Source organism: Pseudomonas alkylphenolica, from assembly GCF_016009175.1.
Lineage (GTDB): Bacteria > Pseudomonadota > Gammaproteobacteria > Pseudomonadales > Pseudomonadaceae > Aquipseudomonas > Aquipseudomonas alkylphenolica_B.
In genome coordinates this window covers 1-53,500 of sequence record NZ_JADUCM010000034.1, presented here as the reverse complement: position 1 = coordinate 53,500, position 53,500 = coordinate 1, and the positions used below count along the sequence as shown (strand labels likewise).

50 protein-coding genes and 1 pseudogene are annotated in these 53,500 nt (G+C 60.8%); 14 read left to right on the top strand and 37 right to left on the bottom strand.

Translation table 11 applies throughout. The features are described from left to right. Positions 1–101: 101 nt before the first annotated feature. The 3 genes from I5S59_RS22475 to I5S59_RS22465 form a co-directional block, all read right to left on the bottom strand. Positions 102–1,223: an OpgC family protein gene (locus tag I5S59_RS22475; protein WP_197878530.1), complete on the bottom strand. Its 1,122-nt coding sequence runs from the start codon at positions 1,221–1,223 to the stop codon at positions 102–104. A gap of 176 nt (positions 1,224–1,399) precedes the next feature. After that, complete coding sequence (locus I5S59_RS22470) at positions 1,400–3,019, bottom strand: FMN-binding glutamate synthase family protein (protein WP_197878529.1); 1,620 nt, start codon at positions 3,017–3,019, stop codon at positions 1,400–1,402. A 142-nt stretch (positions 3,020–3,161) separates the two neighbouring features. Continuing rightward, positions 3,162–7,457 carry a DEAD/DEAH box helicase gene (locus tag I5S59_RS22465; RefSeq protein ID WP_197878528.1) on the bottom strand — a complete coding sequence of 1,432 codons (4,296 nt, stop codon included), beginning with the start codon at positions 7,455–7,457 and terminating at the stop codon, positions 3,162–3,164. A 126-nt stretch (positions 7,458–7,583) separates the two neighbouring features. Here I5S59_RS22465 and I5S59_RS22460 point away from each other — a divergent pair, with 126 nt between their 5' ends. Continuing rightward, positions 7,584–7,988, top strand: coding sequence for an NUDIX hydrolase (locus I5S59_RS22460; protein WP_128324075.1), 405 nt, complete (start codon positions 7,584–7,586; stop codon positions 7,986–7,988). Between the two features lie 33 nt (positions 7,989–8,021). Next, entirely contained in the window at positions 8,022–8,660 is a 639-nt protein-coding gene (locus I5S59_RS22455; RefSeq protein WP_197878527.1) for a LysE family translocator, read from the top strand. A 3-nt stretch (positions 8,661–8,663) separates the two neighbouring features. On the opposite strand, the gene metR is transcribed toward I5S59_RS22455, so the two are convergent. Beyond that, entirely contained in the window at positions 8,664–9,581 is a 918-nt protein-coding gene (gene metR / locus I5S59_RS22450) for a transcriptional regulator MetR (RefSeq protein ID WP_128324077.1), read from the bottom strand. Between the two features lie 237 nt (positions 9,582–9,818). Between metR and I5S59_RS22445 the strand changes: the two genes are divergently transcribed. Next, positions 9,819–10,811, top strand: coding sequence for an alpha/beta fold hydrolase (locus tag I5S59_RS22445; RefSeq protein WP_197878526.1), 993 nt, complete (start codon positions 9,819–9,821; stop codon positions 10,809–10,811). Here the strand turns inward: I5S59_RS22445 and I5S59_RS22440 are convergent. From I5S59_RS22440 to I5S59_RS22390, 11 genes are all read right to left on the bottom strand, one after another. Then, positions 10,808–11,134: a GlpM family protein gene (locus I5S59_RS22440; protein ID WP_197878533.1), complete on the bottom strand. Its 327-nt coding sequence runs from the start codon at positions 11,132–11,134 to the stop codon at positions 10,808–10,810. The genes I5S59_RS22445 and I5S59_RS22440 overlap by 4 nt on opposite strands. A 33-nt stretch (positions 11,135–11,167) precedes the next feature. Further along, positions 11,168–12,493, bottom strand: a complete 1,326-nt coding sequence (locus tag I5S59_RS22435; RefSeq protein ID WP_197878525.1) for a sigma-54-dependent transcriptional regulator — start codon at positions 12,491–12,493, stop codon at positions 11,168–11,170. Continuing rightward, positions 12,490–14,397, bottom strand: a complete 1,908-nt coding sequence (locus tag I5S59_RS22430) for a sensor histidine kinase (RefSeq protein ID WP_197878524.1) — start codon at positions 14,395–14,397, stop codon at positions 12,490–12,492. Before I5S59_RS22430 ends, I5S59_RS22435 begins: the two co-directional genes overlap by 4 nt. Before the next feature lie 69 nt (positions 14,398–14,466). Further along, the gene (locus I5S59_RS22425; RefSeq protein WP_128324082.1) at positions 14,467–15,201 is read right to left on the bottom strand and encodes an amino acid ABC transporter ATP-binding protein; all 735 of its coding nucleotides are present in this window, start codon (positions 15,199–15,201) and stop codon (positions 14,467–14,469) included. Further along, positions 15,198–15,866 carry an amino acid ABC transporter permease gene (locus I5S59_RS22420; RefSeq protein ID WP_197878532.1) on the bottom strand — a complete coding sequence of 223 codons (669 nt, stop codon included), beginning with the start codon at positions 15,864–15,866 and terminating at the stop codon, positions 15,198–15,200. Before I5S59_RS22420 ends, I5S59_RS22425 begins: the two co-directional genes overlap by 4 nt. Continuing rightward, positions 15,863–16,609 carry an amino acid ABC transporter permease gene (locus I5S59_RS22415; RefSeq protein ID WP_038607737.1) on the bottom strand — a complete coding sequence of 249 codons (747 nt, stop codon included), beginning with the start codon at positions 16,607–16,609 and terminating at the stop codon, positions 15,863–15,865. The genes I5S59_RS22420 and I5S59_RS22415 overlap by 4 nt, the downstream gene beginning before the upstream one ends. Positions 16,610–16,708: 99 nt before the next feature. Continuing rightward, positions 16,709–17,641 carry a glutamate/aspartate ABC transporter substrate-binding protein gene (locus tag I5S59_RS22410; RefSeq protein WP_197878523.1) on the bottom strand — a complete coding sequence of 311 codons (933 nt, stop codon included), beginning with the start codon at positions 17,639–17,641 and terminating at the stop codon, positions 16,709–16,711. Between the two features lie 304 nt (positions 17,642–17,945). After that, positions 17,946–19,484, bottom strand: coding sequence for a glycerol-3-phosphate dehydrogenase (glpD, locus tag I5S59_RS22405; RefSeq protein WP_197878522.1), 1,539 nt, complete (start codon positions 19,482–19,484; stop codon positions 17,946–17,948). Between the two features lie 183 nt (positions 19,485–19,667). Beyond that, positions 19,668–20,423 carry a DeoR/GlpR family transcriptional regulator gene (locus tag I5S59_RS22400; protein WP_010221027.1) on the bottom strand — a complete coding sequence of 252 codons (756 nt, stop codon included), beginning with the start codon at positions 20,421–20,423 and terminating at the stop codon, positions 19,668–19,670. Positions 20,424–20,713: 290 nt separating this feature from the next. Then, positions 20,714–22,213 (bottom strand): glycerol kinase GlpK, encoded by a 1,500-nt coding sequence (gene glpK, locus I5S59_RS22395; protein WP_197878521.1) that lies wholly within the window; start codon positions 22,211–22,213, stop codon positions 20,714–20,716. 65 nt (positions 22,214–22,278) lie between these two features. Continuing rightward, positions 22,279–23,130, bottom strand: a complete 852-nt coding sequence (locus I5S59_RS22390) for an MIP/aquaporin family protein (protein WP_197878520.1) — start codon at positions 23,128–23,130, stop codon at positions 22,279–22,281. Between the two features lie 328 nt (positions 23,131–23,458). Here I5S59_RS22390 and ybaK point away from each other — a divergent pair, with 328 nt between their 5' ends. Both ybaK and I5S59_RS22380 read left to right on the top strand, forming a co-directional pair. Further along, on the top strand, positions 23,459–23,929 hold the full coding sequence (gene ybaK, locus I5S59_RS22385; protein WP_197878519.1) for a Cys-tRNA(Pro) deacylase: 471 nt from the start codon (positions 23,459–23,461) through the stop codon (positions 23,927–23,929). A 93-nt stretch (positions 23,930–24,022) separates the two neighbouring features. Then, positions 24,023–24,802 carry a PhzF family phenazine biosynthesis protein gene (locus tag I5S59_RS22380; RefSeq protein WP_197878518.1) on the top strand — a complete coding sequence of 260 codons (780 nt, stop codon included), beginning with the start codon at positions 24,023–24,025 and terminating at the stop codon, positions 24,800–24,802. Positions 24,803–24,857: 55 nt separating this feature from the next. Here the strand turns inward: I5S59_RS22380 and I5S59_RS22375 are convergent, their stop codons facing one another. Together I5S59_RS22375 and argF are read right to left on the bottom strand one after the other, a co-directional pair. After that, a complete protein-coding gene (locus I5S59_RS22375) occupies positions 24,858–25,967 on the bottom strand; it encodes an ABC transporter ATP-binding protein (RefSeq protein ID WP_197878517.1) in 1,110 nt (369 codons plus the stop codon). Beyond that, on the bottom strand, positions 25,964–26,884 hold the full coding sequence (gene argF, locus I5S59_RS22370) for an ornithine carbamoyltransferase (protein ID WP_128324091.1): 921 nt from the start codon (positions 26,882–26,884) through the stop codon (positions 25,964–25,966). Before argF ends, I5S59_RS22375 begins: the two co-directional genes overlap by 4 nt. 365 nt (positions 26,885–27,249) lie before the next feature. Here argF and I5S59_RS22365 point away from each other — a divergent pair, with 365 nt between their 5' ends. Together I5S59_RS22365 and grxD are read left to right on the top strand one after the other, a co-directional pair. Then, positions 27,250–29,358 (top strand): molybdopterin-dependent oxidoreductase, encoded by a 2,109-nt coding sequence (locus tag I5S59_RS22365; RefSeq protein WP_197878516.1) that lies wholly within the window; start codon positions 27,250–27,252, stop codon positions 29,356–29,358. Between the two features lie 92 nt (positions 29,359–29,450). Continuing rightward, entirely contained in the window at positions 29,451–29,786 is a 336-nt protein-coding gene (gene grxD, locus I5S59_RS22360) for a Grx4 family monothiol glutaredoxin (RefSeq protein WP_028943477.1), read from the top strand. Between the two features lie 61 nt (positions 29,787–29,847). Here the strand turns inward: grxD and bfr are convergent, their stop codons facing one another. Both bfr and I5S59_RS22350 read right to left on the bottom strand, forming a co-directional pair. Continuing rightward, entirely contained in the window at positions 29,848–30,318 is a 471-nt protein-coding gene (bfr, locus tag I5S59_RS22355) for a bacterioferritin (protein ID WP_045185735.1), read from the bottom strand. Between the two features lie 199 nt (positions 30,319–30,517). Beyond that, a complete protein-coding gene (locus I5S59_RS22350; RefSeq protein ID WP_128324093.1) occupies positions 30,518–30,736 on the bottom strand; it encodes a bacterioferritin-associated ferredoxin in 219 nt (72 codons plus the stop codon). Between the two features lie 233 nt (positions 30,737–30,969). Between I5S59_RS22350 and I5S59_RS22345 the strand changes: the two genes are divergently transcribed. Then, positions 30,970–31,572, top strand: coding sequence for a peroxiredoxin (locus I5S59_RS22345; RefSeq protein ID WP_197878515.1), 603 nt, complete (start codon positions 30,970–30,972; stop codon positions 31,570–31,572). A gap of 59 nt (positions 31,573–31,631) precedes the next feature. Here the strand turns inward: I5S59_RS22345 and rnt are convergent, their stop codons facing one another. Both rnt and pyrC read right to left on the bottom strand, forming a co-directional pair. Continuing rightward, the gene (gene rnt / locus I5S59_RS22340; RefSeq protein WP_128324095.1) at positions 31,632–32,300 is read right to left on the bottom strand and encodes a ribonuclease T; all 669 of its coding nucleotides are present in this window, start codon (positions 32,298–32,300) and stop codon (positions 31,632–31,634) included. Further along, positions 32,297–33,343, bottom strand: a complete 1,047-nt coding sequence (pyrC, locus tag I5S59_RS22335; RefSeq protein ID WP_197878514.1) for a dihydroorotase — start codon at positions 33,341–33,343, stop codon at positions 32,297–32,299. The genes rnt and pyrC overlap by 4 nt, the downstream gene beginning before the upstream one ends. A gap of 130 nt (positions 33,344–33,473) precedes the next feature. Here pyrC and I5S59_RS22330 point away from each other — a divergent pair, with 130 nt between their 5' ends. Both I5S59_RS22330 and I5S59_RS22325 read left to right on the top strand, forming a co-directional pair. Further along, complete coding sequence (locus I5S59_RS22330) at positions 33,474–34,427, top strand: flagellar protein MotY (protein ID WP_197878513.1); 954 nt, start codon at positions 33,474–33,476, stop codon at positions 34,425–34,427. A 129-nt stretch (positions 34,428–34,556) separates the two neighbouring features. Next, the gene (locus I5S59_RS22325; protein ID WP_128324098.1) at positions 34,557–35,774 is read left to right on the top strand and encodes an argininosuccinate synthase; all 1,218 of its coding nucleotides are present in this window, start codon (positions 34,557–34,559) and stop codon (positions 35,772–35,774) included. Between the two features lie 42 nt (positions 35,775–35,816). Here I5S59_RS22325 and I5S59_RS26490 read toward each other — a convergent pair whose 3' ends face one another. Further along, entirely contained in the window at positions 35,817–36,326 is a 510-nt protein-coding gene (locus I5S59_RS26490; RefSeq protein WP_232239916.1) for a hypothetical protein, read from the bottom strand. Positions 36,327–36,747: 421 nt separating this feature from the next. Between I5S59_RS26490 and I5S59_RS22315 the strand changes: the two genes are divergently transcribed. Beyond that, positions 36,748–37,374, top strand: a complete 627-nt coding sequence (locus I5S59_RS22315) for a response regulator transcription factor (protein WP_197878512.1) — start codon at positions 36,748–36,750, stop codon at positions 37,372–37,374. A 77-nt stretch (positions 37,375–37,451) separates the two neighbouring features. On the opposite strand, the gene I5S59_RS22310 is transcribed toward I5S59_RS22315, so the two are convergent. The 8 genes and pseudogenes from I5S59_RS22310 to metG form a co-directional block, all read right to left on the bottom strand. Continuing rightward, positions 37,452–37,625, bottom strand: coding sequence for a PA3496 family putative envelope integrity protein (locus I5S59_RS22310; RefSeq protein ID WP_197878511.1), 174 nt, complete (start codon positions 37,623–37,625; stop codon positions 37,452–37,454). Positions 37,626–37,730: 105 nt separating this feature from the next. Beyond that, on the bottom strand, positions 37,731–38,369 hold the full coding sequence (nth, locus tag I5S59_RS22305; protein ID WP_197878510.1) for an endonuclease III: 639 nt from the start codon (positions 38,367–38,369) through the stop codon (positions 37,731–37,733). Beyond that, complete coding sequence (locus tag I5S59_RS22300; protein WP_197878509.1) at positions 38,366–38,896, bottom strand: Rnf-Nqr domain containing protein; 531 nt, start codon at positions 38,894–38,896, stop codon at positions 38,366–38,368. Before I5S59_RS22300 ends, nth begins: the two co-directional genes overlap by 4 nt. Further along, positions 38,889–39,506: an RnfABCDGE type electron transport complex subunit G gene (locus I5S59_RS22295; RefSeq protein ID WP_197878508.1), complete on the bottom strand. Its 618-nt coding sequence runs from the start codon at positions 39,504–39,506 to the stop codon at positions 38,889–38,891. The genes I5S59_RS22300 and I5S59_RS22295 overlap by 8 nt, the downstream gene beginning before the upstream one ends. After that, on the bottom strand, positions 39,503–40,447 hold the full coding sequence (locus I5S59_RS22290; RefSeq protein WP_420066467.1) for an RnfABCDGE type electron transport complex subunit D: 945 nt from the start codon (positions 40,445–40,447) through the stop codon (positions 39,503–39,505). The genes I5S59_RS22295 and I5S59_RS22290 overlap by 4 nt, the downstream gene beginning before the upstream one ends. Before the next feature lie 43 nt (positions 40,448–40,490). Continuing rightward, positions 40,491–41,324, bottom strand: a pseudogene (gene rsxB / locus I5S59_RS22285) (electron transport complex subunit RsxB); the annotation flags it as partial. Next, entirely contained in the window at positions 41,321–41,902 is a 582-nt protein-coding gene (locus I5S59_RS22280; RefSeq protein ID WP_197878505.1) for an Rnf-Nqr domain containing protein, read from the bottom strand. The gene I5S59_RS22280 and the pseudogene rsxB, both read right to left, overlap by 4 nt. Before the next feature lie 90 nt (positions 41,903–41,992). Continuing rightward, entirely contained in the window at positions 41,993–44,032 is a 2,040-nt protein-coding gene (metG, locus tag I5S59_RS22275) for a methionine--tRNA ligase (protein WP_197878504.1), read from the bottom strand. A gap of 156 nt (positions 44,033–44,188) precedes the next feature. Here metG and apbC point away from each other — a divergent pair, with 156 nt between their 5' ends. After that, positions 44,189–45,283: an iron-sulfur cluster carrier protein ApbC gene (apbC, locus tag I5S59_RS22270; RefSeq protein WP_197878503.1), complete on the top strand. Its 1,095-nt coding sequence runs from the start codon at positions 44,189–44,191 to the stop codon at positions 45,281–45,283. A 146-nt stretch (positions 45,284–45,429) separates the two neighbouring features. Here the strand turns inward: apbC and I5S59_RS22265 are convergent, their stop codons facing one another. Continuing rightward, positions 45,430–45,639, bottom strand: coding sequence for a cold-shock protein (locus tag I5S59_RS22265; protein ID WP_028943495.1), 210 nt, complete (start codon positions 45,637–45,639; stop codon positions 45,430–45,432). Positions 45,640–45,989: 350 nt separating this feature from the next. Here I5S59_RS22265 and dcd point away from each other — a divergent pair, with 350 nt between their 5' ends. Together dcd and I5S59_RS22255 are read left to right on the top strand one after the other, a co-directional pair. After that, positions 45,990–46,556, top strand: coding sequence for a dCTP deaminase (gene dcd / locus I5S59_RS22260; RefSeq protein WP_028943496.1), 567 nt, complete (start codon positions 45,990–45,992; stop codon positions 46,554–46,556). A 99-nt stretch (positions 46,557–46,655) separates the two neighbouring features. Beyond that, positions 46,656–46,889, top strand: coding sequence for a hypothetical protein (locus I5S59_RS22255; RefSeq protein ID WP_197878502.1), 234 nt, complete (start codon positions 46,656–46,658; stop codon positions 46,887–46,889). Positions 46,890–46,892: 3 nt separating this feature from the next. Here I5S59_RS22255 and I5S59_RS22250 read toward each other — a convergent pair whose 3' ends face one another. The 6 genes from I5S59_RS22250 to I5S59_RS22225 form a co-directional block, all read right to left on the bottom strand. Then, on the bottom strand, positions 46,893–47,657 hold the full coding sequence (locus I5S59_RS22250; RefSeq protein ID WP_197878501.1) for an ABC transporter ATP-binding protein: 765 nt from the start codon (positions 47,655–47,657) through the stop codon (positions 46,893–46,895). Positions 47,658–47,681: 24 nt separating this feature from the next. Further along, positions 47,682–48,797 (bottom strand): succinylglutamate desuccinylase/aspartoacylase family protein, encoded by a 1,116-nt coding sequence (locus tag I5S59_RS22245; protein ID WP_197878500.1) that lies wholly within the window; start codon positions 48,795–48,797, stop codon positions 47,682–47,684. Positions 48,798–48,804: 7 nt separating this feature from the next. Continuing rightward, positions 48,805–49,515 (bottom strand): ABC transporter permease, encoded by a 711-nt coding sequence (locus I5S59_RS22240; RefSeq protein ID WP_197878499.1) that lies wholly within the window; start codon positions 49,513–49,515, stop codon positions 48,805–48,807. Beyond that, positions 49,512–50,240: an ABC transporter permease gene (locus tag I5S59_RS22235; RefSeq protein ID WP_197878498.1), complete on the bottom strand. Its 729-nt coding sequence runs from the start codon at positions 50,238–50,240 to the stop codon at positions 49,512–49,514. Before I5S59_RS22235 ends, I5S59_RS22240 begins: the two co-directional genes overlap by 4 nt. 54 nt (positions 50,241–50,294) lie before the next feature. Continuing rightward, positions 50,295–51,077: a transporter substrate-binding domain-containing protein gene (locus I5S59_RS22230; RefSeq protein WP_197878497.1), complete on the bottom strand. Its 783-nt coding sequence runs from the start codon at positions 51,075–51,077 to the stop codon at positions 50,295–50,297. A 117-nt stretch (positions 51,078–51,194) separates the two neighbouring features. Further along, positions 51,195–53,246 carry a c-type cytochrome gene (locus tag I5S59_RS22225; protein WP_232239915.1) on the bottom strand — a complete coding sequence of 684 codons (2,052 nt, stop codon included), beginning with the start codon at positions 53,244–53,246 and terminating at the stop codon, positions 51,195–51,197. Positions 53,247–53,500: the final 254 nt, after the last annotated feature.

The following is a 53,500-nucleotide window of genomic DNA, read 5'->3' as shown; positions in this document are numbered from 1 at the left end:
CACGCCTGCCGAGGTTCCGCGGGCGGGCGCGGCACCGTGATCTCACCCCCCCTCCAAATTGTGGGGGCGCCTACCGGGGGGCGCCCACTCTATAGAAAGGCTCAAGCCGGTACTTGCACCGGCCGCCCCAGGCGCTTGTTCAGGTCAAGCCAGAGCGCCAGCAATACCATCAGGCCCACCCCAACCAGCGCAGTCACGACCTGCACGGGCCAGGTATCGCCACCCAGCGCATTGGCCATGTCGGCCAGCGGCGCCAGCAGTACACCAAAGCAGAATACCTCAAGCGAATAACGCCCCATCCGGCAGCTTTGCTGCACCAGCCAGCCTTCAACCCAGGGCCCGCTCGGCAACAGCTTGGCAGTGACATAAGCCAGGGCCAGGAAGTGCAACAGGCGTGCAGGCGACAGGTTGGTCTTGCTGATCGGGTACAGCCATTCGGCAAGCAGCTTGGGCATCCAGGCGTCATGCACCGCAGGCCAGCGCCAGGACAAGGCGATCACGGCGCACACCAGCAGGTAAATCGCGGCCACCATGAACAGTGGCTGACGCCAGGCCGCTCGGGTTTGCAGCGGCTTTTCGCGTTGGGCATGAATCGCCACGGCGCCGCCGAGAATAAACAACAGCTGCCAGGCCAACGGATTAAAGAACCACACGCCACCTTCCTGGGCCGCGAGGTTCCACTGGAACATCGGCGCCAGCAGGTACAGGGCGACCGACAGGCCTACCACATACTCGACCTTGCGCAGCATCGCCGGCAGCACCAGCGGCAGGCCAAGCAGCAGCAGGATGTACAGCGGCAGCGGGTCCATCAGGTTGGGCTTGAAGCGCAGCAGCAGTTCGTCCACCAGCGCTTGTTGCGGGTTGCCGAGGAAATAGTAAAGGCCCATTTCCTGGATCATGTCGCGGGTTTCGACATGGTTGTTGGCGACGAAGACGATCCCCATCAGCAGCACCAACAGGAAGATGTGCACCACATAGAGCACCCAGGCGCGACGCAGAATGCGCACGCTGGCGACCAGCCAGCCATCGCGCAGGGCGATCTTGCCGTAGGCCAGCACCGCTGCGTAGCCGGCCAGGAAGACGAAAATTTCGGCGGCATCGCTGAAGCCGAAGTTACGCACCGTAAAGTTGGCCAGCGGGTTGCCGGGAATGTGATCCCAGAAAATGAAGATCAGCGCCAGTCCGCGATAGAAGTCGATGCGATGGTCGCGACCGTTGTTCATGATGAAAGCCTTGGCGAGGGTGTTTCAGTAAAGGATAGGTGCCCTGCAGCAGTGGTTCCGTGCTGCAGGGACAGGCCGATCGGCGGCGGGAGGTTTGCAAGTTTTGACGACGATTGCAAAGACAGGGTATTACCGGATGTCTCTGCCTTGCGCCAGGTGCACTGCCGAGCGCTGGTTCATGCTGCCGTGATGGTGCGCGGCTCGAAGCTCTCGGCCTGGGCCATCTGCCACATCCGCGAATAGAACTCGCCACTGATTTCGCCGCTGAGCAATTCACCCGGCTTGAGGAACACATGCATCTGCGAGAACAGTTTGATTTCGGTGGCCGAGACGCGGCGCACGAGGTGCTTGGCTTCCAGCTGTGACGGGTGATCCAGGCCGGCGGCGGCGAGCATTTCGGCCAGGGCCTTGAGGGTGCTGTGGTGGAAGTTGAATACCCGCTGGGCTTTGTCCGGCACTACCAGGGCACGCTGGCGCAAGGCGTCCTGGGTGGCGACGCCGGTGGGACATTTGTTGGTGTGGCAACTTTGCGACTGTATACAGCCAATCGCGAACATGAAGCCGCGGGCCGAGTTGGCCCAGTCGGCACCGATGGCCAGCACGCTGGCGATATCGAAGGCACTGACAATCTTGCCGCTGGCGCCGAGTTTGATCTTGTCGCGCAGATTCAGGCCGACCAGGGTGTTGTGCACGAACAACAGGCCTTCACGCAGGGGCACACCGATATGGTCGGTGAACTCTACCGGTGCGGCGCCAGTGCCACCTTCCTTGCCGTCGACGACGATGAAGTCCGGGAGGATGCCGGTGTCCAGCATGGCCTTGGCAATGCCCATGAACTCCCAGGGATGGCCCAGGCAGAACTTGAATCCCACCGGCTTACCACCCGACAGTTCACGCAGTTGGGCAATGAACTGCATCATCTCGATCGGCGTCGAGAAGGCGCTGTGGCGCGACGGCGAAATGCAGTCTTCGCCCATCATCACCCCACGGGTATCGGCAATTTCGCGGGTGACCTTATGCTTGGGCAGGATACCGCCATGGCCGGGCTTGGCGCCTTGGCTCATCTTGATTTCGATCATGCGCACTTGCGGGCTGCGCGCTTGCTCGGCAAAGCGCTCGGGGTCGAAGCGACCGTCAGAGGTGCGGCAACCAAAATAGCCGCTGCCCAGCTCCCAGGTCAGGTCACCACCGTGTTCGCGGTGATAGGGGCTGATGCTGCCTTCACCGGTGTCATGAGCGAAGTTGCCCAGCTTGGCCCCCTGGTTGAGCGCCCGGATGGCGTTGGCGCTGAGCGAGCCGAAGCTCATGGCCGAGATGTTGAACACCGAAGCCGAATAAGGCTGGGTGCACTGCGGTCCGCCGACGATCACGCGAAAGCTCGACGGGTCGCTCAAGGGCGCAGGGCGCATGGAGTGGCCGATGAACTCGAAGCCGGCCTGGTAAACGTCAATCAAGGTGCCGAAGGGTTTGTCGGAGGCTTCGTTTTTCGCCCGCGCGTACACCAGAGAGCGCTGGGCGCGGGAGAAGGGCAGGGCATCGCTGTCGGCTTCGAGGAGGTATTGGCGGATTTCCGGGCGAATGCCTTCGACCAGGTAGCGGATATTCCCCAGAATCGGGTAGTTGCGCCGCACCGCATGGCGGCTCTGCAGCAGGTCGACGATACCGATCAGGCTGAGCACGGCGGTGCCCAGGGTGAACGGCCACAGCCATTCATGGTGCAGAAACGGCAGGCTCGCCAGGGTGAACAGGACACAGGCGGCGAAAAAGGCGTAGCGGCTGAGAAGTGACAGGCTCATACGGGTTCCTTGCGATGGCACGGTCAGGCTCAGGGCCTGGACAATCCACGACCATAGCCCGGTTCGGCGCGATAGCGCCAGCCTGCACAGATGAAGGTTTGCCGGCGGTTTGCTTGAGTAAAAATCATTCGCGCACGGCCGGTTACGCCGAAAGACTGCTCTCGCGGATCAAGCGGTCGCGCAACGGGCCTTGCTGGTTCGGTTCGATTTCAACCAGATAATGCAGGGTGCCGGCGACCAGGCTGGCGACCGGCAGGCCATCGCGAAAGAGCACGCGATTACCGCTCAGCGCAGGTACCTTGCTGCCAGGTAACAGCGTGCCGAGCAGGTTCAACGGATCGCTGGCGCTGATAGCGACCAGGCTGTTGTCCACGGGACGCCTGCGAACTTCGCGTAACAGCGCCACGGCTTCGGGCAAGGCGAACTGTTCACCTGCAAGGCCGCTGATAAAGCGCCCGCCACGGATCTCGCCACGGGCTTCCAGGCGATGGTAGCAGCGCAGCAGTTCACGCCAGCTGGGCAACCAGTCGGCTTCGCGCTCCAGCAAGCGCCAGCAGATCACGCCATAACGACGTAACAAGGTGCGGGCAACGTGCTCCAGACTCGCTTCGCGGTCGTCCGCAGCCGTGACCTTGCGCAGCAGGGACCAGCGCCCGGCGTCCTCCATGCTGCTGAACAGCGGCCCACGGCTACGCCGGTGGCTACGGCCCTGGCGCTTGCTGGCGGGGGTGATCAGCGCGCGCAAGCCGGCGAAGCTGTCGGCGCTGACCAGGCCGGCGGCGAGCAGTTCCTGCAGCACGTTTTCCAGTTCGCTGGGCAGCAGGTGCGCGTCATGCACCAGTTCGTCGAAAAACAGCGCTCCGTGCTCGCTCAACACCGTATGAACCCGTTGTGCACGAGGGCTCAATTCGTTGTTTTCAACGCCGGGGACGAGTGCCCGCCACAGGTTCAGTTGCGGGCGCGGCAACAGCACCAGTGGCGTGCTGCGTAACGTGTTGCTGGCAGCAGCGGGTGCCAGGCGTGCCCAGGCATGTTTGCCGGCGCGGCAGCTTTCATCCAGCCAGCGCGGGCTGTAGTCCTTGATCCGGCTGGGCAGCAGGTCGCTTTCCCAGGCCCCGGCGGCGGCAGAAAAACCCTCCAGTTGCGCGAGTACCTCGTTCAGCGCTGCCGGTCCTTGCAAGCGGGTGACGGTCGAGAGGTGCTGCCAGTCGAACAGGAAACGCATGAAATCCTGCAGGCTGACCGGTTCGATCTCCCGCCGCAGGCGTTTGACTGTGTAGCGATGAATGCGCGCGAGCAAGTGGCGTTCACACCATTGCAGCGCCGCTTGCTCGGGGCAGAAGTAGCCGCGCATGACATAACCTTGCGCCTCCAGTACAACCAGCGCCTGTTCCAGCGCGTTGCTGGGCAGCTGCAGCGGTGCGGCGATCTGTTCCAGTGTGAGCGGCCCGAAACCGCTCAGGCGCGCGCGCAACACTTCCACCAGCGCCGCTTCGTGCTCGATAGCCTGGTCAAACCCGGCAAGTGGTGCGAGGGCGGGGGTCATGGGGGCGTCGGGATAGAGGCTGCGCAGCAACATCAGACGCTCACGGGCCAGCCACAGGCCGTGACCTGCGTCCACCTGCAGGTAGCAGGCCCGGCCAGCGCTGGCGAGCGATTCAAGCCATGCGTGCCATTCAGGGTTGGCCGTTACTTCCTCCAGGCTGATACACGCCAGGCTCATCAGCGCCTCGTGCATTTCATCGATGCGGTCAGGTGTTGGCCAGGCTTCGGCCTGCACGGCGCTGATGGCCTCGGGGTCCAGGGCGCCAAGGTCGTCACTGCTTTGCACCTCACCGAAGCGTCGACGTTGCACCGCCTGGGTCCGTCGCTCTTCCAGCGGTGCATCGTCGAGAAAGGTGTAGGGCCGCGCATTGAGGATGGCCGCTGCAAGGGGCGAGGGTGCAGGCAGGTCACGACAGACCAGGGTGATCTGGCCGTGTTCGATACGCTTGAGCAAGGCCAGCCAGCCTTCGCAGTCCATAGCCTCATGCAGGCAGTCATCGAGCGTTTGTTCAATCAGCGGATGGTCAGGAATTTGTCGTTCGCCAACGATGTTCTCCAGGCAGGCGATCTGGTCGGGGAACACGGCGGCGATCAAGTCTTCGCTTTTCATGCGCTGGATCTGCGGGGCCACCTTGCGGCCACCGACAAAGCGCGGCAAGGCCAGGGCAACGCCAGCGTTCCAGCGCCAGCGCACGCCAAACAGCGGTGCATCGAGCAGTGCCTGAACCAGGATGGATTCGGCGGTGTTGCTCGACAGGTATCGCCATACCTCCTCCAGGGCAAAACTGTGGCTGGTCGACAGCGATAGCACAATGGCGTCTTCGCTGGCCGCCGCCTGCAATTCAAAATTGAACGTGCGGCAGAATCGCTTGCGCAGAGCCAGGCCCCAGGCGCGGTTGATCCGGCTGCCGAAAGGCGAGTGGATGATCAGTTGGGTGCCACCGGATTCGTCGAAGAAGCGTTCCATGATCAGGGTGTCTTGCGACGGTAGCGCGCCCAGCACCTGGCGCGTCAGGCCCAGGTAGTCGAGCAGTTGCTCGGCGCTGTCCGGCGCCAGGCCAATTACGTTTTTCAGGTAGTCGAGCGCCACCTGCTGCGGGTTGGAAGGCGCGCCCAGGCGCCGGTCGATCTCGCCTTGCAGGCGTGCAACCGCGAATGACAGCTCATCGCTGCGCCCCGGTGCCTCACCCAGCCAGAACGGGATGCTCGGCGGCAGGCCCTTGGCATCTTCGACGCGCACCTTGCCGCTTTCCACCCGCAAGATGCGGTACGAGATATTGCCCAGCTGAAAGATGTCGCCGGCAATGCTTTCCACCGCAAAGTCTTCGTTGACGCTACCGATGTTCAACCCTTGAGGCTCGAGCAGTACGGCGTAGTCAGCATTGTCGGGGATGGTGCCGCCACTGGTCAGGGCGGTCAGGCGGCTGCCGCGTCGCCCGCGCAGGCTGGTAGTCACGGCATCGCGGTGCAGGTAGGCACTGCGCACGCCCTGACGGCCATTGAAGCCTTCGGCGAGCATCGTCAGCAAGGCCTGATAGTGACCCTGGTCGAGCCCGGCGTAGGGCATGGCCCGGCGCAGGCAGTCAAACAACGCTTGCTCCTGCCAGGGTTGGCAGCTGACTTCGGCAACGATCTGCTGGGCCAGTACATCCAGCGGCGCCTCTGGAATGTGCAGCGTGTCGAGTTCACCACGGCGTACGCAGTCGAGCAGGGCCGCGCATTCGATCAGGTCGTCGCGGGAGAGGGGAAACAGCCGCCCTTTGGGCGTGCCCTCGACCTGGTGGCCGGAGCGCCCGACCCGTTGCAGAAAAGCCGAGATGGAGCCCGGCGAGCCGATCTGGCACACCAGTTCGACCTCGCCGATATCGATCCCCAGTTCCAGTGACGCGGTGGCCACCAGCACCTGTAACTCGCCGCGCTTGAGGCGCTGCTCGGCTGCCAGGCGATGCTCCTTGGCCAGGCTGCCGTGATGCGCGGCGACCGCATCCGGGCCAAGGCGCTCACTCAGGTGGCGGGTCAAGCGCTCGGCCAGGCGGCGGGTGTTGACGAACACCAGGGTGGTGCGGTGTTCGCGCGCCAGGGTCGCCAGGCGGTCGTACAGCAATCCCCAGACATCGGTGGCCATCACCGCATCCAGCGGCACCGGTGGGACTTCCAGGGCCAGGTCGCGGGCACGGGCGTGGCCGATATCGACGATTGCGCAGGTGCGACCCTGGCCGGTCAGAAACTCGGCCACGCGTTCAATCGGCCGCTGGGTGGCTGACAGCCCGATACGCCGCAGGGGGTGTTCACACAATGCTTGCAGGCGCTCCAGGCTCAAGGCCAGGTGGCTGCCGCGCTTGTTGCCAGCCAGGGCATGAATCTCGTCGACGATCACCGTGTGCACGCTGGCCAGGCCCTGGCGCCCGGATTCGGAGCCCAGCAGCACATACAATGACTCGGGGGTGGTGACCAGAATATGCGGCGCCAGGCGGCGCATTGCGTTGCGTTCCTTTTGCGGGGTGTCGCCGCTGCGCACTGCGGTGCGAATCGCCAGCGGCTCTGCGCCTTGTTCGATCAGTGCCTGGTTGATACCGGCCAGCGGCGTTTGCAGGTTGATCTGGATGTCGTTGGACAGCGCCTTGAGCGGCGAGACGTAAACCACCTGGGTCTGGTCGGGCAACGCGCCACTGGCGAGGCCCTGCTTGAACAGCTCGTTGAGAATCGCCAGGAACGCGGTGAGGGTCTTGCCTGAACCGGTCGGGGCCGCCACGAGCAATGACTGGCCACGACGAATCAGCGGCCAGGCCTGGGCCTGGGCGGCGGTCACGGTCGGGAAACAGTGCAGGAACCAGGCACGTACGGCCGGGTGGAATGCTGCCAGTTCCGGGTGGTTCATCGCGGGCAGGTTCATGGACTGTTTATGCGGCCAGGCGCGGCGCGTTGCAAGGGACGTTCGTCAGGGCGCGGTACGGCGACGCGATTGTGCTGGCACCGGCAACATGTGATCCTAACGCGTTTTTCTGTTGACGAGTTTCCCATGAGCAAAACCATCCGCATCGCTGCTGCCCTGCTGCTCGACCCGCAAGGCCGTACCCTGTTGGTACGCAAGCGTGGCACCCAGGCCTTCATGCAGCCTGGCGGCAAGATCGAGGCCGATGAACAGCCGGTGTCGGCGCTGGCCCGCGAACTGTTTGAAGAGCTGGGGTTGCAGATCGACCCCCAGGATGCGGACTACCTCGGCCAGTTCAGCGCGCCAGCGGCCAACGAGCCGGGATTTGAGGTTCAGGCCGAGCTGTTTCAGGTACACACCGCGATGCCCGTCGAGCCCGGTGCAGAAATCGAAGAGGTGGTCTGGGTCTCGGCACGCAAGCCGCTGTCGCTCGAGCTGGCGCCGCTGACACGGGACCTGATCCTGCCGCTGTACCGCACGCTGGCGCGGTAAGCTGGCTAACCTTCCATTGGCAAAGGACTGCTTATGATTCCCCTGCATGAATGGCTGTTGTTTACCGGCGCGGCGTTGTTGATGGTGCTGACGCCCGGCCCCAACATGATCTACCTGATTTCGCGCTCGATCTGCCAGGGTCGGATGGCCGGGGTCACCTCGCTGGTGGGCGTGGTTGCCGGTTTTCTGGTGCACATGACGGCCGCCGCCGTGGGCCTGACGGCCGTGTTCATGGCAGTTCCACTGGGGTATGACCTGCTTCGCTGGGCGGGCGCCGCCTACTTGCTGTGGATGGCCTGGCAAGCACTCAAGCCGGGGGCACGCTCGCCCTTCGAGGCCCGCGAACTGGCCCCCGATGCACCGGCAAAACTGGTGATGATGGGCTTTCTGACCAGCGTGCTGAACCCCAAAGTGGCGATCTTCTACCTGTCGATCCTGCCGCAGTTCATTACCCCTGAGCACGGCTCGGTACTGGCCCAGAGCCTGATCCTCGGCCTGACCCAGATCAGCGTGAGTTTCTCGGTGAACCTGTTGATCGCTGTGTTCGCTGCCAGCCTTTCGGCCTGGTTCGTGCGTTATCCGCTGTGGCTGAGGCTGCAGCGGTATGTCATGGGCTTTGTCCTTGCCGGCCTGGCACTGCGCCTGGTGCAGGAGCAGCGCAAGCTGGCGTGACCGTCAACGCACGGCGCTGACCCCGTCGAGGGTGGAGAACGAGGTATCTTTGGCGGTCAGCAAAAAGTCGCGCATGTAGGGTGCATCGAGCATGTCGGTGCGCACGGCTGCATACAAAGTGGCAAACAGACCTTTCTCGCCCAGGCGTTTGCCCTTCACGTAACCGCGCGAGCTGTATTCGTGCAAAGCCCAGTGCGGCATGCCACAAACGCCTCGCCCGCTGGCGACCAGCTGCATCATCATGACCGTCAGTTCCGCCGTGCGCACCTGCGCAGGTTCAACATCGGCGGGTTCGAGGAAACGGGTGAAAATGTCCAGGCGATCACGTTCTACCGGGTAGGTGATCAGGGTTTCACTGATCAGGTCATCCGGCACGATGTAAGGCTTGCTGGCCAAGGGGTGCTGGTTGGCTACGGCGAGCATGGCTTCATAGGTGAACAGCGGCACATAGGTCAGGCCGGCCAGCTCGAGCGGGTCGGAGGTCACCACCAGGTCGAGGTCGCCGCGTGCCAGGGCGGGCAGCGGCGCAAAGGCAAAGCCAGAAGCCAGGTCCAGTTCGACCTCTGGCCAGGCGTCGCGAAACTGGTCGATGGTCGGCATCAGCCATTGAAAGCAGCTGTGGCATTCGATAGCCATGTGCAGACGCCCGGCGGTGCCGCCTGCCAGGCGGGCGATGTCGCGTTCGGCACCGCGCAACAAGGGCAGGGTGGCGTCTGCCAACTGCAGCAGGCGCAGGCCGGCGCTGGTGAAGCGGATTGGCTTGGTCTTGCGCATGAACAGCTGCATCCCCAGGCGCTCTTCCAGCTCTTTGAACTGGTGAGACAAGGCCGACTGGGTAAGGTGCAGCCGTTCAGCGGCCTCGACCAGGCTGTCAGCCTCGCGCAAGGCATGCAGGGTTTTCAGGTGGCGGATCTCAAGCACGACTGGCTCCATGAGCAAAACTGGATGAAAAACTTCTTATGTTGAGTTTCTCTCATGTTGTTATTGGCTGTCGACTGGCATTTTGCAGTTGAGCGACGCCCGGTAACGTCCACAGCCCGTCGTCGGGATGACCGTCGGGCGCCATTCATTAAATTGTCACGCAACTGTGGCAGCGCGCTTGAACGGCTTTCATCAGACTCGCGTTCTACTGGGGATTTGCATTCTGGTGTTTCTGTCATGCGGGCTTTTTTGTTTTTTCTGGCACTGATCGGTGCTACTTCTTCCTTTGCGGCGTCGCGCTGTGACGTCAATGTGCCCACCGAGCGGGTCGAGCTGGCGCAACTGAGCGTGGCGTACCAGAGCATCGGCCGCGATTCGGACCCGGCCCTGCTGTTGGTCATGGGCCTGGGCGGGCAATTGATCCATTGGCCCGATGAGGTGGTGGTTGCCCTGTGTCAGCAAGGTTTTCGGGTGATCCGTTACGACAACCGTGATGTCGGGCTGAGCACCTGGAGCCAGGCCCCGGCCACTGCCAACCTCACCTATCAGCTGTTGCGTTACAAACTCGGGCTCTCGGTAACGGCCCCCTACACCCTTACGGACATGGCCGAAGACAGCCTGGGGCTGATGGACGCCCTGCGCATCGAACGCTTTCATGTGCTGGGGGTGAGCATGGGCGGAATGATCGCCCAGCACTTGGCGGCCCTGGCCCCCGAGCGGGTGGAGAGCCTCACTTTGATCATGTCCAGCTCCGGCGCCCAGGGCCTGCCAACGCCAAGCCCGGCGCTGGTGCAGTTGCTGGCCCGCCGCGAAGCGCCGAACCGTGAGGTGTCCATCGAGCAGCAGGCCGACCTGCTGGCGGCGCTGGGCAGCCCACAGGTCAAGGACGATCGTCAGGAACTGTTGCGCCAGGCGGCGCAATCCTATGACCGTGCCTTCAATCCTGAAGGGGTCGAACGCCAGATCATGGCCATACTTGCCGAACCCAGCCGGGTGGCCTTGCTGGATCGCCTGCGGGTGCCCACCCTGGTGGTGCATGGCACGGCCGATCCGTTGCTGCCGGTGATGCATGGTGTGCACCTGGCTGCGCATATTCAGGGCAGCCAGTTACGCTTGATCCCGGGCTTGGCCCATCGCTTTCAGGAACAGTTCAAGGCGCCGCTGCTGGCGGCTGTTTTGCCTTACCTGAAAGCCCATCGACAGGACCTCAGCCATTGGGCGCAGCTTTAGTGCAGGCGCAGCCAGAGGCTCACAAGTATGCCGGCGGCTACCAGCCAGGCCAGCGTCGCCAGGGCGAGCGACGCTTCCAGGCGCAGGCGATCGACCAGCAGGTACAAGGCCATCAGGTAGACAAGGTAGGGGATGATTGACCACATGCCGAACAGGATGGTGGTCTTCAGGTCTTCCAATGAGCGCTCTTTGCCGACGATGTAGTGGGCAATCAGGGCGAACGTCGGAAACAGCGGGACCAGCCCGGCGATGTAGTAGTTGCGGGTTTTCGCCAGGGCGGCAAGGATCACCACCACGGCGGCGCCCAGACAGGCTTTGAGGATGAGGTCCACAGGTGCTCTCGATTGATGGGCCGGTCAACCCAAGCCGTATTTTTTCACTTTGTCGAACAGGGTCGTCTTGGCCATGCCCAGCTCCTGACTGGCCTGGCTGAGGTTGCCCCCGGTACGTTGCAGGGCGTCGCTGAGCAGGTTGCGTTCGAAGGCTTCGACCGCTTCGGAAAACCCCAATCCCTGAGCGGCGCTGGTGCCGGACTTTTTGAACGCCGGCAGCCCCAGTGCATAGCGTTCTGCGACGTTGCGCAGCTCGCGCACGTTGCCCGGCCAGTCGTGGGCCATCAAGCGTGACAGGGTCTGGCTGTCCAGTTGCGGTGTTTCGCGGTCGAAGCGAAGTGCGGCCAGCTGCAGGAAGTGTTCGAACAGCTGGAGGATGTCTTCGCGACGCTCACGCAGTGGCGGTAGTTCCAGGGTAACGACGTTGAGGCGGTAATACAGGTCGCTGCGAAACTGTCCGCTCTGGCCAAGGGCGTCGAGGTCGGATTTGGTGGCGGCGATCACCCGGCAGTCGACAGCGATGCTCTGGTTCGAACCCAGTCGCTCGAGGGTGCGTTCCTGCAACACCCGCAACAGTTTGATCTGCAGGTTGATCGGCATGCTCTCGACTTCGTCGAGGAACAGCGTGCCGCCGTTGGCGTGCTCAATCTTGCCAATGCGACGTTTGCCGGCGCCGGTAAACGCATTGGCTTCATGGCCGAATATTTCGCTTTCAAACAGGTTTTCCGGCAGGCCACCACAGTTCAGGGCAACAAAGGGCTGGCTCTGGCGACGGCTGAAGTCATGCAGGCAACGAGCGACCAGCTCTTTACCGGTGCCGGTCTCACCTTCAATGAGGACGTTGGCCGAAGTGTCGGCGACGTTGGCAATCAGTTCACGCAGGTTCTGCATCGCGGGGGAGCGGCCGATGATCCGGCCTTCCAGGGTGCTTTGCTCGGCCAGTTGCCGACGCAAGGCGAAGACTTCCCGGGATAACCCGCGTTGTTCCAGGGCGCGGCGTACCACCTCGACCAGACGCTCCGGGGCGAAGGGTTTTTCCATGAAGTCGTAGGCGCCGTTGCGCATCGCGCCCACGGCCATGTCGATGTCGCCATGGCCGGTAATCAGTACAACCGGCAGGCTACCGTCGCGGGCTTTGAGGCGGCTCAACAGCTCCAGGCCATCGATGCCGGGCCGGCGGATGTCCCTGACCACGATACCGGCAAAGTCATCGCCGATGCGTTGCAGGGCTTCTTCGGCGCTGCCGACGCCCTCACAGGCGATGTCTTCCAGCGCCAGGGCTTGTTGGCAGCCCAGCAGCACATGCGGGTCGTCTTCAACGATCAGGACGGTAAGGGGCGCGTGGTTCATAGGGGCACGACAACTTCTGTTGGGGCGTTGGCCAGGGGCAGGGTAATGACGAATGCAGTTCCGCCCTCGGCGGGGTGCTCGACGCTCAGGCTGCCCTTGGCGGCGGCGGCCAGGCTGGCAGACAGGGTCAGGCCCAGGCCCAGGCCATGCTCACCGGGTTTGGTGGTGAAAAAGGGTTCGAACAGGTGCTTGCGCGCTTCATCGTCAATCCCGTGACCATTATCGCGTACCCGCAGGCGGTATTTGTCACCTTGCAGTTCGCCTTCCAGCCACAGCTCGGGCAGTGGTTGCGCGGCCATGGCATCGAGGGCGTTGCCGATCAGGTTGACCAGAATCTGCTCCAGACGGGTCTGGTCGATCGCCAGCTGCTGGTCGTCGAACTGCTGGTTGAGTTTCAGGTGGCACCCGGCAATCCGTGTACCCAGCACTTGAAGGCTGGCGTCCACGGCCTTGGCCAGCGATGCCTGGCCACTGTCTTCACCGCGCCTGGCAAAGGAACGCAGGCTGGCGGTGATCCGGCCCATGCGGTCGATCAGGTCGTTCATGGTGCGCAAGTTGGTGCTGGCGGTTTCCAGTGCGCCGCGCTCAAGAAAACGCACGGTGTTGCCCGACAGGGTGCGCAGCGCCGCCAGCGGCTGGTTCAGTTCATGGGCAATGCTGGTGGACATCTGGCCGATCGCGGCGAGCTTGCCGGCCTGGACCAGTTCGTCCTGGGCATGGCGCAAGGTTTGCTCGGCGCTGCGGCGCTCGCGAATCTGCGCCTTGAGGCGGTCGTTGCTGGCGCGCAGGTCGGCAGTGCGCTCGGTGATTTTGCGCTCCAGCTGGCTATTGGCTTCTTCCAGTGCTTCACGCGCGGCCAGTCGGGTGGCAATGACCTTGCGTCGTTCGTTCCAGGCGATCAGGACGATGGTCAGCAGGGCAAAGGCAACGGCGACCAGCACACCCTGGATGATCGACTCGCGGCGCAGGTCTTGCAGCGGGGTGAGCAGGGTGAAATGCCACGGGGTGTCGGCCAGGCGGCGGGTCTGCGCCAGGTAGGCGACTTCACTGCGACCGTCGCCCAACTCGGCATTGGCCGGGAAGCTGAGTTTTTCGATGCCGTCAGCCAGCGTCTCCCGCGACAAGGGTTGCAGCTCGTTGAGCGGCCACCAGTAGTACTGCAGGCTGCGCGCCAGGCGCTCTTTTATTTCCGGGGTCAGCGCGCGCACGGACTTGAGTCGCCGCGCCGGGTCGCTGGAGAGGATGATGATGCCATTCTCGTCGCTGACAAAGGCTTCCAGGCGTGCGCGTTGCCAACGCTCTTCCATGTTCTCCAGGCGCACCTTGATCACCGCTACACCGATGATCTTGCCGTGTTCTTCAAGGCCGTGGGCCAGGTAGTAGCCCGGCTCGCCGGTGGTGCTGCCGATGCCATAGAAGCGCCCAGGCTGGCCGCGTACGGCTTGCTGGAAGTAGGCGCGGAACGACAGGTCTTCACCGAGGAAACTGTCGACGTCGCGCCAGTTGCTGGTGGCCTGGACCCGGCCGGTGGTGTCGAGGACAAAGATCGCGCGGCTACGGCTGCGGCGATTCAAGCCCTCGAGGTATTCGTTGACCGTCTGGCGATGCTCGCCGTCGGGGTCGGTCAGCAGGCTGGAAACGCTGTTTTCCAGTTCCAGCAGGCTGGGCAGGTAGGTGTACTTGCTGATTTCGCTTTCGACGCCACGCGCGTGCAGCTCAAGCTGGCGCTCGCCGGACTCGCTCAAGGTGCGGATGCCGTTGTGTTCGCTGATCAGGAAGCCAGCCACACCCAGGCCGACCATCAGCAAAATGATCAGGGGCGGTATCAGCAGTTGGCGGATCAAACGGGGTTTCACGGCAAGAGCAGGCTTGGCTGGGCGAAAGAGCGTGGGGTCGCATTTCATCACAGTGACCTTGGTACGACCAGCATCCTCTGTCCGGGATGCCTTGGACAGAGGGTGCTGGTCGTCACCTCAGTGTTGCAGGATTTTGCTGAGGAAGTGCTGGGTGCGCTCATGACGCGCGCTCGGGTCGCCGAAGAAGGCTTCCTTCTGGCAATCCTCGATGATTTTGCCTTGGTCCATGAAGATGACCCGGTTGGCGACCTTGCGGGCAAAGCCCATTTCGTGGGTCACACACATCATGGTCATGCCTTCATGTGCCAGCTCGACCATGACGTCGAGTACTTCGTTGACCATTTCCGGGTCCAGCGCCGAGGTGGGTTCGTCGAACAGCATGACGATCGGGTCCATCGACAGGGCGCGGGCAATGGCCACACGCTGCTGCTGACCACCGGAGAGCTGCCCCGGGTGCTTCTTGGCGTGGGCGCTGAGGCCTACGCGTTCAAGCAGGGCCAAGCCCTTCTTGGTGGCTTCCGCTTCACTGCGGCCGAGGACCTTGCGCTGGGCAATGGTCAGGTTCTCGGTAATGGTCAGGTGCGGGAACAGTTCGAAGTGCTGAAACACCATGCCGACCCGCGAACGCAGTTTGGGCAGGTTGGTCTTCGGGTCGGCGATGGAAGTGCCGTCGACAACGATGTCGCCTTTCTGGAAAGGCTCCAGGGCGTTGACGCACTTGATCAGGGTCGACTTGCCCGAACCGGACGGACCGCAAACGACCACCACTTCACCTTTCTTGACCTCGGTGTTGCAGTCGGTCAGAACCTGGAAGTCGCCGTACCACTTGTTGACGTTCTTGATGGAAATCATACGGTTATCCTTTTCTGCAGACGCTTGACCAGCCAGGAAGCGGAGAAGCTGATGACGAAGTACACGGCACCGGCGAATACCAGGAACTCATTGGAGCGCCCGATGATGTCGCCACTGGCACGTGCCGAGTTGAGGAAGTCGACCAGGCCGACGGTGTAGACCAGCGAGGTGTCCTGGAACAGGATGATGCTCTGCTGCAGCAGCAGCGGGGTCATCTTGCGAAACGCCTGGGGCAGGATGATCAGGCGCATGGTCTGGCCATAGGTCATGCCCAGCGCCTGGGCGGCACCCATCTGGCCCTTGGAGATCGACTGCACGCCGGCCCGGACGATTTCGCAGAAATACGCCGCCTCGAACATCATGAACGCCACGACGCAGGAGGTGAAGGCACCGATTGGCGTGTCTTCGCCGGTGATCCAGCGCAGCACGAACGGTACCGCCAGGTAGAACCAGGTGATCACCAGCAGCAGCGGGATGGAGCGGAAGTAGTTGACGTAAGCACCGGCAAGATTGGCCAGCAGCTTGTTCGACGACAGCCGCATCAGGGCCAGGATGGTGCCCAGCACGATACCGCCGACAACCCCCATGACCATCAGTTGCAGGGTCATCACCATGCCGTTCCACAGGCCTGGCAGGGCGGGAATGATTCCACTGAAGTCCATTATTTGCCCCCCACGGAAATCAGGCCGGGTACCGCGACTTTCTTCTCGACCATGCGCATCAGCAGCATCAGGCCCATGTTCAGGGTGAAGTAGATCAGGGTTGCCAGGGTGAAGGCTTCGAACAGGTTGGCCGAAAACTCGGCGGTCTGTTTGGTTTGCGCCAGCAACTCCATCAGGCCGATCAGCGAGGCCACCGAGGAGTTCTTGAAGACGTTGAGGAACTCAGAAGTCAGCGGCGGAATGATGATCCGGTAGGCTTGCGGCAGCAGTACGTTCCAGTAGATCTGCGGCAGGCTGAAACCCATGGCGCGGGCAGCGGCTTCCTGGCCGCGCGGCAGCGCCTGGATACCGGTGCGTACCTGTTCGCAGACACGCGCGGCAGTGAACAGCCCCAGGCAGATGACTACGCTGATCAGCGCCGAGGTGGTCGGGTTGAGGTCTTGCTTGAACCATTCCTGCAGGCCTTCAGGCAACAGGTCGGGCACCAGGAAGTACCAGATGAACAGCTGCACCAACAGCGGCACATTACGAAACAGTTCCACGTAGCACGTGGCGATACCCGATACCACGCGGTTCGGGACGGTACGCATGACGCCGAGCACGGAGCCCAGCAGCAGCGCGATGATCCAGGCGGCGACGGCAATGGCGATGGTCCAGCCCAGGCCGGTGATATACCAGTCCAGATAGGTTTCGCTGCCAACACCAGTGGACTTGAAGAACACGCCCCAGTCCCAGTTGTAATTCATCGGGATTTCCCCTCAGATCAGTTTTTTCACGGGCACCTTCGAGCATCCAAGGGTGCAAGGCACCCTCGGATGAAAGGTTAGACACAAACTAGCTGGGGATCAGGACTTCTTGTCGTCTGCAGCTTTGTCGGTAGGCGTGGCGATCAACGCCTTGAGCTCGTCGCTCATCGGGAAGTTCAGGTTCAGGCCTTTAGGCGGGACTGGCTGGTTGAACCACTTGTCGTAGATCTTGTTGATCTCGCCCGACTTGTAGAGACCGACGATGGCATCGTCGACGGCTTTCTTGAACGCCGGGTCGTCCTTGCGGACCATGCAACCGTAGATTTCATACGACTGCGGCGTACCGACAATGGCCCAGCCTTTCGGGTTCTTGGCCTTGGCCATTTCGCCGGCGAGCAGGGCGTCGTCCATCATGAAAGCTACGGCGCGGCCAGACTCGAGCATCTGGAAGGATTCACCGTGGTCCTTGGCAGAGATGACGTTCATCTTCATCTGCTTGTCGGCGTTCATGGCCTTGAGGATGCGTTCGGAGGTGGTGCCTGCGGTGGTGACCACGTTCTTGCCAGCCAGGTCAGGGAAGTCCTTGTACTTGGCGTTTTCCGGCTTGCCGTCTTCTGCTTTGGTCAGCAGGCGGGTACCGACTTCGAAGATACCGACCGAGAAGGCCACTTGCTGCTGGCGCTCGACGTTGTTGGTGGTCGAGCCACACTCGACGTCAACGGTGCCGTTCTGTACCAGCGGAATACGGGTCTGGGAGGTGACGAGGTTGTATTTGACCTTCAGGTCTGGCTTGTTCAGGTCCTTTTTCAGGGCCTCGACGATTGCCAGTTGGATGTCATGGGAGTAACCGACGGGTTTACCCGAAGCGTCGGCGATGTAGGAGAACGGGATAGAAGCGTCGCGGTGCCCCAGGGTAATGGTGCCCGAGTCGTTGATTTTCTTCAGGGTGCCGGTCAGTTCTGCAGCGCTGACGGGCATGCTGATCAAAGCAGCCGTGACGGCTGCGCCCAACAGGTGGGGGACGATACGCATCAAAATTTCCTCGACGTTGTTTTTCTTATGGAGCCGTTGGCCGGCTCTTTCGTTCAGCGAACACTGCAATGAAGCGTTGCGCATTCGGGTACTGAGTGTAGAGCATGAGTCGTGCCAAGCCCTGACTTTGATCACAAGGCCTTGAGAAATCGAGGTATTAATCTTTTTTGAAGGTTCGGTGGCGGGATGATTCGTCCGGCCGGCCGAATACCGCTCGTCTGCCTGTTCGGGATTCCGAATGCAAAGGGACGAGCGGCCATTGATTCTGGGAGCCGGCTCAGCCGGCGATAGGGTCGACCCGGTGTCAGGCTGCCTGAACGCGTGCCCGGTTCACTTCCAGTCGCTGCAGGTAGTCCTGCAGTGCCTGTTGTTCGGCGGCAGTGGTGAGCAAGCCGAGCTTGCTGCGACGCCAGAGGATGTCGTCGCTGCTGACGGCCCACTCTTCGCCACACAGGTAGTCCACCTCGCGGGTGAACAGGCCGCCACCAATCGCATCGCCCAGGTCTGCAGGGCCTTGCACACCTTCGAGCAGGCGCCAGACGCGGCTGCCATAGGTCAGTGCCCAGCGCTTGGCGATCTCGGCCGGAAGCCAGCTGCAACGGGCCAGAATTGCCTCGGCCAGCGCGTGTGGGGTGGTCATGTTCTCGCCGCCCGGCAGGGGCGCGGCAGCGGTCCAGCTGCCACGCATCTGGGTGAAAAACGGCGCCAGTTCGGTCATCGCCGACTCGGCCAGCTTACGGTAGGTCGTCAGCTTGCCACCGAACACCGACAGCAACGGCGCTTCGCCGGCGCTCGCCGACAGGGCCAGGGTGTAGTCGCGGGTCACCGCCGATGGGTTGTCGGATTCGTCGTTGCACAGTGGGCGCACTCCGGCGTAGGTGTGCAGGATGTCGGTGCGGCTCAGTTGGTGATTGAAGTGTTCGTTGACCACCTTGAGCAGGTAGTCGGTCTCGCCTTCGGTGATCGCGACCTTGGCCGGGTCACCGGTGTATTCGCGGTCAGTGGTGCCGATGAGGGTGAAGCGCTCCAGGTACGGGATGGCAAACACAATGCGCTGATCTTCGTTTTGCAGAATGTAGGCATGTTCGCCGTCATACAGCTTGGGGACGATCAGGTGGCTGCCCTGGATCAGGCGGATGCCATACGGCGCCTCAAGGTTGAGGTCGTCCTGGATGAACTTGGCGACCCACGGGCCAGCAGCATTGACCAGGGCGCGAGCCTGGATGGTTTGCAGGCTGCCGTCGGCATTTTGCAGTTGCACCTTCCACACACCGTCAACCCGCTCGGCACTGATGCAACGGGTGCGGGTACGGATCGTTGCACCGTTTTCCCGGGCAGCCATGGCGTTGAGTACCACCAGGCGGGCATCGTCGACTGCGCAGTCGGCATATTCGAAACCGCGGGTGATCGCGGGTTTGAGCGGGTTGCCGGGGCCGAAGCGCAGGCTGCGCGAGGCGCCGAGCTTTTTGCGCTTGCCCAGGTTGTCGTAAAGGAACAGCCCTGCGCGAATCATCCAGGCCGGGCGCAGGTGCGGACGGTGCGGCAGTACGAAACGCATCGGCTTGACGATATGCGGAGCTTTGGCCAGCAGCACTTCACGCTCGGCCAGGGCTTCACGTACCAGGCGGAATTCATAGTGTTCGAGGTAGCGCAGGCCGCCATGGATCAGCTTGCTGCTGGCCGACGAGGTATGGCTGGCAAGGTCGTCTTTTTCACAGAGGAACACTGACAGGCCGCGTCCGGCTGCATCAGCGGCGATCCCTACACCGTTGATGCCTCCGCCAATCACGGCGAGGTCATAGATGTCAGCGGGGGCGGGCGACGATTGGCTGGACTGCTGCACGGGCGGCTTCCTCAAGAGCTTTTTAATATCGAAACTGAACATCAATGTTCATTTGCGAAAATATTAGCGCAAGAAGATGCTGGCCACCAGTCGCATCTGATAGAAAGTACTGATAGAACGAGAATAAAATGAAAAATAACGAACATTTACGCTGCCACCCTTGCGGTGGCAGCTGTTGCTGACTCAGACCACTTCGAGACGGATCTTGTATTGGTTGAGCAACTGGGTAAGGGCGGGTACCGGGGCCTGATCGGTCACCAGGCAATCGATCAGGCTGATCGAGCCCAGGCGAACCATAGCATTTCGCCCGAACTTGCTGGAGTCGGCCGCCAGAATGACCTGCCGGGCATTGGCGATGATGGCCTGGGAAACGCGCACTTCCTGATAATCAAAATCCAGCAGGCTGCCGTCTTCGTCGATGCCGCTGATACCGACCAGGGCAAAATCGACTTTGAACTGGTTGATGAAGTCGACACTGGCCTGGCCAACCACGCCGCCATCACGGCGTACATTGCCGCCGGCCAGCAGCACTTCGAAGTCGTCCTTGGCGCTGAGGATCGACGCCACATGCAGGTTGTTGGTGATGATCTTCAGGTGGTTGTGGTTGAGCAGGGCGCGGGCAATGGACTCTGTCGTGGTGCCAATGTTGATGAACAGCGAGGCATGGTCGGGAATCTGCGCGGCGATGGCTTCGGCAATGCGCTGCTTCTCATCGCGCATCTGATCGGCGCGCATGGCGTAGGCGGTATTCTCGATACTCGAATCGTAGGCTGCACCACCGTGGTAGCGGCGTAGCAGATTGACCTCCGCCAGTTGGTTGATATCGCGGCGGATGGTTTGCGGGGTGACGACGAACAGCTGCGCCATTTCTTCGATACTGACATAGCCGCGTTCGCGGACCAGTTCGAGGATTTGTTGTTGGCGGGGGGGCAGATTCATGGGCGGTCCTTGGGGATGCCGGGCAAATTGCGCCATGATGCCGTAGGAATGGGCTGACGGCCAGCAGGTGTAGCGGATTCACCGGAGCGCCGGACCGCCGCGATGGACTGCGTAGCTATCCCATCTTGTGGGGCCGCGCTGCGGCCCATCGCGGGCAAGCCTCGCTCCTACAGGTTGTAGGAGCGAGGCTTGCCCGCGAAAAATGATGAAGCGGTGCATCAGGACACCGCGGTGTCTGGTTCGCCGGCAAGCCTGGCTCCCACAAAGACAGTTGCTCCTACAGGCGTTCTTTACTCCTCGTGCGGTTCCCAGTCCCGGGTGCGGTCTACCGCTTTCAGCCAACCGGCATAGAGCTTCTCTTTACGTGTTTCATCCAGCTGCGGGGTGAACTCGCGTTCAATGATCGCCTTGCCGCGCAACTCGTCCAGGCCACTCCAGAAACCGCACGCCAGGCCTGCCAGGTAAGCGGCACCAAGCGCCGTGGTTTCGCGCATTTGTGGACGCTCGACGCAGGTGCCGAGAATGTCGGCCTGGAACTGCATGAGGAAATTGTTGGCCACCGCGCCACCGTCCACACGCAGTTCGCTCAGGCGCTCGCCGCAATCTTGCTGCATGGCGTCCAGCACATCGCGAGTCTGGTAGGCGATCGACTCAAGGGCCGCACGGATGATGTGATCGACCTTGACGCCACGGGTCAGGCCGAACAGCGCGCCGCGGGCATAGGGGTCCCAGTAGGGGGCGCCGAGGCCGGTGAAGGCCGGCACCAGGTAGACACCATTGCTGTCCTTGACTTTGCTGGCAAAGTATTCGGTGTCGTGCGCGTCATTGACGATTTTCAGTTCATCGCGCAGCCACTGCACGGTCGAACCGCCATTGAACACTGCACCTTCCAGGGCGTAGGCCACTTCGCCGCGTGGGCCGCAGGCGATGGTAGTGAGCAGGCCGTGGGACGATTTGACCGCCTTGTTGCCGGTGTTCATCAGCAGGAAACAGCCCGTGCCGTAGGTGTTCTTGGCCTGTCCCGGCTCCACGCACATCTGGCCGAACAGCGCCGCCTGCTGGTCGCCGGCGATACCGGCGATGGCGATACCGCTTTTGGTATGGCCATAGACTTCCGAAGAGCTGCGCACTTCAGGCAGCATCTGCCGGGGAATGTTCAGCACCTCCAGCATCTTCTCGTCCCACTGCAAGGTGTGGATGTTGAAGAGCATGGTGCGCGAGGCGTTGGTGTAGTCGGTGACGTGGACCTTGCCGCCGGAGAATTTCCAGATCAGCCAGCTGTCGACGGTACCGAACAGCAGTTCGCCACGTTCGGCGCGCGCTCGGGCGCCTTCGACGTTGTCGAGAATCCACTTGAGTTTGGTCCCGGAAAAGTACGGGTCGGTGACCAGACCTGTGGTTTCGCGGATGTAGTCCTGAAGACCTTCACGCTTGAGCTGTTCGCAGATTTCGGTACTGCGCCGGCACTGCCAGACAATCGCGTTGTACACCGGGCGACCGGTTTCCTTGTCCCAGACCACCGTGGTTTCACGCTGGTTGGTGATACCGATGGCGGCGACCTGGTCGTGGCTCAGGCCGGCCTGGGCCAGGGCCTCGACCATGGTCGCGCTCTGGGTGGCGAAGATTTCCATGGGGTCGTGTTCGACCCAGCCGGCTTGCGGATAATGCTGTGCGAATTCGCGCTGGGAGGTCCCCACCACGTTGGCGTCACGGTCGAAAATGATGGCCCGCGAACTGGTCGTGCCCTGGTCCAGGGCAATGATGTAGTTCTTGTTCTGGGTGTCTGTCATGTCGTTGGCCTTGCACTTAATAAGGTGGAATCAGGGCAGGGCGAGCCTGGCTCGCCGCTCCGGCATCAGGATGCCTGGGTCTTGCCCTGAGGGTTGGCGTCGGTCTGCGCGTTCTCGCTCTGGGCAACAGGCAGGTTGCGGGCGATCACGCCGCGGTACAGGGCGGCACCAAGGCTCGCTCCTATGATCGGCGCAAAAACTGGAATCAGGAAATAGGGAATGTCACGTCCGCCAGTAAAGGCGACTTCGCCCCAACCGGCGAGGAAGGTCATGAGTTTCGGGCCCAGGTCACGGGCGGGGTTCATGGCAAAGCCGGTCAGTGGCCCCATGGCACTGCCGATCACCGCAATCAGCAGACCGATCAGCAACGGCGCCATGGCGCCGCGAGGCAAACCGTTGTTGTCGTCAGTCAGGGCCATGATCACGGCCATCAGAATTGCAGTGATGATCACTTCGACGAGAAAGGCCTGGCCGGTGGACAGCGCCGGGTGCGGGTAGGTGGAAAACACCGAGGCCAGCTCCAGGCTGGCCTGGGTGCCGCGAATCATTTCATGGGCCTGTTCGTAATCGAAGAACAGGTTGCTGTACAACGTGTAAACAAGCGCTGCACCACAGAACGCGCCGGCGATCTGGGCAACGATGTAGAACGGCAGTTTGTGTTTTTCAAACCCGGCAAACAGTGTCAGAGCGATACTCACGGCAGGATTCAGGTGCGCGCCGGAAACGCCGGCCGTCAGGTAGATCGCCATGCTCACGCCGACGCCCCAGATGATGCTGATTTCCCACAGGCCAAAGCTGGCACCGGCGACCTTGAGCGCGGCGACGCAACCGGTGCCGAAAAAGATCAGTAGCGCAGTGCCAAGAAACTCGGCCATGCATTGGCTCGAGAGCGTTGGTTGTTGTAGAGCAGTCGTCATTCGTAACCTCGGTTCTTGTTGTTGTGAGGCGCGTGGGCGCTCGACAAACACCCGACAGAAATCCCCATTTCAGTCGGGTGGGGGTGCAAAAAGTGCACCTTATCAGGGCACTGCCATATTCAGAATCGAAAAAATATAGACAAGAAACGATTATGTCAAAGGTCGAAAGTGAACGGTGGTTCACAAACTGACTATTGGCCGGGGGAAGTGTATCGGGTTTACGCAAACGATTGCGTTCAGGTGTGTACTGCTCACCAGTGGTTGCAGGGTGGTAATTGACCTACAGTAGCGAGCGAAAGAGTACCGATACCCTTGTATGGAGTCCTGCATGACCCCCGCTCTGGATTTGTTGAAAAAGGTTCGCGCCGAACATCGTATCCACAGTTACGAACACGATCCCAAGGCAGCCTCTTATGGCCTGGAAGCAGCTGAAAAGCTCGACCTTGAGCCTGTTCGCGTGTTCAAGACATTGCTTGCCAGCAGCGAAAAGGGTGAGTTGCTGGTGGCGGTGGTTCCGGTGATCGGCAGCCTTGATCTGAAGGGGCTTGCCCACGCTGCAAAGGTAAAGAAGTGTGAGATGGCGGACCCGGCTGCAGCGCAACGTTCAACGGGCTACCTGCTGGGCGGCATCAGCCCGCTAGGGCAGAAAAAGCGCCTGCGCACCTTTATAGATGTCTCGGCGCAGTCTTTTGAAACCATATTTGTCAGTGCCGGTCGTCGCGGGCTCGAAGTCGAGTTGTCGGCCGCGGTGTTGGCCGAGCACACCCAGGCAACATTCGCGCAGATTGCGCGCGACTGACATCTGTATGCTGAAAATCCGCCGGCTCTGTCTCTGTTGGTCGGCACCTTCCAACGTGCATGCTCTGGGCTCTGAACAAGAGAGAGTTGCCGCATGCACTTGGAATTTCATCAGGTCGACGCCTTCAGTGAGCGTCCCTTCGCCGGGAATCCGGCCATGGTCTACCGCTTGCAAGAGTGGCTCAGCGACGGGTTGATGCAGCAGATCGCCGCAGAGCACAACCTGGCTGAAACTGCGTTTGTGGTGCAAGACGGATTGCAGTGGCAGATCCGCTGGTTCACTCCCACCACCGAAGTGCCGCTGTGCGGCCACGCCACCCTGGCCAGCGCCCACGTGCTGCTGGAAATCTACAATGTTCCCAGCGAGCGTCTGGAATTCCACAGCCAGTCGGGCCCTTTGAGCGTAACGCGAGAGCAAGGGCGGCTGTTGCTGGATTTCCCGCGCATCGACCCGCAACCGTTGCAAGAACACCTGCCGGTGGCCGAGGCGCTGGGTTGCCCGGTTGTCGAGGTGCTGCAGACCAAGGAGTTGCTGGTGGTGCTGGAGTCGGAGCAGGCTGTGCGCGATTGTGTGCCGGACATGGCCGCCGTTGCACAGCTGCCGGGTCTTGGGGTGATCGTCACCGCGCGTGGTGACGCGCATGATTTCGTTTCACGCTATTTTGCCCCGGGCATTGGTATACCCGAAGACCCGGTGACCGGCTCCACTCATTGCTGTCTGATTCCTTACTGGGCCCGGCAACTGGGCAAAACCGAGCTGCGTGCATTCCAGCGGTCTAGCCGTGGTGGTGAGCTTTACTGTCGGCTGGAAGGCGATCGGGTGAAGATCGGGGGGTATGCCCGGCGAGTAGCGAGCGGCACGTTGATGCTGTAACCGTATCGCGGGAGCGCTACCGGCGTCCCGCGACAGGTGCAGAAGCCGTCCTTGATCAGACGGCTGAGCTGTACCGGCGAACGCCGTTTTCCGGTACCGGCAGCTGCGCTGCAACGCTGCCAGGCACGGAGAACAGGACCAGGTGATCAGCCGCGACCTCGACCCCGACTTCAGCGCCGACCTGATGGTCGATATGGCTGGGGAAAATCGCTTCGAGCTGGCTGCCGGTCGTCAGTTGCAGGCGATACAGGGTCGATGCACCGAGGAAGCTCTTGCCGACGATCAATGCCTTGAGCGCACTGTGCGGGGCATGGATGATGTCGTCAGGACGCAACAATACGTCGACCGCGCTGCCCGGGGTAAAGGTGTAGGCCCGGTTACCGCGCAGCTCACCCAGTTCGGTTTGTACCGACTCCGGGCTGGTCAGCTGGCCACGGATGAAGTACCCCTGGCCGATGAAGCTGGCGACGAAGGGCGTCAACGGTTCATGGTACAGGTTGTACGGCGTATCCCACTGCTCCAGGCGGCCTTCTTTGAATACCCCGACATGATCACTCACGGCAAAGGCTTCTTCCTGATCGTGGGTGACCAGGATGGCGCTGGTGCCACGGCTCTTGAGAATGTCGCGAACCTCATGGCTGAGGCGTCGGCGCAGTTCCACGTCGAGGTTGGAAAACGGCTCGTCGAGCAACAGCAGCTGCGGCTCGGGTGCCAGGGCACGGGCGAGCGCCACACGTTGCTGCTGCCCGCCGGAGAGCTCGTGGGGGTAGCGTTTGCCGAGTCCGTCGAGTTTGACCAGCTCAAGCATCTGCGCCACCACCTGTTGCTGCTGGGGGTGCTTGCCAATGCCGAAGGCAATGTTCTGCGCCACGGTGAGGTGCGGGAACAGCGCATAGTCCTGGAACACCATGCCGATCTTGCGTTTCTCCGGTGCGAGGGTGAAGCCGGCCTTGGAGATAACCTCTCCTGCCAGCTGGATCTCACCTTCATGCACCGGTTCGAAGCCGGCAATCGCGCGCAGGGTGGTGGTTTTGCCGCAACCCGAAGAACCCAGCAGGCAACCGATGTCGCCTGCGTTGAGGTGCAGGTTGAGGTTCTGGACGATGCGTTGCTCGCCATAGCCGCAGGCGAGGTTGCGCAGGTTAAGCAGTAAAGGTTGACTCATGCGTGGTGGTAGGCCGGTTCAACAAGGTATTCGAGAAGCGCCTTCTGGGCATGCAGACGGTTTTCAGCTTGGTCCCAGGCGACCGAGCGAGGGTCGTCGAGCAGGTCCAGGCTGATTTCCTCGCCACGGTGGGCGGGCAGGCAGTGCATGAACAGGGCATCGGGTGCTGCCAGGTCGAGCAGTTCGCGGGTTACCTGATAAGGCGCGAACAAGGCCAGACGCCGTGCAGTTTCCTCTTCTTGACCCATGGAAGTCCAGACATCGGTACTCACCAGGTGTGCGCCTTGCACCGCCTCCTTGGGCTCGCGGAAGATTTTCACGCGATCGCCAGCGTTGGCCAGGAACTGCGGGTTGGGCTCGAACTCGGCCGGGCAGGCAATGCGCAACTGGAAGTCGAACTGGATCGCCGCTTCTATATAGCTGTTGCACATGTTGTTACCGTCACCGATCCAGGCCACGGTCTTGCCCTGGATCGAACCGCGATGTTCAAGGAAAGTTTGCATATCGGCCAAAAGCTGGCACGGGTGCAGGTCGTCCGACAGGCCATTGATCACCGGTACGCGGGAATTGGCCGCGAACTCGGTCAGGGTGCTGTGGGCAAAGGTACGGATCATCACCGCGTCGAGCATGCGCGACATGACGATGGCGCAGTCGCCGATCGGCTCGCCACGGCCCAGTTGGGTATCGCGCGGGGACAGGAAGATCGCCTGGCCGCCGAGCTGGATCATGCCGGCCTCGAACGACAGCCGGGTACGGGTCGAGGATTTCTCGAAGATCATGCCCAGTACACGGTTCTTCAGGGGTTCGAACAGTACGCCGCGGTTACGCAGGTCCTTCAGCTCGATGCCTCGACGGATCACACTGAGCAGTTCGTCGGGTGTGAAATCCATCAGGGAGAGAAAGTGCCTAGCGCTCATGTTTGACTACCTTTTTGCAACAGACCGCAGATCAACAATGCCGGTTTTCAGAAACAACGGAAGTGACCTGCGGCGAAAGCCGCACGGGGCGACGAAATAAGGGGAGACGCAATACTATAATTAAATGTCGCGTCATACCAAGTGGGGTGTGCACGGTCTGTCGTGCGGGCAGCCTCGTAAGCCATTGGCCGGCTGCTTTTTTGTTTGCCACCCCCGGGTTTTACACTGACCGCTGGCGCCTTGGCAAACCCTGCGGCTAATCGCTATGCCTGATGCCGGTAGATTCACGCGGCGAAACTCGCTGGCCGCCAGGCAAGCTCCGGCCCATAGTCAGGTGCATTTCCAGACACCCGATAGAGGTGGCCATGAACAAGACCCTGCATTACCGCGCCTGTCACCTGTGCGAAGCCATTTGCGGCTTGACCATCGAAACTACCGAGGCGCCTGCCGCCGGGTTGCGGATCAGCTCGATAAAAGGCGACCCTCAGGACAGCTTCAGCCGCGGTCACATCTGCCCCAAGGCCGTGGCCCTGCAAGACATCCAGAATGACCCTGATCGTCTGCGTGCACCCCACAAGCGGGTGGGCGACGGCTGGCAGGCGATCAGTTGGGATGAGGCCTTCGAATTTGCCGCGCAGAAGCTTTGGGCGATCCAGCAGGCCCGTGGGCAGAACGCGGTGGCGGTCTATCAAGGCAACCCCAGCGTGCACAACTATGGCTTGATGACCCACAGCAATTACTTTCTCGGGCTGCTCAAAACCCGCAACCGGTTCTCGGCCACCTCTGTCGATCAATTGCCCCAGCACCTCACCAGTTACCTGATGTATGGCCATGGGCTGTTGCTGCCGATTCCGGACATCGACCACACCGATTTCATGCTGATCCTGGGGGGCAATCCCCTGGCGTCCAACGGCAGCATCATGACCGTCCCGGATGTGGAAAAGCGCCTCAAGGCGATTCAGGGGCGAGGTGGCAAGGTAGTGGTGGTTGATCCCCGGCGCAGTGAAACTGCAGCCATCGCCGATCAGCATGTGTTCGTTCGACCCGGGAGCGATGCGGCACTGCTCAGTGCGCTGCTCAATACCCTGTTCTGCGAAAGCCTTGAGCGCCCAGGGGCACTCCCGGTCGATGGCCTGGATCAGGTTCGTGAGGCCATCGCGCCGTTCACGGCCGAGGCCATGGCACCGCTGTGCGGCATTGATGCGCGGGTGATTCGCCAGTTGGCGCGTGACTTCGCGGCCGCCGACAAGGCGGTCTGCTATGGCCGCATGGGGGTGTCAACGCAACACTTCGGTACCCTCTGCCATTGGCTGATCCAGCTGATCAACCTGGTCAGCGGCAACCTCGACCGGGTCGGCGGTGCGCTGTGCACGCAACCGGCCGTAGATCTTGTGGCGACCACGTCAGGCGGACACTTCAACGCCTGGCAGAGCCGGGTGTCCGGGTTGCCTGAGTATGGTGGCGAGCTACCGGTGGCAGCCTTGGCCCAGGAGATGCTGGTTGAAGGCGAAGGGCAGGTGCGTGCGCTGGTCACCGTGGCCGGCAACCCGGTGCTGTCTACGCCGAATGGACAGCAGGTGGAGCGGGCGTTGAGCGGTCTGGAGTTCATGCTCAGCATTGACCTGTACATCAATGAAACCACCCGTTATGCCGACCTGATCCTGCCGTCCACCAGTGCGCTGGAAAATGATCATTACGACACCACCTTCAACTTGTTGGCAGTGCGCAACGTCAGCCGTTTCAACCGGGCAATCCTGCCCAAGCCGCAAGGCGCGCTGCACGACTGGGAAATCTTCGTAGGCCTGGCCAAGGCCTTTGCTGTGCTAAGCGACAAGCCGCTGAAACCGACCATGGCCCCGGCTCAGATGATCGACATCGGCTTGCGTCACGGCCCTTATGGTGAGGGTTCTGCGTATAACCTGTCCGTGGAAACGTTGGCACAGCATCCCCACGGCATTGACCTGGGGCCGTTGCAGCCGAACCTTGCGCAACGTCTGAAAACCGCCAACCAACGTATCCAGGCGGCGCCTTCGCAAATTCTTGCTGACCTGCAACGACTCGCCGAGCAGTTGCCTGCCGAACCCGATCAATTGCTGCTGATCGGACGGCGGCACGTGCGCAGCAACAACTCCTGGATGCACAACTATCACCGGTTGGTGAAAGGTAAACCGCGTCATCAGTTGCTCATGCACCCGGATGACCTGGCAGGCAGGCAGTTGCAGGACGGGCAGCGGGTGAAGGTCAGCTCACGGGTGGGCAGCATTGAGGTCGAGGTGCAGGCATGTACGGACATGATGCCTGGGGTGGTCAGCCTGCCCCATGGCTTTGGCCATGCGCGTGCCGGCGTGCGCATGGATATCGCCAGCAGCCAGGCGGGCGCCAGTGCCAATGACCTGACCGATGAGTGTCAGCTGGACGCCGTGTCAGGCAATGCTGCGCTCAATGGTGTGGTGGTGCAGGTGGTTGCCGCCTGATATCGGCAAGGCCGAGCGCCACGCTCGGCTTTCCGATACAATGCGTCACCGTGCCGACAACCAGGTCGGAAAGTTCAGCCGCGAGGTGCTTCATGGATATTATCGAAACAATCAAAGAGCAGATTGCCAACAACACCATTCTGCTTTACATGAAAGGCTCGCCGAATGCCCCGCAGTGCGGTTTTTCGGCCAAGGCGGCGCAAGCCGTGATGGGTTGTGGCGAGAAATTCGCTTACGTGGATATCCTGCAAAATCCGGAAATCCGCGCCAACCTGCCAAAATACGCCAACTGGCCAACCTTCCCACAGCTGTGGGTGGCAGGTGAGCTGGTCGGCGGTTCCGACATCATGGCTGAAATGTTTGCCAACGGCGAACTGCAGACCCTGATCAAGGAAGCTGCAGCCAAGGCTGAGGCGGCCAAGGCCTGATTACAGGTTTGCCAATAAAAAGCCCCGCAATGCGGGGCTTTTTATTGGCTGATCGGCGAGATTATTCGCCCATCTGCGACTGCAGGTAGTTTTCCAGACCGACTTTGTCGATCAGGCTCAACTGGGTTTCCAGCCAGTCGATGTGCTCTTCTTCGGACTCGAGGATGTCTTCAAGCATTTCACGGCTGCCAAAGTCGCCAACGGTTTCGCAGTGAGCGATGGCGGCCTTGAGGTCGACCAAGCCTTTTTGCTCGATCTTCAGGTCGCACTCGAGCATTTCTTTGGTGTGTTCACCAATCAGCAGCTTGCCCAGGTCCTGGACGTTGGGAATGCCTTCGAGAAACAGAATACGCTTGATCAGTTTGTCAGCGTGCTTCATCTCGTCGATGGATTCTTTGTACTCATGCTTGCCCAGCTTATCCAGACCCCAGTCTTCGTACATGCGTGCATGCAGGAAGTATTGGTTGATTGCGACCAGCTCGTTTCCGAGGATCTTGTTGAGATGCTGGATGACGCTAACGTCGCCTTTCATGATGGGGTCCTGCCCTATAAGTGTGCCTATAACAGCAAGTCTGAGCCCCGTAACTTAGACTGTCAAACCTAAGTTATTGAATAATAAGTGAAAATTAATCGGAATAAGAATGTTTGTGTTCCGCGTTTTAAGCCTAACTTATTGAATTGCGGGCATAAAAAAACCGGACACGAGGTCCGGTTCTTGGAATGGGCTGTTTTTACGCTACGGAAAATTCCACAGGGTAGGGCAGGGCGGCCTGGCTGACTTGCAATTCGGTCAAGGTTTCACGCACCACCTGCTTGGCCAGGCAGGCACATTTGCCACACTGGCTGGCCACGTTGGTGGCCGTTCTGACTTCCTTGTAACTGCAGCATCCTTCATAGATCGCATCGCGGATCTGTCCGTCGGTTACACCAACACAAAGACACACATACATAGGGCAGACCATCGCGGGTTTAGGCTCAATGCGAAGAAGCTTAATGTTAATGAGAATGCTTGTCAAAGCACAATCTTGCAGGTTGCAAGTCAGGGCGACCAACGGCATCTGTCTGACAACGTACGCTGAAATTCGGCGAGGAGCGCCCAGCGGTGTATCATGGCCGCCCTTTGCACTGTCTGTGGGCGCCTGCCCGCATGCACAGCGTGTTTCAAACCATCAGGAGATATCGAATGAGCGTACTCGTTGGCAAAATTGCCCCGGACTTCACCGTTCCAGCCGTACTGGGCAATGGCGAAATCGTCGACAGCTTCAACCTGGCTTCGGCTATCAAGGGCAAGTACGGCCTGGTGTTCTTCTACCCGCTGGACTTCACCTTCGTCTGCCCGTCCGAGCTGATTGCCCTGGACCACCGCATGTCCGAATTCCGTGACCGCAACGTTGAAGTGATCGCGGTGTCGATCGACTCGCACTTCACCCACAACGCCTGGCGCAACACCCCGATCAATGCCGGTGGCATCGGTCACGTTCAGTACGTCATGGCGGCTGACATGAAGCACGAAATCGCCAAGGCCTACGACGTTGAGTCCGAAGGCGGCGTGGCTTTCCGTGGCGCGTTCCTGATCGACGACAAAGGTGTTGTTCGTTCGCAGATCGTCAACGACCTGCCGCTGGGCCGTAACATGGACGAGCTGCTGCGTCTGGTCGATGCCCTGCAGTTCCACGAAGAGCACGGCGAAGTCTGCCCTGCCAACTGGAAAAAAGGCGACAAAGGCATGACCGCTTCGCCAGAAGGCGTTGCTGCTTACCTGAGCGAGAACAGCGGCAAGCTGTAATCGCGAGCGACAAAAAAACCGGCCTTGATGGCCGGTTTTTTTATGCGAGCAACAACATGTCAGTCGTTGAAGTCTTGCCAGCCGCCCATCTCTTTCCAGCGGTTGACGATGCCGCAGAACAGCTCGGCTGTCTTCTCGGTGTCATAGCGCGCCGAGTGGGCTTCGCGGCCGTCAAAGTCGATGTCGGCGCTCTGGCAGGCACGGGCCAGCACGGTCTGACCATAGGCAAGGCCGGCCAGGGTCGCGGTGTCAAAGCTTGAGAACGGATGAAACGGGTTGCGTTTCATGTCGTTGCGCGCCACGGCAGCGTTGAGGAAGCCCAGGTCGAAACTGCTGTTGTGGCCGACCAGGATCGCCCGTTTGCAGCCATTGGCCTTCAGTGCCTTGCGCACGCCACGGAAGATATCGGTCAGCGCCGACTCTTCACTGACTGCCATGCGCAGTGGATGGTCCAGCTTGATCCCGGTGAACTCCAGTGCCGCCTGTTCGATGTTGGCACCCTCGAACGGTTCGACACGGAAGAAGTAGGTGTGCTCTGGAAACAGGAAGCCCTTTTCATCCATGCCGATGGTCACGGCAGCAATTTCCAGCAGGGCGTCGGTGGCGCTGTTGAAACCACCGGTCTCGACATCCACTACAACCGGCAGGTAACCACGAAATCGTTCAGCCATCGGGTGGCGGGGGCCACCACTCGGACCGTCCTGGTCGTCGTACAGATCTTCACTCACGCAGTTTCCTCCAGCAGGCGCCAGCGCAGTTGCTCACCGGCGCGCAGCGGGATGACAGTCTGCTCGCCGAACGGCAAGCTGCTTGGGGCGGTCCAGCTTTCGCGAACCAGGGTAATGGTGTCGGTGTTGCGCGGCAGGCCGTAGAAGTCCGGGCCGTGCTTGCTGGCAAAGCCTTCGAGCTTGTCGAGGGCGTTGCGTTGTTCGAACGCTTCGGCATACAGCTCGATGGCTGCGTACGCGGTGTAGCAGCCGGCGCAGCCACAGGCAGCTTCCTTGGCATGACGGGCGTGGGGCGCAGAGTCGGTGCCGAGGAAAAACTTGCTGCTGCCGCTGGTGGCCGCATCCAGCAACGCCACCTGGTGGGTGTTGCGCTTGAGGATCGGCAGGCAGTAGAAGTGCGGGCGAATGCCGCCAACCAGCATGTGGTTGCGGTTGTACAGCAGGTGCTGGGCGGTAATGGTCGCGCCGACGTTGGCTGGGGCCTCGTTGACGAACTGCACGGCTTCGCTCGTGGTGATGTGCTCGAACACGACCTTCAGGGTCGGGAAGCGCTCGACGACGCGACGCAGGTGTTCGTCGATGAACAGTTTCTCGCGGTCGAACACGTCGATCTCGTTGCGCGTCACTTCACCGTGGACCAGCAAAGGCATGCCGACTTCGGCCATGGCCTCGAGCACCGGGAAAATGTTGTCGATGCTGGTAACGCCGGAATCGGAGTTGGTCGTGGCGCCGGCAGGGTAGAGCTTGGCGGCATGCACGAAACCGGTAGCCTTGGCCGCGCGGACTTCCTCGGGCTGGGTGCGGTCGGTGAGGTACAGCACCATCAGCGGTTCAAAGCGGCTGCCAGCCGGGCGCGCGGCCAGGATGCGCTCGCGATAGCCTTCGGCTTCAGCGGCATTGCGCACGGGCGGTACCAGGTTGGGCATGATGATTGCGCGTGCAAAGGTGCGCGCAACGTCGCCGACGGTGTGGGGCAGGACGGCGCCATCACGAAGATGGATGTGCCAGTCATCGGGACGCAAGAGGGTCAGGCGGTCGGACATTGGGGATTCCAGGCGGGTCGAACTCAAGGTGAATGCTACCGGAAAAGCCGGGTTCGAGCACTCGCTATCAAGTTTTGCCGGGCCTGACCGATAGCCTGCGGGTATACCGTGAAATTTTGTGGAGCCGCCCGTGCGCCAGCGTTATCTTGCCCTGCTCAGTGTGTTTGCCTGCCTGCCCGCGACAGCACTCACGTTCCAGACCCGTCTGGAGAATATCGAGTGGAAGGTCGAAGGCGATCAGTTCGAGTGCCGATTGGTCCAGCCGGTTGCCGATTTCGGCAGCGGTGAGTTCGTGCGTCGTGCCGGTGAGCAGGCCACCTTCCAGTTGCGCTCGAGTACTAACGTGCTGGGCACGGGGGCAGCGACCCTGCTCGCGGCCGCAGCGCCCTGGCAGCCGGGGCGCGGGGACATCAACCTGGGCTCGGTGCGCATGGCCCGCAACGGAGTGCTGTTCAATAGCAGCCAGGGCCAGGCCAGCCGCCTGATCAACGGCCTGCTCGACGGCCGCAGTACCGTGGTGCGCAATTATGCGGGCGAAGCCGGGCGTTCGATGGAAGTGCGTTTGTTGCCGGTGAAATTCAGCAAGGCTTACGCCGATTATCAGCTGTGCGCCGCCAAACTGTTGCCGATGAACTACGACCAGGTGCGCCAGACCCGGGTCGGCTTCCCGGGCGGTGGTATAGACCTGGACGCAGATGCCAAAGCGCGTCTTGACGTCATTCTGGCCTTCCTCAAGGCTGATCCTACGGTCAACCATATTGAACTCAACGGCCACTCGGACAACAGCGGCAATCGCCTGACCAACCGTGACCTGTCCCGGCGCCGGGCCCTGGCGGTCATGGAGTACCTGAAAGCCAACGGCATCCCGGAAGACCGGATCACCGTGCGTTTTCATGGTGAGCGTTATCCGCTGGCGGCGAACAACTCGGCCGGCAATCGCGCGCGTAATCGGCGGGTGAATGTCGAACTCGATCGCGTTGCGCCGGTAGAAAAACCGGTAGAGCAGGCCGCGCAGAATCCGCCGGCGCCGGTCTCGACACCCGCGGTGCAGAACGACGTCGGCACGTCGTCTGTTAAGTCCTGAGGTGCGACCGTCCGTCGCGCCGTCGACAGTTCCTGTCGCTTTGTCGTCACAAGCTGTCGCCCCACTGTAATTTTTTCGGCAAGGCCGGTAGAATCAACGGCTTTCCGTAAAACCCCGTGGAGTGATGGCATGGCGGACGTAAAAAAGGTCGTACTGGCGTATTCCGGCGGCCTTGATACTTCGGTGATTCTCAAGTGGCTGCAGGATACCTACAACTGTGAAGTGGTGACTTTCACCGCCGACCTGGGGCAGGGCGAAGAGGTCGAACCGGCCCGCGCCAAGGCTCAGGCCATGGGCGTGAAGGAAATCTACATTGATGACCTGCGCGAAGAATTCGTGCGCGACTTCGTCTTCCCGATGTTCCGCGCCAACACCGTTTACGAAGGCGAGTACCTGCTGGGTACTTCCATCGCTCGTCCGCTGATCGCCAAACGCCTGATCGAAATCGCCAATGAAACCGGCGCCGACGCCATTTCCCATGGTGCGACCGGTAAAGGTAACGACCAGGTGCGTTTCGAACTGGGCGCCTATGCGCTCAAGCCGGGCGTCAAGGTTATCGCGCCATGGCGTGAGTGGGACCTGCTGTCCCGCGAGAAGCTGATGGACTATGCCGAGAAGCACGCGATCCCGATCGAGCGTCACGGCAAAAAGAAATCTCCGTATTCGATGGACGCCAACCTGCTGCACATCTCCTACGAGGGTGGGGTGCTGGAGGATACCTGGACCGAACACGAAGAAGACATGTGGAAATGGACCAAGTCGCCAGAAGCCGCGCCGGACGTTCCTACCTACCTGGAACTGACTTACCGCAACGGTGACATCGTTGCCCTGGACGGCGTTGAAATGACCCCGGCCACCGTTCTGGCCACCCTGAACCGCATTGGCGGTGAAAACGGTATCGGTCGTCTGGACATCGTCGAGAACCGCTATGTCGGCATGAAGTCCCGTGGTTGCTACGAGACCCCGGGCGGCACCATCATGCTGCGCGCTCACCGCGCCATCGAGTCGATCACCCTGGACCGCGAAGTCGCTCACCTCAAAGACGAGCTGATGCCCAAGTACGCCAGCCTGATCTACACCGGCTACTGGTGGAGCCCGGAGCGTCTGATGCTGCAGCAGATGATCGACGCTTCCCAGGTCAACGTGAATGGCGTCGTGCGCCTGAAGCTGTACAAGGGCAACGTCATCGTTACCGGGCGCAAGTCCGACGACTCGCTGTTTGATGCCAATATCGCGACCTTCGAAGAAGACGGCGGTGCTTACAACCAGGCCGATGCTGCGGGCTTCATCAAGCTCAATGCGCTGCGCATGCGTATTGCAGCAAACAAGGGTCGTTCGTTGATCTGAACCCCCGTTGAGAAAAGCCCCGGCCATGGCCGGGGCTTTTTTTTACCTGTCAATCGGCTGAGTGTTCAGTGTCGTGCGCGTGCCGGTCTCCAGGTTGTAAACAACCCAGTGAGTGCCATGTGACTCCGCCTGATTCAGTGCGAGCATTACAAAGTGCTGGGTTAGTTGATTGGCTTTTGCGCCGCTCAACGTAATGGCCACTGTCGCGAGGGAAGTATTGTCGATCGGGGTGTTGTCCTCTTCAGTGTGGGTTTTTAGTTGCATTGTTTCATTTGCTTCGATGTTGTCCTGTGTTTTCGGCGTAATGGCTATGGGCGGAGCAATAGCGTTGTTTAGATTCGTGGCTGGCGGTGTAAACAGCGTTTTGTTGTTGAAGTTGAGCGTCAGGAAGAATAATACGGTGAGGAAAAATGGAAAGCCGACCAAGAACCACGTGTATATGCTCTGACTGTCCTCGCTTAAAAAAGGCAGCGATGCCAGTGCGGAGGCTTCGATAATGCCGGCGAAAATCGCAATGATGGTCAAAGGGCTTTTCGGCTCTGCATTGCTCATGGCCGTCTCCTCCGATTCGAGTTAGCCGTAATGCAGTTAACCGTGAAAAATCGCTGAAAGGGCACCGGGTGGTGTTTCTGTTTGGAGAACTTATTACCCTTTAAATTGGGTGGGTCTTATAGGGTTTGGTAAATATCAAACGACGGTATAGGATTTTTCCTGCGCGTTTTATGGTGTTGTTGACTGGGTTGTATTTGTCGTTTGGTGTTACTTTGAGTCATGAAGATTGGTCTGCACTTCGGGGTGGCTTTAACGCGGCTATTGGCATCATAAATGCCAAGTTTTGTAGGACCAATCCTTTGTAGGTGTAGGTTTTATCCTTGTGTGCATTTGCTCGCGGGCGCTGCAATACAATAAGCCTTGTGACTAGGCTATTGTGCGGGCTCAAAAAAAATCGAACAGTGAACAATTGGATCTGCCCATGAATAAAGTGCTGATCGTGGATGATCATCCGGTCATTCGCCTGGCGGTACGCATGCTGATGGAGCGGCATGGTTATGAAGTCATCGCGGAGACGGACAATGGTGTAGACGCTTTGCAACTGGCGCGCGAACATGACCCGAACATTGTCATTCTGGACATCGGCATCCCCAAGCTCGATGGCCTTGAAGTCATCGCCCGCCTCACCTGTACCTGCCCGGGGGCCAAGGTGCTGGTATTGACCTCCCAGGCACCGGGGCACTTTTCAATGCGCTGCATGCAGGCGGGGGCCGCTGGCTATGTCTGCAAGCAGCAGGACCTCACCGAGTTGCTCAGCGCAATCAAGGCGGTATTGTCGGGCTACAGCTACTTCCCGAACCAGGCCCTGCATTCGGTACGCTCCAACCTGGGGGGCATCAGCGAGGCAGACATGGTCGAGCGTCTGTCGGGGCGGGAGATGATGGTGTTGCAGCAACTGGCCCGCGGCAAGACCAACAAGGAAATTGCCGATGGCATGTTCCTCAGCAACAAGACAGTCAGCACCTACAAGACGCGGCTCCTGCTCAAGCTCAATGCGCGTTCATTGGTTGATCTGATCGAACTGGCACAACGCAACGGCCTGGTTTGACGAAGCGGTAAGCAAAAAAGCCTCCATCAAGGAGGCTTTTTTGTGAGGATGTAGCAGGTGTGCTTGAGAGTGAAGGGTCAGAGATCGAAATCGTAGTCGGCCAGTTGTTTCTTCAAGCGGCGCTCTTCCAGAAGGTTGTCAATGGTGCGACGTTTGCTCAGGTTGGTCTTCGCTGTTTCAACCGGTTCGTCAATCGGATCCTCCGCAACCACTTCGTCATCTACATCCAGGTCTTCTTTATCGGTGCTCATAAGTCACTCCAAGCCGAGAGGGCCATTGGCGCACCTTATAGCGAGAATCCGTGAGCGGGTAAAAAAGATTTTTTCAATCGGCCAGGCACAGTTTTAACTATCTTCTCAATCGTCCGAGGTTTTCTGCTTGTATTCGCACAAGTCTTCGATACGGCAACTGCCACAACGCGGTTTGCGTGCGAGGCATACATAGCGCCCATGCAGGATCAACCAGTGATGCGCATCGAGCAGATAGGCTTTGGGTACAAACTTCATCAGCGCTTTTTCCACTTCAAGCACTGTCTTGCCCGGCGCAATACCGGTGCGGTTGCTGACCCGGAAAATGTGCGTGTCCACTGCCATTGCCAGTTGCCGGAATGCCGTGTTGAGTACCACGTTGGCGGTTTTTCGACCCACACCGGGCAACGCTTCGAGTGCCTCGCGGGTTTCAGGCACCTGGCTGCCATGCTGTTCAATCAGTAGCCGGCAGGTCTCGATGACATTGCGGGCCTTACTGTTGTACAGGCCGATGGTCTTTATGTACTGCGAAAGTCCTTCTACGCCCAGTGCATAGATGGCTTCCGGGGTATTGGCGACCGGATACAGTTTGGCCGTCGCCTTGTTCACGCTGACGTCAGTGGCCTGGGCCGAAAGAATGACCGAAATCAGCAGCTCGAAAGGGGTGGTGTAGGCCAGCTCTGTCTTGGGCTCAGGGTTGTCTTCGTGCAGCCTGCGAAATATTTCCAGGCGTTTGGCAGCATTCATGGGTCAACGCTTTCCTTGACGGCGTGAGAGGGCTTGGTGCGGCAAACCCGGTTGTACAGGGCAAGCAACAGGCCCAACAGAAACAGTGCACCAGGGAGCAGCGCAGCCAGACGGATACCCGCCCAGTCCGCGAGCACTTCGCGGCATGCCCCCAGTGCGACACACAAGGCGGCAAATGCGCCTAGCCATTGGGCGACGTTTTGCCAGCGACGATGTTTGCCTTGTGCATGTTCGAAAACCACGCATTGTACGGCGATCAAGGCCGGATAGGGGCTTAGCGACTGGTACAGCGGCAAGGCCCAGGCACGCAGCCCCAGTTCCAGGCAGGTGGCTAACATGGCGGCCAACAACACGCTGGCCAGCATCCTGGCACGAGTCTCCAGCCAGCGCTGCAGCGGGTTCATGATCAGGTGATGGAGGCCAATCAATGTCACGCAGAAGGCGGCAATGGCGCACGCGCCGAGCAGCGTCTGGGTTGCACCCAACAACGGCGCCAGGCTCACTGCAGCCAGCCAGTGTCTATTCATCCCGGTCTTCTCCGAGCAAGCGTTGGCGGTGATCGTCGAAGTAGCGCAGTGCATCGTGTACGGCATGGATGACGGCGCGTGAGGTGACTGTTGCTCCTGCCAATTGGTCGAACTGGCCGCTGTCGCGCTTAATGGCCCAGCTGGCATCGGCTGTGGTCTGACGGCTCGCCCCGTTGAAATGCTCCAGCCAATGGTTGCCGGTTTCCACCAGTCTTGCGCCCAGACCAGGCGTTTCCTGCTGGCGCAGTACCTTGGTGCCGATGACGCGCCCCTGGTTATCGATAGCGATCAGCAGCTCGAGAGGCCCGCCGTAGCCCTGGGCTTTGCAGTGAAGCACCACGGCGGTGGCCTGGCCGTTCAATGTGGCGCGATAGCCTGCCACCAGCTGACTGTGTGCCAGAACGGAGTCTTCCAGCGCCAAGGGTGCGTCCAAAGGCTGGTTGTCGTAGGACGTTGGCGGCAGAACACTCAACCAGGTGCGCGCCTTGAGCTGCTTCTGTGCCAGGTTGATGGTGGGTGAGAACACGTGTTGCCAGGTTACGGCGATACCGACCGTCAACAGGGTGATCAGCACCAGCAGCACCGCACTGCGAACGGTTATGCGGTTCATGATGACACCGCTTGCCGACGCCCGGCCCAGCGCTCCAGTGCCGGTACACAGAGGTTCATCAGCAGTACCGCAAAAGCGGTACCGTCGGGATAGCTGCCCCAGGTGCGAATCAGGTAGATCAGCACGCCAATGCCGATGCCGAACAATAGCCTTGCCTGAGGCAACCTGGGCCCGGAAACCGGCTCTGTAGCAATGAAAAATGCCGCCAGCATGGTGGAGCCGCTCAGCAGGTGCAGCAACGGAGAGCCGTTGGAGTCGGAGCCCGAGCCGTTCCAGCATAGAAGGCTGATGACAAACAGACTGGCCAGCAGACCGACCGGTGCATGCCAGCTGATGATCTTGCGGTTTAGCAACAGCAATCCGCCCAGCAGAAACGCCAGGTTGACCCATTCGCCGCCTTTGCCGCCGTAGTGGCCAAAGCCCGGATGGCTGGCGAACAGTTCATCCAGGGTCAGGCTGCGGTTATTGCGCAAGCCGTCAAGGATCGTTGCCTGCACCCAGGCGTCCGGCTGTTCGCTGCTGCTTACGCCAAATACGTGCTGCACGCTGGTGGCGAGATCCAGTAATTGCGCACCCGGCCATTGGGTCATGTGCTGCGGGAAGGTCAGCAAGACCACGGCATAGCCCAGCATGGCCGGGTTGAACAGGTTTTTACCCACGCCACCATAGAGGTGTTTGCCCACGGCGATGGCGCTTGCGGTGGCAATCACCGGGATCCACCAGGGGGCGTAGGCGGGGAGTGCGACAGCCAGCAGCGTGGCACTGACCAGGGCGCTTCCATCATTGAGCGAGGCGAGGACTGGCAGGCGCTGCAGTTTGAGTAGCAATGCTTCGCTCGCCAGGGCGGTGGCCGCACAGAGGAACAACGAGAACAGCAACCCCCAGCCATGTTGCCAGAGCAGTGTCAGCACACCGGGCAGGCAGGCCAGGAGCACCAGCATCATGCTGCTGCGCAGGCGCTCCTGAGTGTCAGTGGCTGGCATCGGCGCTGACCGGTTGCAAGGCCTGTAGGTGGGCCTGGGCGGTTTGGGCCTCCAGCTCGAGTTCCGCCAGTTGTGCCCGCTGCGCATCGTTGGGCGCTTCACCAAAGGCGGTTCTGGCTTTGCTGAGCTGTGCCCGGCTCATGGCGGCAGCGATCTTGGCCTTTTTCAAGGCAGCATCGGCGGCGGCTGCTTTTTGTGCCTTTACTCGCTCGATAGCCGCTTTGATCGGATCATCGCTGACCACTGTCTGGTTGCTGGCTGCTGGGGGACGTTGAATGCGGTTTGCACGCTCGGCCTGTTTGCGCGCTTCTTCGCGTTGCAGCCGACTGTTGCGCAACTCGAAGCGTCGCCGTGCCTGATTGCGTTTTTGGCGGCGTGCGGCCAAGGCTTCGGCATCTGTGGCCAGGCCACCGACAATCGGTATGATGTTGCTATTGGCTTCGAGTGGTAGCAGGTCGATGCAGTCCACCGGGCAGGGTGCCACGCAGAGGTCGCAGCCCGTGCATTCGGTGCGGATCACCGTGTGCATCAATTTAGCCGCGCCGACAATCGCATCAACCGGGCAGGCCTGGATGCATTTTGTACAGCCGATGCATTCGGCTTCGCGGATGAAGGCAACCTGAGGGGGCGCGCTACCGCGTTCGGTGTCCAGGGCAATGACGGGTACGTGCAGTAGCGCAGCCAGGGCGGCGATGGTCTCGCTGCCACCGGGCGGGCATTTGTTGATCGCCTCGCCCTTGGCCAAGCCCTCTGCATAGGGCTTGCAGCCAGGGTGGCCACACTTGCCGCACTGGGTCTGCGGCAGCAGGGCGTCGATGCGTTGAATCAGACTCATGATGTAAATAATCCGTTGAAGCCGAGAAACGCCAAAGCCATTACCCCTGCCCCGATCAAAGCAATCGGCCAGCCACGAAGACTCACGGCAATCGCCTCATTGTCGCTGCGTTGAAGCAGATCGGCGAACAGCCCCAGGGCCAGCCAGAACCCCAGGCCGGAGCCCAGGCTCCAGGCCAGGGTCTGAACGGCACCGTAACCGCCTTCAGTGACCTGCAGGGTTAGACCGAGCAGTGCCACATTGCTCAGCAACAAGGGCATCAAACCGTCAAAGGGCAAAGTGGGAACTGCGCGCGACAGCAGGCTTAGCAATGGTTCGATCAGCACGATACACAGGGGCAGGAAAACGAACAGGCGAAGGTATTCAAGTTGCAAGGGTTGCAAGGCGTAGAGGTAAATCAACCGGCCCAGGTTGCAGGTCACCACCAGTAGCGCAAGCGTTGACAGGCCCAGGGCATGAAGTCGACGGCGGTCACTTTCCCTGGACGCGTTCAAGACCGGGTCGATGGCCAGTCCCTGGTGCAGGACCAGGTTGTTGATCAGCGCGGCGCTGATCAGTGCCAGGATGAATTCGCTCATGGAGGTGCACATTGCCAAGGCTGTTCGCCATTATCCGGCAATGACGCAAGGATGAGAACGCCCCGGACGCAATTGTCCGGGGCGAGCGGCTTACTTGATGCGCTGACCTGGCTTGGCGCCGCTGTCAGGGCTGAGCAGGTAGATTTCTTCACCGCCAGGGCCGGCGGCCATGACCATGCCCTCGGAGACGCCAAAGCGCATTTTGCGTGGCTTGAGGTTGGCAATCATCATGGTCAGGCGACCTTCGAGTTTGGCCGGGTCCGGGTAAGCCGACTTGATGCCGGAGAACACGTTGCGCTGCTCGTCACCGATGTCCAGAGTCAGGCGCAGCAGCTTGTCGGCACCTTCAACCGCTTCGGCCTTGAGGATCAGGGCGACACGCAGGTCGACGGCGGCAAAGGTGTCGAAGTCGATCTCGGCCGACAGCGGGTCTTTGCTCAGCTCGCCGTTGCCGGTGGCTACGGAGGTCTGGCTGGCAGCCAGGTCTTCCTTGCTGGCGGCGACCATGGCCTCGACCTTGGCAGGCTCGATACGGTTCATCAGCGCCTTGAACGGGTTCAGCTTGTGGTTGGTCAGGCGTGTCTGGTGGTCATTCCAGGTCAGCGGAGCGACGTTGAGGAATGCCTCGGCGTCGGCGGCCAGCAGCGGCAGTACCGGCTTGAGGAAAATCACCAGCTGGCGGAACAGGTTGATGCCCTGGGCACAGATCGCCTGGACCTCGTCCTGCTTGCCTTCCTGCTTGGCCAGCGACCACGGCGCCTTGTCGGCGATCCAGGCGTTGGCGCGGTCGGCCAGGCCCATGATTTCACGCATGGCGCGAGCAAAGTCGCGGCCTTCATAGGCTTCGGCAATGCCGGGTGCGGCAGCGAGGAAGGCTTCGGTCAGCTCTGGCGCGGCGTCGCCGTCGACCATTACGCCGTCGTTGCCCTTGTGGATGAAGCCGGCACAGCGGCTGGCAATGTTGACCACTTTACCGACCAGGTCGGAGTTGACCTTCTGTACGAAGTCTTCAAGGTTCAGGTCGAGGTCGTCGACGCCACGGCCGAGCTTGGAGGCGTAGTAGTAGCGGAGGTATTCCGGCGCCAGGTGATCCAGGTAGGTGCGGGCCTTGATGAAAGTGCCACGCGACTTGGACATCTTCGATCCGTTGACCGTCAGGTAGCCGTGCACGTTGATGCCGGTCGGCTTGCGGAAACCGGCGCCTTCGAGCATGGCCGGCCAGAACAGGGCGTGGAAGTTGACGATGTCCTTGCCGATGAAGTGGTACAGCTCGGCCTTGGAGTCCTTGTTCCAGAACGCGTCGAAGTCCAGCTCGGGACGGCGGGCGCAGAGGTTCTTGAAGCTGGCCATGTAGCCGATCGGCGCATCGAGCCACACATAGAAATACTTGCCCGGCTCGTCCGGGATCTCGAAACCGAAGTACGGCGCATCACGGGAGATGTCCCATTCCTGCAGGCCGGCATCCAGCCACTCGGCGATCTTGTTGGCCACGGCGTCCTGCAGGGTGCCGCTGCGGGTCCATTGCTGGAGCATGGCCTGGAAGTCAGGCAGCTTGAAGAAGAAGTGCTGGGAGTCCTTGAGCACCGGCGTGGCGCCGGAAATCGCCGACTTGGGGTTCTTCAGCTCGGTCGGGGCGTAGGTTGCGCCGCATTTTTCACAGTTGTCGCCGTACTGATCTTCTGCCGCACACTTGGGGCAGGTGCCCTTGATGAAGCGGTCGGCCAGGAACATTTTCTTGTCCGGGTCGAAATACTGGGTGATCGAGCGGGTAGCAATGTGCCCGGCTTCACGCAGCTTGAGGTAGATCTGGTTCGACAGCTCGCGGTTTTCTTCGGCGTGGGTCGAGTGGAAGTTATCGAACTCGACCAGGAAATCGGCGAAGTCGCCGCTGTGCTCGGCCTGTACGGCGGCAATCAGCTGCTCGGGGGTAATGCCTTCCTTTTCGGCGCGCAGCATGATGGCCGAGCCGTGGGCGTCGTCGGCACAGACATACACGCACTGGTTGCCGCGTAGTTTCTGGAAGCGCACCCACATGTCTGTCTGGACGTACTCGAGCATATGGCCAAGGTGAATGGAACCATTGGCATAGGGCAGGGCGCTGGTGACGAGAATCTGACGTGGCTCGGACATGGGGGCTCGGCTACTTTTTTCGGCTACTAGAGATGAAACGGTGATCGGCCACTATAAAACGCCGGGAAATTTATTTCACCCCATGGACGTAACTCCGGTTGTCTTGCGGGTTAGCATAGTGGTCTGTTTTGCTCAGTCTTTATCACGGGAGTCTCCATGAGTGCCGTCACTCGCGCAGCCGTCGAAGCCGTTCTTCGCCAATACACCGATCCTTACCTGAACCAGGACCCGGTCAGCGCCGGCTGTGTGCAGGCCATCGATATCCAGGGGGCACGGGTCAATGTCCAGCTGCAGCTGGGTTATGCCGCCGGCCTGTTCAAGAACGGCTGGGCCCAGGTGTTGCAAACGGCCATCGAAGGTATCGATGGCGTGCAGGTGGCGCAGGTCCAGATCGACTGTGTGATCGCCGCGCACAAGTCCCAGGCCCAGATTCCGGGTATGGCCAACGTCAAGAACATCATCGCCGTGGCTTCGGGCAAGGGCGGCGTGGGCAAGTCCACGACCGCTGCCAACCTGGCCCTGGCGCTGGCCCGTGAAGGTGCGCGGGTGGGCATCCTCGATGCCGACATCTATGGCCCGAGCCAGGGGGTGATGTTTGGCATCCCCGAGCGCACCCGCCCGCAGGTCCGTGATCAGAAGTGGTTCGTGCCGCTCAAGGCGCACGGTGTGGAAGTCATGTCCATGGCATTCCTGACCGACGACAACACGCCGATGGTCTGGCGTGGCCCGATGGTTTCCGGCGCCTTGCTGCAACTGGTCACCCAGACCGCCTGGGACAACCTCGACTACCTGGTGATCGACATGCCGCCAGGCACTGGTGATATCCAGCTGACCCTGGCGCAAAAAGTCCCGGTGGCCGGCTCGGTGATCGTCACCACCCCTCAGGACCTGGCGTTGATCGATGCCAAGAAGGGCGTGGAGATGTTCCGCAAGGTCAACATCCCGGTATTGGGTGTGGTCGAAAACATGGCCGTGCACATCTGTTCGAACTGCGGCCATGCCGAGCACCTGTTCGGTGAGGGTGGCGGTGAAAAGCTGGCGTCCCAGTACAGGGTAGAGCTGCTGGCCTCGCTACCATTGTCGATGTTGATTCGCGAGCAGGCCGACAGCGGCAAACCGACAGCCATCGCTGAGCCGGAAAGCCAGATTGCCATGGTTTACCAGGAGCTGGCCCGCCAGGTGGGCGCGCGTATCGTGTTGCAAGAAGCGGCTACGCCGGCGATGCCGAATATCACCATCAGCGAAGACTGATCGGGCATTCGCGGGTAAACCCGCTCCCACAGGGTCAGGGCAGTCCTTGAGTCCTGTGGGGGCGGGGTTACCCGCGAATTTTTCGCAGGGCAAAAAAAAGCCCCGCCTGTTAAGGGCGGGGCTTTCTTCAAGCTGTAAAGCAGAAGTTAGATAACTTCTACTTCCTCAGCCTGCATGCCTTTCTGACCGCGAGTAGCGATGAAAGAGACCTGTTGGCCTTCTTTCAGGCTTTTGAAGCCGTCAGCTTTGATGGCTTTGAAGTGTACGAACAGGTCGTCACCGGATTGTGGGGTGATGAAGCCGAAGCCTTTTTCATCGTTGAACCACTTAACGGTACCGGTTTGGCGATTGGACATGGTCTGTCTCCTTGGACAAAGTTAACTACGACTCAGGAAACGCCCTGGCCGAGACTGAGTGCAAAGAGGCAGAAAATTCATGAAGATGGGTTGATCGAGATCTTGCATCAGGTAGATATTCTCAGTGACACGTGCAGCACAGTGGCGTCACCATAACCGTTTTTCCAGAACGTGCCAATGGTCTTGTTGAGCTTTCGCGCAAATCATGACTGACGGTGCTACCGGTCAGCCGCAAAGCCCCGAGATACGTGGATTCGACGCATGACGGCGGATGAAACTTTGAACCAGGCGCCAGGCCCGGTAAGATGCCCCACAGATTTTTTCACCTCGCTACTTTCAGGACACCCGCCATGAGCATCAAATCGGACAAGTGGATTCGCCGCATGGCGCAGGAACACGGCATGATCGAGCCGTTCGTCGAGCGCCAGGTGCGTGGCGAGAGCGATAACCGGCTGATTTCCTTCGGTGTCTCCAGCTACGGCTACGACGTGCGCTGCGCCGACGAGTTCAAGGTGTTCACCAACATCAACTCGGCGACCGTCGATCCGAAAAACTTCGACGCCGGCAGCTTTGTCGATGTCAAAAGCGATGTCTGCATCATCCCGCCGAACTCCTTTGCCCTGGCCCGTACCGTCGAGTACTTCCGTATTCCGCGCAACGTTCTGACCATCTGCCTGGGCAAAAGCACCTACGCCCGTTGCGGCATCATCGTCAACGTGACCCCGCTTGAGCCTGAGTGGGAAGGTCACGTCACCCTGGAGTTCTCCAACACAACTACCTTGCCGGCGAAAATCTACGCCAACGAAGGCGTGGCACAGATGCTCTTCCTCGAGTCCGATGAAGAATGTGAAGTGTCCTACAAGGATCGTGGTGGTAAGTACCAGGGCCAGCGCGGCGTTACCCTGCCTCGCACGTAAGCCGACAAAACGCGGGAATTCCTGGCCGCTTGTGAGCTCCAATGCAGTGAACCGTTTCGCCGGGTAACAGGCCTGGCGAACCTCACCCAGGAGTCGTCCATGAAACTCGACCCGAGCATCAGCGCCAAACTGGCCGTATTGCAGCCCAATCATGTCGGGGTGCTGGCCTGGTCGCTGCTGGCTCATCCGCACCCTCACACCGTCCACGCGGGCGGTGTGCCCGGTCAACCTGACCCCGATACCCCCGATCAGCCACCTCCTGGCGAGGGGCAGCCTATGGAGCCGGGCGAGCCGACCCTGCCAGACGAGCCACCGCCGGCGCCTGTAGCCTGAAACCTATTTCAGGTTGCCACTTAAAAACTGGCGCAGGCGTTCGCTTTTCGGATTTCCGAGCACTTCGGCGGGTGGCCCTTGCTCTTCTACCAGGCCCTGATGCAGAAACATCACCTGCGTCGCCACTTGTCGTGCGAAGGCCATTTCGTGGGTGACCAGAATCATGGTCCGACCTTCCTCTGCCAGCCCTTGGATCACTTTGAGCACTTCTCCGACCAGTTCCGGGTCCAGCGCTGACGTTGGCTCGTCGAAGAGCATGACCTCCGGCTCCATGGCCAGGGCGCGGGCAATGGCGACCCGTTGCTGTTGCCCGCCAGAGAGAAACGCCGGGTATTGGTCAGCTACGCGGGCGGCCAGCCCGACCTTGTCCAGGTAGCGACGCGCACGGGCTTCGGCCTCCTGTTTGCTGACACCCAGTACCCGCCGTGGCGCCAGGCTGATGTTGTCCAGCACGCTCAGATGGCTCCACAGGTTGAAGTGCTGGAAGACCATGGCCAGGCGTGTGCGCAGGCGCTGCAGCTCGTCGGGGTCGGTGACCCGCAGACCCAGGTGGTCATGACTCATGTGCACCGGGTTACCGTCGAGGGTCATGCGCCCCTCGTTGGGTTGCTCGAGGAAGTTGATGCAGCGCAGGAAGGTACTCTTGCCCGAGCCGCTGGCACCGATCAGGCAAATCACATCGCCGGTTTTCGCCTGCAGCGAGACGCCTTTGAGCACATGGTGCTCGCCGTAACGTTTGTGCAGGCCTTCGATTGTCAGTTTGTACATGCGCGAACTCTTGGAAGTGAGTGCTCAAGGCGACAGCAGGTAGCCGCTGCGGTAGGCCTGGTGACCCGCCACGTGGGCAATGACCATGCCGGCCGTAGCCATACGCCGCAACGAGCGGGCGTAAAGCAGTCCGGGCTGCTGGTTGCGCACCGGGGTCACACGGTCATTGAGCGGGTCGATGACTTCTGCGATCAGTTGATCGGCCTCCAGGTACTGCCCGGGCGCTACGTGAAACACCAATAATCCACCCAGTGGGGTCACCACCGGCTCCACACCTGCCAGCGGCGTGGCCGGGTACATCAGCGGCGGCAGTGCGCTGATGCTGCCTTCGATGGCACCGTAATGGTTCAGGTACGCGAGGATCGCCGCGCAATCCTGTTCGGCCAGGGGGTGGCTGACGTCACCCTGACCACGCAATTCGACCGTGACCGAGAAGCTGCCCTGGGGGATCGGGAACTGCTTGGCAAAGCGCTGCTGCAATTGCCACCAGACCAGGGTGAAGCACTCGTCGAAGGATTGTCCGCCCGAGTCGGTGGCCAGCAGGTTGGCCTGGGCGCCAAGGTAGCGTGCCAGCGGCTCGACCAGCGGCCAGGCCTCTGGCGTAGTGTACAAATGGGCGACGGCTTCGAAGTCGCAGTGCAGGTCCAGCACCATCTCGGCGTCACAGGCCAGGCGCTGCAAGGTCAGGCGCTGCGACTGCAAGGGCGTTTTTGCGGGCTGGGCGTCCAGCGCGCGGCGCAGACACTCGCGGATAAGCGTGAGGTTGTGTGCCGGGTCCTGATTCAGGTGGGCTTCGATCTGGTCACCGATGCTGTCGCTCAGGTCGACGAAGTTGCGGTTGAAGTTCTCGCCGCTCTGTAGCTCGTAGCGGCCCAGCGGCACATCCATCAATACCTGTTCGAGGCCGACCGGGTTGGCAATCGGCACCAGCACGATTTCACGGCGCAACGCACCCTGGGCTTCGAGTTCGCCCAGACGCTGCTTGAGGTGCCAGGCCACCAGCATGCCGGGTAACTCGTCCGCGTGCAGCGAAGCCTGAATGTAGATCTTGCCGGCGCCACGTGGGCCGAAATGAAAACTGTGGATCTGGCGGGCGATACCTGGAACCGGGGCCAGAATGTCGTGGGTCGAGTGATGCATATCAGTCCTAGTGAGTCGGTCCTAGAAAGGCCAGCCAGCGCCGTTCGGCGAGGCGAAACAGGCCCACCAGCGCAAAGGTCACGCACAGGTAGATCAGTGCTGCGATACCAAACGACTGGAACGTCAGAAACGTAGCCGAGTTGGCGTCGCGCGCAACCTTGAGGATATCCGGCACGGTGGCGGTAAAGGCTACCGTGGTGGAGTGCAACATCAAGATCACTTCATTGCTGTAATAGGGCAACGAGCGGCGCAGTGCCGACGGCATGATGATGTAAGCATAGAGCTTCCAGCCACGCAGCCCGTAGGCTTTGGCAGCCTCCACCTCACCGTGGTTCATGCTGCGAATCGCGCCGGCGAAGATTTCCGTGGTGTAGGCGCAGGTATTCAGGGCAAAGGCCAGGATCGTGCAGTTCATGGCGTCGCGGAAAAAGCTGTCGAGCATGGGTTGCTCGCGTACTGCCGCCAGGCTGTAGATCCCCGTGTAGCAGATCAGCAACTGGATATACAGCGGGGTGCCGCGAAACAGGTAGGTGTAGAACTGCACGGGCCAGCGGATCCAGAAGCGCCTGGAGACCCGGGCGATCGACAACGGGATCGAACACACAAAGCCGATGGCCAGCGACGCGGTGAGCAGCCACAGGGTCATGGCAAGCCCGGTGATGTGGGTGCCATCGGTGTAGAGGAAGGCACGCCAGTATTCCTGCAGCAACTCGATCATCGGATAGCCTCCCGGGTGCCGACGTTATAGCGCCGTTCCAGCCAGCGCAGCGCGACATTCGAGGCGCTGGTGATAAGCAGGTAGATGAACGCCGCGACCACCAGGAAGTAGAACAGCTGGTAAGTGCTCTTACCGGCATCCTGTGCTGCCTTGACCAGGTCGGCCAGGCCAATGATCGAGACCAGAGCGGTAGCCTTGAGCATGACCATCCAGTTGTTGCCGATACCGGGCAGGGCGTAGCGCATCATCTGCGGGAAGACCACGAAGCGAAAGCGCTGCATGCGCTTGAGGCCGTAGGCAGTGGCGGCTTCGACCTGGCCGCGCGGCACCGCGATGATGGCGCCACGGAAGGTCTCAGTGAAGTAGGCGCCATAAATGAACCCCAAGGTAATGACCCCGGCGGCGAACGGGTCGATTTCGATGTATTCCCATTCCATGTAGTCGGTCAGGTTGGTCAGCCAGGTTTGCAGGCTGTAGAAAATCAGCAGCATCAGCACCAGGTCCGGAACGCCACGGATCAAGGTGGTGTACAGCTGAGCCGGTACGCGCAGCAGGCGTAGGGGCGAAAGCTTGGCGCTGGCGCCGATCAGGCCCAGGCCGACGCTGACCAGCAGCGACATCAGCGACAGTTTGATAGTCATCCAGGTGCCTTGCAGCAGCAGGGGGCCGAAGCCCTTCAAGCCAATTGCCGAGAGCCCCAGGTAGTGCAGGAGGTCTTCGAACATGAACGCAACCTATGCCAGGTGGTACAGGAGCGGGCCTTGCCCGCTCCTGCGCAGTTACTTGCCGCTGTAGAGGTTCAGTTCACCGAAGTGTTTTTTCTGGATTTCGGCGTAGGTGCCATCCGCGTGTAACGCTTCGATACCTTTGTTCAGCAAGGCCTGCAGCTCACTGTTACCTTTGCGGATGCCAATGGCAGTCTTGGATGGCAGCAGCTCGTTGTCGACCGGCTGGCTGACTTCGTAGCCGGCGCCCTGCGGGGATTTCAGGAAGCCCAGTTCGGCCTGCAGCATGTCCTGGATCGAAGCGTCGAGACGTCCGGAAACCAGGTCGGCATAGACCTGATCCTGGTTCTGGTAGGCCTGGGTCTTGACCCCGGCCTTGTCCAGCACGGCCTTGGCGTAAGCCTCCTGAATGGTGCCCTGCTCATAACCGACCGTCTTGCCCTTGAGCGAGGCCGGATCAGCGCTCATGCCAGAGCCTTTTTTGTAGACCAGTGAAGTCGGGCCGGAGAACAGTTCGCTGGAAAAATCGATAACCTTTTCACGCGCCGGGGTGACGGTCATCGACGAGATGACCCCGTCGAACTTGTTGGCCTTGAGCCCCGGGATCATGCCGTCGAAATCGCTTTCGACCCATTTGCATTTGACCTTGAGCTCGGCGCAGACGGCGTTGCCCAGGTCGATATCGAAGCCTACCAGGCTGCCATCGGCAGCTTTGGATTCAAAGGGTGCATACGACGGATCGACGCCGAAGCGCAGCTCCTTGTATTCCTTGGCCAGGGCATTGCCCGCAGCCAGACACAAAGCGAGTGCGGAGAGCGTCAGCCATGCTTTTTTCATTGTGTGTCCTTCGATTCGCTAAGTCGTGGGAAGGCACCGGCCGTTACCGGTCGATGCCTGACATCACAATGACAGCAAGTTTCGCACCACAGTCCTGACGCTCACCTCGGGATCACCTCAGTAACGGGCATCCACCGGTTTGCCGCCATTGGGCCAGTCTTTGACTTTGTCTGCGAAGTCCGGGCGCGGTTGCTGTGAGAACCAGGCGGCGACATCTACCGCCTCCTGATCGCTCAAGCCGCCCTGGCCGAGTGGAAAGCGCCCGTGAAAGCCGATCGGCATATTGCGTTTGACGAACGCTGCGGCGGTGTAGGTGCGCGCCATGCCGGCACCGATATTGAAGGATTGATCGCCCCACAGCGGTGGGAATATCAGGCCGCCGTCTTCGTGGGCCAGCCCTTCACCGCTGACGCCATGACACACCGCACATTGCGTGGCATACACCTGTCGGCCGTTGCCAAGGTCGGGTTTGATCGCCGGATCGATCTTGCCGACACCGCGTCCGGCGACCTTGTCGCCGGGTTGGGTGTTGTTCTTCATCCAGTCGAAATAGGCCACCATGGCTTGCATGTCCGGCGATTGCACGGAGATCGGTTTACCGTTCATTGAGCGGCGAAAGCAACCATTGATGCGCTCTTCCAGGGTAATCACCTTGCCCGCCCGTGGTGCATAGCCGGGAAAGAAAGCGGAGACGCCGACAAAGGGTGAGCCATCGGCCACCGTGCCGGCGTTCAGGTGACAGCTGGTGCAATTCAAGGCATTGCCGACGTTGTCGGGCAGCAGCGCCTTGGTTTGCAGGTGCAGGCGCATGCCACGGATGACCTGATCGGCGTTCGGGGCCATGAGCAGGTCGGCCAGGCGCGGGGTATCGAAGGTCGTGGTATCTGCAGGTTGTGGGTTGAGCGAATCGCGCAGCTTTTTTACCTGGGCAGGGGTGACCGCCGAACTGTTGTTGCCCCAGCGGCTGCGCACGAAACTGAGAATCTCGGCAATCTCCTGATCGGCAAGGCGATCGAAGCCGGGCATGCTGAAGACCCGCGAATGGGTGGCGGTTTGCGCCGACTTCCAGCCGGTCAGGGTGATGTGCAGCAGCGACGTCGGGTCGCGTGAGGCAACGCTCGGGTTGCCGGCCAGTGGTGGAAACATGCCTGGCACACCGGCCCCATCGGTGCGGTGGCAATCGCTGCAGAACTGGGTGTAGCCCAGCCCGCCACGGCTGCTGAACAGGTCGTCTGGCGCCGAGGCCCGGGTCAGAGGCAGCGCCGGCATCGGGCGGTCATTTTCACCCGGTGGCAGCGACTTCAGGTAGCTGGCGATGGCAGTCAGGTCGGCGTCGCTGAAGTGCTGGGTGCTGTGATGAATCACATCGACCATGTTGCCGGAGACCGTTGCAAAACGGTTTTGCCCGGTTTTCAGCAACTGCACGGTATCCGGTACGGTCCACAGGTTGCGCAGGCTCAGCGCGCGCCAGTGTTCCACGGTCTCGCCGGCAAGGAAGTGCTTGCCGCTGCTGCCGGCGTCGCTCATGGCCTTTTCCTGGAAGGCGATGCCACGCGGGGTATGGCAGGCACCACAATGACCCAGGCCTTGCACCAGATAAGCGCCACGGTTGATCAGCGCAGGGCGTTTGGGGTCGGGTTCGAACGGCTGGTCGTCGAGAAATACCCAGTTCCACAGTGCCAGCCCCCAACGCATATTGAACGGCCAGCTCATCTGCGCCGGCAGATCCGCCTGGTTGACCGGCGCCACGTCTTCCATCAGGTAGGCGTACAGCGCACGCATGTCCGCTTCGGTCATCTTCGCGTAGGACGGATAGGGCATGGCGGGGTAGAGGTGGGTGCCTTCGGCATTGACCCCTTCGCGCATGGCCCGGTCGAATTGTTCGAAGCTGTAGCGGCCGATACCGGTGTCCGGGTCCGGCGTGATGTTGCTCGAGTAGATCGTGCCCATCGGCGTCTGCAACTGCAGGCCGCCTGCCATCAATGCGCCCTGCGGCGCCGTATGACACGCGATGCAGTCACCGAGTTGGGCAACATATTTGCCGCGATCGATCAACGCCGTGTCGACCGGCTCGGAATCCGTTGCCGCTATCGGCTCACGGGCATGAAGAACAGGGATCAGTAGCAGGGTCATGGCGCACAGGGCCAGACGCGAACGGACGGAAGCCATTGCATATTCCTTTATTCGCCCGGCCTGGGAGGTCCCTTCATGCGGGCGTGCAATCGTTTTTATGATTCATCAGGCAACGCTGGGGCGTGAGTACGTCCCAGGCTGGTTGTAGAGGATTTGTACGCGAGGGCTGTTGATTTGGATCAGCGCAGCCGGCATTGCGCCCGCTGCGAGGGCGGGGGTTCTTTCCCGGCCCCCCGCGACGGGGCTTGTTTGCGTAGGCACCCTCAAAATTATGGGGGTGGAGCGGCCGG

What these genes read in the sequence shown, in the direction of transcription:
- I5S59_RS22400 (WP_010221027.1), bottom strand. Translation starts at nt 20,423, where the DNA reads ATGAATCTGCCCCCCCGCCAACAACAAATCCTCGAACTGGTCCGCGAA.
- argF (WP_128324091.1), bottom strand. Translation starts at nt 26,884, where the DNA reads ATGAGCGCTAGGCACTTTCTCTCCCTGATGGATTTCACACCCGACGAA.
- I5S59_RS22250 (WP_197878501.1), bottom strand. Translation starts at nt 47,657, where the DNA reads ATGTACAAACTGACAATCGAAGGCCTGCACAAACGTTACGGCGAGCAC.
- bfr (WP_045185735.1), bottom strand. Translation starts at nt 30,318, where the DNA reads ATGAAAGGCGACGTTAGCGTCATCCAGCATCTCAACAAGATCCTCGGA.
- metG (WP_197878504.1), bottom strand. Translation starts at nt 44,032, where the DNA reads ATGTCCGAGCCACGTCAGATTCTCGTCACCAGCGCCCTGCCCTATGCC.
- dcd (WP_028943496.1), top strand. Translation starts at nt 45,990, where the DNA reads ATGAGCATCAAATCGGACAAGTGGATTCGCCGCATGGCGCAGGAACAC.
- I5S59_RS22375 (WP_197878517.1), bottom strand. Translation starts at nt 25,967, where the DNA reads ATGAGTCAACCTTTACTGCTTAACCTGCGCAACCTCGCCTGCGGCTAT.
- I5S59_RS22240 (WP_197878499.1), bottom strand. Translation starts at nt 49,515, where the DNA reads ATGATCGAGTTGCTGCAGGAATACTGGCGTGCCTTCCTCTACACCGAT.
- I5S59_RS22465 (WP_197878528.1), bottom strand. Translation starts at nt 7,457, where the DNA reads ATGAACCTGCCCGCGATGAACCACCCGGAACTGGCAGCATTCCACCCG.
- I5S59_RS22410 (WP_197878523.1), bottom strand. Translation starts at nt 17,641, where the DNA reads ATGCGTATCGTCCCCCACCTGTTGGGCGCAGCCGTCACGGCTGCTTTG.
- I5S59_RS22430 (WP_197878524.1), bottom strand. Translation starts at nt 14,397, where the DNA reads ATGAAATGCGACCCCACGCTCTTTCGCCCAGCCAAGCCTGCTCTTGCC.
- I5S59_RS22245 (WP_197878500.1), bottom strand. Translation starts at nt 48,797, where the DNA reads ATGCATCACTCGACCCACGACATTCTGGCCCCGGTTCCAGGTATCGCC.
- I5S59_RS22445 (WP_197878526.1), top strand. Translation starts at nt 9,819, where the DNA reads ATGCGGGCTTTTTTGTTTTTTCTGGCACTGATCGGTGCTACTTCTTCC.
- I5S59_RS22435 (WP_197878525.1), bottom strand. Translation starts at nt 12,493, where the DNA reads ATGAACCACGCGCCCCTTACCGTCCTGATCGTTGAAGACGACCCGCAT.
- I5S59_RS22470 (WP_197878529.1), bottom strand. Translation starts at nt 3,019, where the DNA reads ATGAGCCTGTCACTTCTCAGCCGCTACGCCTTTTTCGCCGCCTGTGTC.
- nth (WP_197878510.1), bottom strand. Translation starts at nt 38,369, where the DNA reads ATGAATGCTGCCAAACGCCTGGAAATATTTCGCAGGCTGCACGAAGAC.
- I5S59_RS22455 (WP_197878527.1), top strand. Translation starts at nt 8,022, where the DNA reads ATGATTCCCCTGCATGAATGGCTGTTGTTTACCGGCGCGGCGTTGTTG.
- I5S59_RS22235 (WP_197878498.1), bottom strand. Translation starts at nt 50,240, where the DNA reads ATGTTCGAAGACCTCCTGCACTACCTGGGGCTCTCGGCAATTGGCTTG.
- I5S59_RS22325 (WP_128324098.1), top strand. Translation starts at nt 34,557, where the DNA reads ATGGCGGACGTAAAAAAGGTCGTACTGGCGTATTCCGGCGGCCTTGAT.
- pyrC (WP_197878514.1), bottom strand. Translation starts at nt 33,343, where the DNA reads ATGTCCGACCGCCTGACCCTCTTGCGTCCCGATGACTGGCACATCCAT.
- I5S59_RS22345 (WP_197878515.1), top strand. Translation starts at nt 30,970, where the DNA reads ATGAGCGTACTCGTTGGCAAAATTGCCCCGGACTTCACCGTTCCAGCC.
- grxD (WP_028943477.1), top strand. Translation starts at nt 29,451, where the DNA reads ATGGATATTATCGAAACAATCAAAGAGCAGATTGCCAACAACACCATT.
- I5S59_RS22390 (WP_197878520.1), bottom strand. Translation starts at nt 23,130, where the DNA reads ATGACGACTGCTCTACAACAACCAACGCTCTCGAGCCAATGCATGGCC.
- I5S59_RS22425 (WP_128324082.1), bottom strand. Translation starts at nt 15,201, where the DNA reads ATGATTTCCATCAAGAACGTCAACAAGTGGTACGGCGACTTCCAGGTT.
- glpK (WP_197878521.1), bottom strand. Translation starts at nt 22,213, where the DNA reads ATGACAGACACCCAGAACAAGAACTACATCATTGCCCTGGACCAGGGC.
- I5S59_RS22310 (WP_197878511.1), bottom strand. Translation starts at nt 37,625, where the DNA reads ATGAGCACCGATAAAGAAGACCTGGATGTAGATGACGAAGTGGTTGCG.
- I5S59_RS22365 (WP_197878516.1), top strand. Translation starts at nt 27,250, where the DNA reads ATGAACAAGACCCTGCATTACCGCGCCTGTCACCTGTGCGAAGCCATT.
- I5S59_RS22255 (WP_197878502.1), top strand. Translation starts at nt 46,656, where the DNA reads ATGAAACTCGACCCGAGCATCAGCGCCAAACTGGCCGTATTGCAGCCC.
- I5S59_RS22380 (WP_197878518.1), top strand. Translation starts at nt 24,023, where the DNA reads ATGCACTTGGAATTTCATCAGGTCGACGCCTTCAGTGAGCGTCCCTTC.
- I5S59_RS22230 (WP_197878497.1), bottom strand. Translation starts at nt 51,077, where the DNA reads ATGAAAAAAGCATGGCTGACGCTCTCCGCACTCGCTTTGTGTCTGGCT.
- I5S59_RS22475 (WP_197878530.1), bottom strand. Translation starts at nt 1,223, where the DNA reads ATGAACAACGGTCGCGACCATCGCATCGACTTCTATCGCGGACTGGCG.
- I5S59_RS22415 (WP_038607737.1), bottom strand. Translation starts at nt 16,609, where the DNA reads ATGAATTACAACTGGGACTGGGGCGTGTTCTTCAAGTCCACTGGTGTT.
- I5S59_RS22315 (WP_197878512.1), top strand. Translation starts at nt 36,748, where the DNA reads ATGAATAAAGTGCTGATCGTGGATGATCATCCGGTCATTCGCCTGGCG.
- ybaK (WP_197878519.1), top strand. Translation starts at nt 23,459, where the DNA reads ATGACCCCCGCTCTGGATTTGTTGAAAAAGGTTCGCGCCGAACATCGT.
- I5S59_RS22350 (WP_128324093.1), bottom strand. Translation starts at nt 30,736, where the DNA reads ATGTATGTGTGTCTTTGTGTTGGTGTAACCGACGGACAGATCCGCGAT.
- I5S59_RS22300 (WP_197878509.1), bottom strand. Translation starts at nt 38,896, where the DNA reads ATGAATAGACACTGGCTGGCTGCAGTGAGCCTGGCGCCGTTGTTGGGT.
- I5S59_RS22265 (WP_028943495.1), bottom strand. Translation starts at nt 45,639, where the DNA reads ATGTCCAATCGCCAAACCGGTACCGTTAAGTGGTTCAACGATGAAAAA.
- I5S59_RS22460 (WP_128324075.1), top strand. Translation starts at nt 7,584, where the DNA reads ATGAGCAAAACCATCCGCATCGCTGCTGCCCTGCTGCTCGACCCGCAA.
- I5S59_RS22295 (WP_197878508.1), bottom strand. Translation starts at nt 39,506, where the DNA reads ATGAACCGCATAACCGTTCGCAGTGCGGTGCTGCTGGTGCTGATCACC.
- I5S59_RS22280 (WP_197878505.1), bottom strand. Translation starts at nt 41,902, where the DNA reads ATGAGCGAATTCATCCTGGCACTGATCAGCGCCGCGCTGATCAACAAC.
- I5S59_RS22290 (WP_420066467.1), bottom strand. Translation starts at nt 40,447, where the DNA reads ATGCTGGTGCTCCTGGCCTGCCTGCCCGGTGTGCTGACACTGCTCTGG.
- I5S59_RS26490 (WP_232239916.1), bottom strand. Translation starts at nt 36,326, where the DNA reads ATGAGCAATGCAGAGCCGAAAAGCCCTTTGACCATCATTGCGATTTTC.
- apbC (WP_197878503.1), top strand. Translation starts at nt 44,189, where the DNA reads ATGAGTGCCGTCACTCGCGCAGCCGTCGAAGCCGTTCTTCGCCAATAC.
- I5S59_RS22225 (WP_232239915.1), bottom strand. Translation starts at nt 53,246, where the DNA reads ATGGCTTCCGTCCGTTCGCGTCTGGCCCTGTGCGCCATGACCCTGCTA.